This is a genomic window from Cognataquiflexum rubidum, assembly GCF_022538115.1.
Classification (GTDB): Bacteria; Bacteroidota; Bacteroidia; order Cytophagales; family Cyclobacteriaceae; genus Cognataquiflexum; species Cognataquiflexum rubidum.
The window spans coordinates 173,015-230,685 of sequence record NZ_JAKZAL010000005.1 but is presented as its reverse complement, the minus strand read 5'-3'; the positions used below and the strand labels follow the sequence as shown (position 1 = coordinate 230,685).

Genomic DNA, 57,671 nt, shown 5'->3' with positions numbered 1-57,671 from the left:
AAAAAATATCTCACCTGATAAATGCCAAATACTTTTATTTTTCTCATTTATATTATTTGGTAATGCTATATGTTCATCGGTATCAATAGGAAAAAATTCATTATTAAAATTAAAATGTTGTTTTTTTATAAGCCTGTTTTGATTGTCAAAATAATTTATGGTTTTTGTACTATCTAGTTGTTTAAAAGATGGAGTAGAATCATCTGTATAAACAGTTCTTTCTTGTACAAGTCGGCCACCTTTGTAATCAAAATACTCAATAACGTTTGCACTACTAATGTATAATGTAGTTTTATGTCCTTGGTATTGTTTTGAAAGAATTTGAAAATCCTTTCCATATTTTATTATTTGGGATAAAGTTTTATTGATGCTATCCCACCCTTCGTATTGATAAATTGAACAAGTCATTACTGTTTCAAAATCTTTTTCATATTCTACTAAAGGTGGTTCGATTTCCCCAATCTGATTTCCCGACAAATCAATTTTGTTTGATCTGCAGCTGCAAATTAAAAAAGCAAAAATAAATAGTGATCTTATCATTTAAATTGGTAATACTATGGCTATTCACAAAGAAGAGAATGATCAAAACAATTTAAGGCTTAGTTTGGGAGATAAAACTCATCAGTTCTTTGGCTGCGCCGTCGAGCAGGGTAAGTTTGTTTTTGTTGACCTTGAAGTTAGCCACTTGGGATAAGGCTGAAGTAAAGTCTTTTTCTCCATCTCCCTCACAGGCTTTTCTGGTCATGGCACCCGGGTCCAATTTCAGGGAAGTTCCTTCCAGGTTGAAGCTGCCGTTGAAATTATTGCATCCGGCAAACCCTGCTAATTTTCCTCCTTCCTGAAAATTGAGAAAAGGTAAGCCTCCGGCAAACTTTGCAGGATCCAAAGCTTTTCCCAACATGGAGTTCAGCACCCAATTGTTTCCGGTCAAAAGACTCAGCGGGTTCAAATTTCCAACCGAGCTACAGGAAGAAAAACCCAAGAAAAACGTCAAAATAAGGATACCTGATAATTTTTTCATAAGATTACATGTAAAGAGTTGACCTAATTTAGTGAGGGAATTCCAAAAAAATCAAATTTCAATCCTTTATTTTAACCCGATGAAAAGTACGCCATTTCAATTTGAAAATGATCTGCCATGGCAAGACGCCGATCAGGGAATCCAAAGGAAAAGGTATGGTTATGATGAGCAGGTCATGATGGTCAAAGTCAAATTTGAGGCGGGCGCGATCGGTAAGCTACACAGCCACCCCCATAGTCAGGTGACGTATGTGGAAAGCGGTATTTTTGATATGACCATTGGTGCGGAAACAAAAAGGATCAAAACCGGGGATGGGTACTATGTCAAGCCACATGTGATGCATGGAGTGGTGTGCCTCGAGCCGGGGGTGTTGATCGATGTGTTCAGTCCCATGCGGGAGGATTTTTTGAAAACTGAAGAATAACGGCCGTTATCCCAAATCAGGTAAGTATTCCAATATCCAAATAATATTTTGTACAAAACATTAAGATTAAATTAAGATTTCTCCATATTGGCTGATGAAATGATAATCAAACTCCTGATTCTTTAAAATAACAGCAAAACATTTTTGCATTTCGGGAAATTGTCCTTAAGATTGCCGCATCAAAAAAAAGCATTTTATGTTTTTCACAGCAAATGACCTCAACAATTGGAATCTCTCCCCTGCCGGAGAAAGCTGTGTTTTGGGTGGATCTACTTCCATGTTTTTTATAACCACCACCATTACGGGGTAATCCCGTTTTCAAATCCATATAGACCCCTTATCTTTAGGTCCATTTTGGACCTCAACAGCATATTATATTTACCAAAATCAAAAAATTCATTTTTATGAAAATCTTAAAATTCGGAGGATCGTCAGTAGCCAATCAGGAAAATATCCGGAAGGTGTTTCAGATCATTAAGAAACAGGCCAAAAAGGATGAAATCGCAGTTGTTTTTTCTGCATTGGGAGGCGTCACGGAAGTTTTGCTCCGCAGTGCGGTCAAGGCCCGAGAAGGTGACAAATCCTACACCGATGAGATCAAGGTTTTGGAAGACAGGCATTATGATTTGGTCAGACAACTGATACCGATTCAGCAGCAATCCACCGTCCTGACTTATGTAAAAGTCCGCTTCAATGAATTGGAGGACCTTTTCCATGGTATTTACCTGATCAAAGAATGTTCTCCCAAGACTTTGGATTATGTGGGAAGTTTTGGGGAAAGGCTGTCGGCTTTTGTTTTGGCAGAAGCCTTGAAAGTCGAAGGTTTGGATACCCACTACCTCGATGCGCGGGAAGTCATCCGTACCAATAACCGCTTTGGCAATGCCAAGGTAGATTTTCCAGTCACCAATGACCTGATCCAGGATTACTTCCATTCCCATCCGGGGATGAAAATTATTACGGGTTTTGTGGCCTCCACCGAGAAAGGCGAGACCACCACTTTGGGCAGAAGTGGCTCGGACTATACAGCTGCGATTTTTGCATCAGCACTCACAGCGGATCTGCTGGAAATCTGGACAGATGTGTCCGGCGTGATGACTTCGGATCCAAGGCTCGTGTATTCAGCTTTTACCATTCCTCAGTTGACATACAACGAGGCCATGGAGCTTTCCCACTTTGGGGCAAAAGTAATTTTCCCTGCCACCATGCAGCCTGCGATGCGCAAGGGAATTCCGATTTATATCAAAAACACCTTCGAACCCGAGCACCCCGGAACCCTGATCAACAGCGACGCGCCAACCGGAAAACTGATCAAAGGGATTTCTTCTTTGGCAGGAATATCCCTGCTGAATATTCAGGGCGCAGGATTGATTGAGGTGGTCGGAGTTAGCCGTAGGGTTTTTGGGGCTTTGGCAGATGCTGGAGTGAATGTCATCCTTATCAGTCAGGCTTCCTCAGAGCACAGTATCTGTGTGGCCATCCGAACCAATGAAGTGCACCTTGCCAAAGAAGCGATAGAAAAGGAATTTATCAATGAAATCCGAAATGCGGAAATGGATCCTGTGATTGTGGTGTCGGAGATGGCAGTAGTCGCAGCAGTGGGAGAAAATATGAAACACAATCCCGGTGCGAGTGGCAGGATGTTTATGGCTTTGGGCAGAAACAATGTCAACGTATACGCCATTGCACAGGGAAGTTCAGAATTGAATATCTCTGCGGTAGTCTCCCAAGCCGATCTTCAAAAAGCCCTCAATGCACTCCATGAGGCATTTTTCCTTTCCGAAAATAAAGTCTTACACGTCTTTTTGGTAGGGGTCGGATTGATCGGAAAGGCTTTGATTAAAATGATTTCCCTTCAGAGAAAGAAGCTTCAAAAGGAAAACGATTTGGATGTGCAGATCCACGGTATCGCCAATTCGAGATTTATGGCTTTCCATGAAGATGGTTTTGACTTGGCCAATTGCCCGGCACCTGAAGATGCCAAAGGTGCACAGCCGATGGATTTACAGAAGTTTATCACACAGATGGAGGACATGAACTTCTCCAACACGGTTTTTGTGGATTGCACAGCAAGTCAGGCCGTGGCAGATACCTATGAGCAGGTTTTGGAAGCCAAAGTAGCCATCGTCACTCCAAACAAAAAAGCCAACTCAGGTTCTTTGGAAAATTACAAATCCTTGAAAAAACTCGCCTACAAGCGGGGAGTGAAGTTTCTCTATGAAACCAACGTGGCTGCAGGCCTTCCGGTCATCAACACCCTTCAGGACCTCATGCTGAGCGGAGACAAGGTGTTGCGGATTGAAGCGGTTTTGAGCGGATCGATGAATTATATTTTCAGCGAATTGGAAAAAGGAGCGCCTTTTTCCGAAGTAGTCAAAATTGCCAAGGAAAAAGGCTACACCGAACCGGATCCAAGGGATGATTTAAGCGGCATGGATGTGGGGCGTAAAATCCTGATTTTGGGAAGGGAAGCCGAGCAGGACTTACACTTTGAAGATATTACTATTCAAAGTATGGTACCGGAGGATTGCAGAGAAACAGCCTCGATAGATGAGTTTTTTATCAAACTTCAAGCGCACGATGGTGAGTTTGCCCAAATGCTGGAAACCGCAAAATCCAAAGGTGAGAAGCTCAGGTTTATGGCCACTTTGGAAAACGGCAAAGCAAAAGTGGGTTTGAATTCTCTTGACAGCACGCATCCTTTCTATACTTTGAAAGGATCTGACAATATGATCTTGTTTACCACCGAGCGCTACCATGACTTCCCGATGATCATCAGAGGTCCGGGTGCAGGAGCAGATGTGACCGCCGCCGGAGTTTTTGCAGATGTGATACGCTTGGGTAATTTCTCCAGATAATGGGACAATTCGTTACAGCTTTCGCCCCGGCAACTGTCGCCAATGTGTCCTGCGGATTTGATATCCTGGGATTTGCCATCGATAGATTGGGCGACAATGTGACGGTGTCTTTCAATCAGGATGGGATATTGAGGGTGACAGGTATCGAAGGGGATGGGGGAAAACTTCCTTTGGAACCGGAGAAGAATACCTGTTCTGTAGCCATTCAGGCTATGCTCAACAAATTAGGTTCCAAGCAAGGCATTGATATTTTCCTTGAAAAAGGATTGCCGCTCGGTTCAGGAATGGGTTCCTCGGCAGCAAGTGCCGCTGCGGCTTTGGAAGCTGCAAATGTGCTTTTGGGCAATCCATTTACCAAAGAAGAGTTGGTTCCTTTTGCAATGGAGTCGGAGCGGATCGCCTGCGGTTCGGCCCATGCGGACAATGTTGCACCTTCTATTTTGGGAGGATTTGTGTTGATCAGGGATTATGATCCATTGGATATTGTGAAGCTTCCGGTTCCCGAAGGCATTTTCTGTACCTTGGTACATCCCCATATTGAATTGAAAACATCCGATTCGAGAAGTGTACTGCGCAAGCAGATTTCCCTCAAAGAGTCCGTGATGCAATCAGGAAATATTGCCGGGTTTATAGCGGCATTGTATAAGTCAGACTTGGCTTTACTCAGCAGGTCATTGAAAGATGTCATCGCCGAGCCTTCCCGCGCATTGCTGATTCCTGGATTTTATGAATTGCGGGACGCAATCAAGTCCATCGGGTCTTTGGGTTCGGGAATATCCGGTTCAGGACCGACCATATTTGTCCTTTCTCCAAATGGGGACATCGCACATGAGGCAGGTGAAAAAGCCAAAGAAGTATTCCAAAAAATCGGCCTTGGCGTCGACGTGTATGTCTCGGAAGTGAATAAACGCGGAGCATTCATAGTATCTAGTTAAAAGTATCAAGAAGCGAGAGACGAGAAGCGAGAGGAAAAGCGAGAGCTGATAAATTCAGAATGATGAATTTATAATGAAGAATGCCGGACGACGACAACCTGATAACAACTACAACCACTACAACAATTACAACCAAGAGATTCTTCGCTCCACTCAGAATGACAGATCCACAACCCGACAACGCGAAGCAGACAACCTGACAACAATTACAACCCTTCCCATGAAATTCTACAGCACCAACAACCCCCGCCATATAGTCAGCCTCAAAGATGCCGTGGTCAAAGGACTTGCTCCGGATCAGGGATTGTACATGCCCACAGAAATTCCTGTTTTGCCCAAGGAGTTTTTTGAGAACTTGCCGAATATGTCTTTCCGGGAAATCGGATATGAAGTGATCGGAGCGCTTTTCAGTGGTGATTTGACCCAAGATCAGATCAACGAATTGGTGGAACATACCTTGGCTTTTGATGCGCCATTGGTAAAAGTGGAGGAGGATGCGTATGCTTTGGAATTGTTTCACGGACCAACATTGGCATTCAAGGATTTTGGCGCAAGGTTTTGCTCCAAGTTGATGGCGATTCTGATGGAAGGAGAAGAAAGGAAAATCCGGGTTTTGGTGGCGACATCCGGTGATACGGGAAGTGCTGTTGCCAATGGGTTTTTTAAAGTAAAAGGAGTCGAGGTCATTGTCCTGTATCCAAAAGGGAAAGTGAGCAAATTGCAGGAAATGCAGTTTACCACTTTGGGAGAAAACGTGACCGCCCTTGAAGTGGATGGGGTATTTGATGACTGTCAGACTTTGGTAAAGCAGGCTTTTTCAGATGCCGAACTCAACCAAAAAATGTTATTGACTTCCGCCAATTCTATCAATGTGGCTAGGTGGATTCCACAGTGTCTGTATTATTTCTACGCCTATTCCCGACTTCCAAAGAACAATAAAAAATTAGCTATCTCCGTTCCAAGTGGGAATTTTGGAAATCTCGGAGCAGGGATTTTGGCTGAAAGAATGGGTTTACCGATTGATACTTTTATTGCTTCTACCAATGTGAACCGGGTTGTACCGGATTTTTTGGAGGGAAACCCATTTCAATCCAAGCCTTCCGTGGCCACCATCAGCAACAGCATGGATGTCGGCAATCCGAGCAACTTTTCAAGGCTTTTGGCGCTGTATGGCAATGATGAAAAACTGTTCCGCAGTAAAGTAAAAGGCTTCTATTTTGACAATCAGGATACCCAAAGAGCCATGGTCCAAATCAAAGAAGAAACGGGATATATCATGGATCCACACGGTGCTGTGGGGTATTTGGGTTTGAGGAATTACATGAAAATGAATTCAGGTGAATATGTCGGGATTTTCCTGGAAACCGCCCATCCCGCCAAGTTCAAATCCGTCGTGGACGATACCTTGGGCATTGATTTACCTATCCCGGAAAGATTAATGGCTTTTATGAAAGGCAAAAAACAAGTGATACAGATGGGGAATAGCTTTGGGGAGTTTAAGAGGTTTTTAACCACAGATTTCTCAGATGGACACAGATGAATAAGGTAGATGCTAAAGTGATTTTCTTGAAAGTTAGGTGAATTATTCCACTGCCAAAGTGAGTGAGGACACTGACTCAGCCGAAGTTGAAAATAAAAACTCTCCCGCAGATTCCGCAGACCTACGCTAAAGGAATGGACAAAACATTTGATTTTTCGCCCATGCCAGTGTCTTCACTGCCATTATAAAAACCCTCTCGAATAAACAAGTCTTTGAGGACACTGACTCAGACGGAGGAATTTATCTGCGTCGATCCGCGGGATCTGCGGGACTCAAAATTGAAAAACTTTATAGGATAGAAAGTCAGTGTCCCCACTGACTTAGGCGAAGTATGTTCTCCCGCAGATATCGCAGACCTTCGCGGAAGGAATGAACAAAACATTTGATTTTTCGCCCATGCCAGTGTCTTCACTGCCATTAAGAAAACCATTTTCGAATCGACAAGTCAGTTAAGACATTGAATCAGCCGAAGTTGAAAAAAAACTCTCCCGCAGATTTCGCAGACCTTCGCAGAAAAGAAGGAATAATCAGGGCTTTTAAAGGAATATTCCGGGGAATCAATCTGTGTCGATCTTCCCCCATGGCGGTTAAGACACTGCCATTATGAAAAACCTTTTAGATTGAAAGTCAGTGAGGACACGGACTTTGGCGGATCAACATAAAAAAAGCCAACATACAGTTGGATTTGGGAATATCTTTCTAATGATTTGATCTATTTATTCTCTGCCATGAATTTGTCTAGGTCCTTGAGGGTAATCAGTCCTTCATAATATGCCCTTCCAAACACTGCTGCAGTCACGCCCAAATCTTTCAGTCTTTTGAAGTCATCAATATTTCTCACTCCGCCACTAGCTGCAAGGTGGATTTTTGGATATTTCTCCACTATCTTTTCATAAAGCTCAAAATTCGGCCCTTCCAAAACTCCATCTCTCGTCACATCAGATACTTTGAGGTACTTCAGGCCCCGCTCATAGAAGTACTCGATATGGTCAAAAAGGTCAATTTCTGTCTTCTTCAGCCATCCCCTTGTTTTGATCTTCATATGTTCGGGGTTGGTATCTGCTGCCAAAATAATCTTTTCGCGACCATAGGTCACCATCCATTGGGCAAATCTTTCTGGATAAGATGCGGCAACGGATGCCGCCGTGATGGTTTTGGCGCCATACTCAAAGCACTTCAACAAATCTCCATCTGTAGAAATCCCTCCCGTAAAATCCACAATCAGGTTGGTATAGCCTGCAATGGCCTCCAGGATATGGTAGTTTTTTGGTTCACCCCTGCGCGCACCATCTAAGTCCACCAAGTGCAGCCACTTGATACCATGATCTTCAAAGGCTTGGGCAATCTCCAAAGGGTTATTGGAAATCACTTCCTCGGTAGCAAAATCCCCTCTTTTGAGGCGGACACATTTGCCATTGATGATCCAAATTGATGGGATGATATCGAAATCAGTCATAGCTTCAATAGGTTGGGGTTGGGAAATTGATAAAATTCCTGCAAGGCAAACTTAAAAATCTAAGTCCTCATCAGGATTTTAAAGATAATACAAGATAGCAGAATTTGACAACAGGCCCCCAAAAGTTTGCCTATTTTTCGACTAAAGAGCATAATTGGATCAGAAGTCTGTTAATAAATGAGCCTTCCAATGAGACCTTTGGCACCGGAAGCCCAAATCGAGGTCGTGGTATGGTCCACTTTTACCGCATGGAAACCTTTTTCTGAAAACCTTGTCCAATCGACCCCTCTATTGGTCGAAAAATCCGATCCGTTGGGTCCGACTGTAATCAGCCAACCGAATCTGGAGAAAAATTCAACCCCTGACCTGTAGCCGCTTGGCCTTTTTCCGGAAGTCAGGTTCCAGGTTTTTCCTTTATCCGAGGAAACAATGCTGTTGTTTGTACTTGAATCTGCTTGGGTAAAATCCCCTCCCACAGCTACAATGCCATCCACGTCAATTCTCACCATCGAAAAAATCCCTTGGGAATCTTCATTCTGCAAAATAGGAGTGCTGTACTTTTCCCAATGAAATCCATTGTCAGCTGAACGGTAGATTTTGCTGTCCTTACCGGCACTTGCAAACCATATATTGTCTTCGTCTGCCAAAATTCCCGAGCCGCTCGCGGCAAAAGATCCACCTCCGACAGGACCATCGGGACTCAATTCCAATTCATGCCAGGTGTCTCCAAGATCTTTGGTTTCTAATACCATCCACTTTTCATCCACGACATCTCCTATGACATATCCGGTATTTTTATAAAAAGCCATGCCGTCAAGAAATGCCTTTTCGGGTCCCTGATACTTCTTTGCCCAGGTTTTGCCTCCATCGACAGTTTTGTAAATCACAGCAGGCTGACCCGAGGCCATGGCTATGGCAGTGTTGGCATCAATGCCCTCAATGTCCCTAAAATCAACCGAATCCAGCCCGTCTATAATTCCCGTTTCCCATGTTTCACCACCATCAAGGGTTTTCATCCAAGTTCCTTCCGAACCGCTAGCCCACACTATTTGTTCGGTGATAGGCGACAAACCACGCAAGGACGCTGTACTCGGGGTTTCAATTACTTTCCAACCGATGGGTTTTTCCGGAATGACAGCTTTTTTGGATTTGTTACAGGCGACAAGCAATAACAGAATCATAAAAAGGGATGCGTATTTTTTCATAGGGATAGTTTTATTATGGGCAATTGACCCAAAAACAGTCAATTCAAAACTTTAACAGAAATTTTTCTATTTTGATTTCATCCAAAATTCCCAATTCCTTTTGCCATCAATCCTGCCAAGATCGGGATGATAAATAAGAGTAACAATTCTAGCCGAATCATCCAAAAAATGGAGCTGGGAACCTGAATATTTTCCTGTTGGTCTCCTTTTTTCTGTTTTATGAAAAAAACTGTCGGGTAGATGGACAGGATGCCAATGGCAACAAATAGGATAAGTTTGGTATTGAAAAGTGAATTATTGCTGTAAAACTCTGTCGGCTTACCGTAGCCACCCAACCATAGCGTCATACCGACAGCCAACAGGATCAAGACCACCAAACCATAAATCCCGTCAATTTTTGCCAATCTTCCGATTTCAGAACGGGTCATGGTTTTTTTCAGCAACAAATGCTCGGAAACGAGCGAACCCACTATCGCAAAAATGCTGATAAAGTGTACGTATCGGAGGAGGATTTCTATGGTCATGGAAATTTTACTTTTATACTAACGCTTTTCTTAATTCCCCAAGCAACTCGGGGACTTTGGTCATGGCATCATAAGGCACATTTAGATCGGGATCGGGAAGGGTCTCAATGGGAACGTAACCTCGGTAATTGGAATTCCGGATGATAGCGACCAATTTATTCATATCAATCTTTCCACCTTTTCGGTCGCTAAGCAATTCCTTCACTTGCCAATTGACTGCATATGGAATCACACGTGCGATATCTGCATAAGGGTCAGGAGTCAGGAAAAACCCGGTGTCCACGATTGTGCCCAACCAATCCGAATTGACCATCTCCAAGACTTTGATGACTTCATCTGCACTCTTTAGCATATCGCCATGGTTTTGGACGCCAACCATCACGCCAAACTGCTTGCCATGATCTGCACACTCGGCCAAAGCCTCTGCCATCCAAACAGCCGTATCGTCCCAGGTATGTTCCTTGGGCTGCACACCAGCAAAAACCCGTAAGACCGGCGCTCCCATCTCTGCAGCAACCTCAATCCAAACTTTGGCCAAGGCAACATCCGCATTTCGTTTGGCTTTGTCCGCAGTCGCAAAATCATTCCGGATGCCTGTTCCGCTGATTCCAAGACCGAGTTGAAAAGCCCTTTGCTTGAATTCGTTGATAAACTTCCGTTCCGGTCTTGCGTGATATCCGGGAAAAAAATATCCTGTGGGATCGACAGCATCAAAATCCAGACGGGCAGATTCTTCCAACATATCAAACAGACTCATCCCACCGGTTTCGCCTTTTTGGAATTTGTAGAGTTGCACATAGTAGGACCAGGCATTCAGTCCGACCTTGATTTTGGATGAGGTAACTGCGTTGAACCTTGGTTTTGGGGCACCAAGTACCTCCTGTATCGGCAATACACCCAATCCCAAACCCAAAGGGAGAGCAGATTTGAGAAAATTACGGCGGTCGGTCATAATTCAATGGTATGGAAAGCAAATCAAGGTACTTATAAATATGCTAAGTTTCATGAACCAGATAAACCTTGAAAAGATACTCATTGATATTGGATATTTATTGATATTGGTTCTAATCACCACATAGTAATTTGGCTTTGAGGGAACTTTTCAAAAATTGAATTGCCATAAAATTTTTCTGCGCATATCTGCGCAATCTGTGGGAGTCAATTATCCGATATATAGCCTTCCAAGTAAAATCCTGAAAGCTGACTCCCGCTTTTCCTTATAAATACCTATATTTTACCCTTCTAAATAAACCTATTGTAATGGCCAACTTTAATATCGATGCTAAAAAGGAGATGACCTACGATGCGATTGTCATCGGTTCGGGAATCAGCGGGGGATGGGCTGCCAAGGAACTCTGCGAAAAGGGACTGAAGACCCTTGTCCTCGAGCGTGGCAGGATCGTCGAACATGTTGTGGATTACCCCACCATGACTTTGGATCCTTGGGATACCGAGCTCCGTGGAGGACTCACTCCCGAGCAGAGGGACATCCACCCAAAGGGCAACAGGTCCGGATTTATCGGCGAGATGAACCATCATTTCCACGCCAACGATCTCGAAAACCCCTACACAGAAGTCAAACCTTTCCTATGGATCCGTGCCCATCAGATGGGAGGAAGATCCCTCCTTTGGGGAAAACAGACCTACCGATGGTCTGACTTGGACTTCGAAGCCAATATGAAAGATGGTCATGGTGTAGATTGGCCGATCCGATACAAGGATATTGAATCTTGGTACACTTATGTAGAAAAGTTTGCCGGTATCAGTGGGGAAGCACTTGGCTTGCCACAATTGCCGGACAGTCATTTTCTGCCTCCAATGGAGCTCAACTGTGTGGAAAAACACGTCAGAGAAAGAATAGAAAAGGAATTTTCAGGAAGAAATATGATCATCGGAAGGGTGGCCCACCTGACCGAACCGCTTAACGGACGTGGCAAATGCCAATTCCGAAACCGCTGTGACCGGGGCTGCCCCTACGGCACTTACTTCAGCAGCAATGCGGTGACTTTACCTGCTGCAAATGCCACAGGAAACCTGACCATCAGACCGTTTTCCATTGTACAGGAACTGATCTATGACAAGGAAAAAGGAAGGGCCACCGGTGTAAGGATCATCGATTCGGAATCAAGTGAAGTCATCGAGTACAATGCCAAAATCATTTTCTGCAATGCCTCCACGCTGAGCAGTACACAGATCTTGTTGAATTCTGTTTCTGACCGGTTCCCTAACGGACTCGGCAATGACAGCGGGGAATTGGGACACAATCTCATGGACCATACTTACCGGGTCGGTGCAATGGGTACAGTAGAAGGATTTGACGACCAATACTACAAAGGCCGCCGTCCAAACGGCATCTATATCCCGCGGTATGTCAACCTTGATGATAAAACCAAATCCGACAAATTTGTCAGGGGATTTGGATTCCAAGGTGGCGGCGGAAGAGGCAATTGGGGTGCAGGAGCCAATGTCGAGGACTTTGGCGCAGACTTCAAAGACCGAATGATGAAACCCGGACCTTGGGAATTCTTCATTACGGGTTTTGCAGAATGTCTTCCTTACCATGAAAACAAAGTGTACCTCAACAAAGACGTCCTCGACAAATGGGGTCAGCCTACATTATCAATAGATGCTGAATGGGGTGCTAATGAACTTGCCATCAATGCCCAAATGAGGATAGATGCCAAGGAAATGCTTGACCGTGCTGGTTTGACAAATGTCACCGACTTTGACAACAAACATGAAATGGGATACGGCATCCACGAGATGGGAACCGCACGCATGGGACGCGATCCAAAGACTTCGGTCCTCAATGGAAATAACCAAGTGCATGACTGCAAAAACGTGTTTGTGACCGATGGCGCCTGCATGACTTCCTCCTCTTGCGTCAATCCATCTCTTACCTATATGGCACTCACTGCCCGGGCAGCAAACTTTGCCGTCGACGAACTCAAAAAAAATAACCTCTAATGCCATGAACAGACGAGACGCACTTAGAAAAACAGCCCTTTTGGCGGGATCAGCCGCCGCAGCGCCGACACTCCTTTCCCTGCTTCAATCCTGCGCCAAGCAGGACAGACTGACTTGGCAACCGGTCTTTTTGAATGAAGATCAGGCGAGGTTTATCTCCTCATTTGTGGATACTATCCTGCCAAAAACCGAGACACCGGGAGCTTTGGATGTGAAGACAGATATCTTTATGGATTTGGTGTTTGCCAAAACCTACAACAAAGAAGCCCAAGATAAGGTGGTGGCAGATATTGAAAAATTCAATGCGGACTGCAAGTCGACTTATGGCGATGTCTTTGCCAACCTGAGTCCGGAAGACAAAACCGCCTGCCTCAAAGCCGCAGAAGCAAGTTCCCCGAAGTTCAATCCAAAAGTATGGGGAACAGCCGTTGGGAATCAGGAACCGGTAGGTTTCTACCGCTCGCTAAAGTCCATGGCCATGTGGGGATACTTCTCTTCCGAGGAGATTGGCAAAAATGTCCTTAGCTACGATCCCATCCCGGGTGAATTCCTTGGATGCATCCCTCTCTCCGATGTGGGAAATACCTGGAGTATATAAAAAAAGAAAATCCGTCGAAAGGCGGTTTTTTTGTTTATTAAAAGTGGGGCGTAGCCCCCAAATCTTCGTAGCAAAGAGATATGGTATAAGAACTATAGGGGCGTAGCCCTGAGATTGTTCATTCATTTGTTTTTGCCTTAGGTTTTAAGATTTCAGGGCCCTGCCCCTCTTGAGTAGGTTTTTGATGCTTTTTATTACGAAGATTAGAGGGCTATGCACCCTTTGTCTAATAGAATTGTTCTTCATTTGAAATCCATTGGGATATTCATCAAATGGAGAAGCAGGATAGCGGTGGGAGATTTCCTGCTTCCGGAAAAGCAGGATAACAAGACTGGCTCTGCGTGGGTAACATTTTAAAAAAATAACCCTCACGATAACTCAGGAGGGTCATTCTCATTGATTAGCTGTGCGAATTGGAAGATTTTTTTGCCTTTATCAAGACTTGGGACTCAGACTGGAATAGCCTCATTTTACCACTGTCAGAACAAGATTCCACTCGTAAACGAAATCTTGTGATGGAATTTCACCTCTAACAAGAATTTCATGCCTTCCGATTTTCAGTTTCTTTAACATCATAAAATATCCATCAATCAACCCCGGTTGAGGCTCACCTGTAACACAAACATCATAACATTCCATCAAAGCGGGATTGCCCTTAAAATAAAATAGATCTGTGCTAAGCCTGTATGCCATGGGGTCCTCAATCTCAGTGCCATCAATAAATACTTCAACTTTTTCAATGGGATCAATTATACCTTTAGCATAGTCGCTTAAAAAACTTTCCAGACTTTGTCCTTCCTCCGGTCCCCATTCATATTCCGCAGGACATGGATAATTATTAAAGAAGAAAGCGGGCGATAGTAAAACATGTTGGTCTTGGGTGATCGTATACTCATCCGCAGAGGTACCTATAGAATACCCAAAAGGTGCAACCACTTTGCCGCCCAAGTTCAGCATTTGATGAATAAAGATGGTTTCGCAATTGAGGGAATATACCTTTTTCCCAAATTCAATGGCCCAACCTGCAGTACTCTTTCCAAACATGTGGGCAGTTTTTGGAAATACGAGTGAGTTGTTTACCCGAAGGGTGGGATCTGTTTCTTCAACTGTTTCGGTGGTAGCCGGGTCTTCCTTCACGACAGCAGTTTCTGTAAATTCATCTGTTTGGCAGGATGTAAACAAAAGCGTTAAAACCAGGCCAAAGCCTAGTCCATTTTTTAAAGAAAAGTAAGTTTTCATTTGGCTTAAATTTAATAGTTATACCTACTCTGTTGGAGGATTTTCGGTAAGTTCCTTTTGAATTTAAATGGAGTAATGAATACTGATGAAATAGATTTGGTCCTGTTTGAACACAAACAAAACCTTCAATTGGAGAAAATAAATGGAATGGACGCTACTGATAATACCCGGTACTTTGAAAATTTTCAAATGGAGAAAAAAGCTTGGGAACCCGTAATGCGTAATGAGAAAATTAAAATAGATGTTTCTACCGGTTTCTGTCAGAGAAGGAATAATAGGTTACTGGTAGTCGTTGGCTAATGGCAAAGAAAGCGAAATAAAAATGACACTCTAATTTAATAAAAATAAGTAGAAAATATCAATATTGGTATTTATTTTTGATTTAATGGTACTATCCCCTAAGAATAAAAGACCTCCCGATGGCTCAGGAGGGTTTTTCATTGATTAGCTGTGTGTATTGGAATATTTAATTGTCTTCATCAAAATCCTCGTCCCCGGGTGTCCCCATGTCAAACATCGAGCTGAACAAGTCCTTGAACTGCATCCCGGTGTCGAGCATTTTTTTGCTGAGTTGGCTGTATTCTGCCAATCCATGAAGTGCAAATTCCATGAAGAATTCCTTTTCTCTTTCGGGTAATGCTTTCACCTGTTTGGTCACGATGCTTTCGAGCCCCGGAACCTGATGCAGGAGTGTCTTGTATTCTTTGTCGCTTTGCGAAGCCAATAAATCGAGGGTATTTCCTTCCCCAAACCATGACAGCGGCAGGGTGTACAGGTTATCGGTTTTCTCTTTTTTCTTTTGCTCAGGTGAAGGGAAGAAATCTGTGAATAAGGTCCGGATGGCTTTGCCGATCAGGGTATAAGCTACCAGTCCTGCGCCTTCCTGTTCGCCTTCATAGACGAGTTCCACCTTGCCTGTGATGGCAGGAATGACGCCAATCAGGTCCGATATCCTGACAACCGTATTTTCCTCATTATTCATATAGATCCTTCTTTCGGCAGCGGAAATGAGGTTTTCATAAGCGGAGATAGTCAGACGGGCTGACACACCGCTTTTCTCATCCACATATTCACTCTTTCTCGCCTCCACGGCAATCTGCTCGATGAGGTCTTTCATCAGCATCGGCACATGGATTTTGTCCAAAGGCTTTCCGTCCAGTTTTGCTTCCTGTGCGGTAATTCTTTTGCCGATCTCAATGCTCTTGGGATAATGCGTGATGATCTGACTTTCGATCCTGTCCTTTAGCGGAGTGACGATCGAACCTCGGTTGGTATAGTCCTCCGGATTGGCGGTAAAAACAAACTGAATATCAAGCGGCAACCTCAATTTGAATCCTCGGATCTGGATGTCTCCTTCCTGCAGGATATTGAAAAGTGCCACCTGTATCCTTGCCTGAAGATCGGGAAGTTCGTTGATGACGAAGATAGAACGGTGGGAGCGGGGGACAAGTCCATAGTGGATAACGCGCTCGTCGTTGTAAGAAAGCTTCATCGTCGCAGCTTTGATCGGATCCACATCCCCGATAAGGTCAGCTACCGATACGTCTGGGGTTGCAAGCTTTTCAGTATAGCGTTCATCCCTGTGCCACCATGAGATGGGCGTATGGTCGCCTTTGTGCTGTATGAGTTCTTTGGAAAAAGTCGTCAGCGGAGCAAAAGGATCATCATTGAGTTCGGAGCCTTCCACTACAGGAATGTACTCATCCAACAAGTGCGTCATTTGTCTCGCAATCCTGGTTTTGGCTTGACCGCGGAGACCGAGGAGGTTGATATTGTGACGGGAAAGGATTGCCCGCTCGATGTCAGGAATGACTGTATCTTCATATCCCCAAATTCCTTCGAAAACGTTTTCTTTGTTTTTGATCTTGTGGATCAGGTTTTGGCGGAGTTCTTCTTTGATGGATTTGGATTGGTATCCGGCGGCTTTGAGTTCGCCTAGGGTTTTTATTTTCAAAAGGTCTTTTCCTGCTAGTTTGCTGTAATCCATGTGTTAAAATTTTTTGGTTCGGTTTCTTTTATAATCTTCAAAAATCAGGTCTCCAAGACCTTTGAGGCTACTGTAATAGGCGTTTCCGTTGTTGACTTTGGTAAATTCCTTGACAAATTCCTTCAGGTAAGGATCCGAAGCAATCATAAATGTGGTGACAGGAATCTTCAGCTTGCGGCATTGTGCGGCGAGTTTCAGGGTTTCATTGAGAATCTTGCTGTCGATGCCAAAGGCGTTTTTATAGTATTTGATGCCGACTTTGAGACAAGTGGGCTTGCCGTCGGTAATCATAAATATCTGTTTGTTGGGATTCTTTCTCCTCCTCAATAAGTCCATCGCCAATTCCAATCCTGCGACGGTATTGGTATGGTAAGGACCGACTTGGAGGTAAGGCAGATCTTTGATCTCAATCTGCCAAGCGTCATTGCCAAAGACGATGATGTCGAGGGTATCTTTTGGATACCGGGTTTTGATGAGTTCGGCGAGTGCCATGGCGACTTTCTTGGCAGGCGTAATCCTGTCCTCACCATACAAAATCATGGAATGCGAGATGTCAATCATCAGCACGGTGGAAGTCTGGGAGCGGAATTCATTCTCGACAACTTCCAAATCATCTTCGGTCAAAAGATAATCTCCTCCAAAACCGTGGTTTACCTGTGCATTTCTGATCGAATCGGTAAGTGCTATTTGATCAAGGTTGTCCCCAAAAGTGTAAGGCCGGCGGTCAGTTCCTTTCTCTTCGCCCTGACCGGAGTGGGTGGTGCGGTGTTGGCCGCTTTTGCCGCGTTTGAGTTTGCCGAAGATTTCTTCCAACGCACTTTTTCTGATGGTTTGCTCGGCTTTGGAAGTGATTTTGAATTCTCCTTTTTGATTTTCCTCAGTGAGGTAGCCTTTGGTTTTGAGATCTTCTATAAAATCACCGATGCCGTAACCGGGATTGGTCATGTTGTAGCGCTTGTCGAGGTTGGTCAACCAAGAAAGTGCCTCGGCCACATCCCCGCCGGTCATGGTCACGAGCTGGAGGAAAATATTGAGCAGGTTTTCGAAGGTGTTTTTCTCCGGATCGTTGGGCGGGACGTATTGCGTAAATCGAAATCCTTTCATAGCAAAGTCATAACACAATCAAGGCAAAGCTGGTTTGGATTCGGGAAAAAATAATTGGGTGGGGTTTTGGTTACGGGTTATTAGGTTAGTGGTTATTGAGGCTGAAATGGTTTTGACCTATAAAAATTTGGCAAAGATGGAATTTTATCCAAATTTTATTTCTAAATAATGCCATTCCATTGCCAAAGGACGCTTACCTTAGATTTTGAAACCCAAACTCTCAGCAACTTATATGGAAAAGAACCTGCCCGAATCGAGCCCAAAAATCAAAATCAACCCGGTAGTTTTTCATTCTCTTCAGTTGCTTGCCCTTGGTTTATTGTTGGTTTGGTGTTTTTTCATTCTGGAGCCTTTCATCACACCTTTGGTTTGGGCGGCGGTTTTGGCGACAACCTTTTACCCTCTCCATATTCGACTTTCACGTAGGTTGAAGGGAAAGAATGCACTTTCTGCCACCATCATAGCCCTGACGCTACTGTTGCTGATCATCGGACCTGGCGTATTGTTGCTGATTGCGACAGCGGATGAATTCAAAGAGCTGGTTGATGCCTATAGAAACAACGACCTGCACGTGCCTCCACCGGCTGAGAAAGTTGCAGAATGGCCGATTATCGGGAAAAAGATTTATGCACTTTGGGTAGAGGCTTCGGAAAGTCTTTCCCAAACCCTGACCAATCACCAAGATGAAATCAGGCCATATTTGTTGAAGTTTCTGGACCTTTTGAAGAGCAGCGCCAAGGGTTTGCTGTTATTTTCATTGTCCATCGGCATCAGCGGGGTCATGCTCGCCTATGCTAAGGAAGGCTCCCAAATGCTCAAGACGTTTTTCACCAAGCTTGCTGGAAAAATGGGTGAAGATATGGCCGATAGTGCCGAGGTGACCATACGAAATGTAGTCAAGGGAATATTGGGAGTTGCTTTGATCCAAGCTGTCTTTGCCGGTATTGGTCTTGTCGTCGCCGGAATACCCTTTGCAGGAGTTTGGATTTTGATCTGCCTGATATTGTCTATTGTACAGATCGGTATACTTCCGGTTTCCATCGGGACGATCATCTATATCTGGGGGACAGCCGACAGCCTGACAGCGAGTTTGTTTACCGTGTGGATGCTGGTGGCAGGTTTGTTGGACAATTTTCTCAAGCCGATCTTATTGGGAAAAGGCGCACCTGCACCGATGGCCATTGTGTTTATGGGCGCTATAGGGGGATTTATATTTTCCGGGTTTATCGGGCTTTTTACGGGGGCCATCATATTGACACTTGGATACAAGCTCGCCGCAGGCTGGCTTGCAGCCGAAAGTGAATAAGCCCAGTCCTGAATGTAACAGGGCTAACAGACCTATTCCATCCCTATTCCCGCAAGGATTGTCTTTCTGATTTGGATTGAAAGCAGATGCAACAATCGGATTTGATTTTTTGTTATCAGGTTATAAAACATTGATAGCCATGAAAAACTACCTCTTTCCTGTTTATTTGGTAACCGCGGTTTTGATCGTCTATGTGACAGCCATTCAGGTCAACCTTGCTACTTCTTTGATATTGTTTGTATTTTCCTTTTCACCGGTTTTGGTTCTTTGGATGGTGTATAGGGTTCTTACTGCAGATGTGGAAGTAACTTCGACTTTCGAAGAAAAATGGTATGAAGATCAATAAGCAAATCAAAGTCTCAGGCAGGGTTCAGGGAGTTTTCTTTCGGAAAAGTACCCAACAAAAAGCCCTGGAGCTTGGGATTAAAGGTTGGGTGAAAAATGAGCCTGATGGGTCCGTCTTGGTAGAAATGGAAGGTAATCTTTCTGCTATGATGGAAATGGAAGAATGGCTGAAACACGGACCGCCATTGGCCAAAGTTGACTTTCTTGAAATTACAGATGGTGAAGTTCTCAACCATGCAGATTTTTTAATTGTAAGGTGAATTGCTGGCAATTTCTTTCCTGAAGGTCTGCAATCAGTAGAGAAAAAATAATTCATTTATTCCCGCAGATCGCGCAGATTGACGCAGATAATTTGCCCGAAATTTTCCTAATTCCTCTAACAAATCCATTCCTCTCTGCAAAAGTCTGCAGGAGAAAATTAGATCATATTGCTCCGGCAGATCACGCAGATTAACGCAGAAAAATTCCAATAATCAATCCCTAAACCATTGACCTGTCAAATCCCTTCTGCAAAAGTCTGCGAAGTCTGGGGGAATATATTTCGCCTAAGTCAGTGTCCCCACTGACTTTTCATACAAAAAGTTCTTCAATTTTTAGTCCCGCAGATCACACGGATCGACGCAGATCAATTCCTCCGCCTAAGTCAGTGTCTTCACTGACTTGTTGATTCGAAAATGTTTTTTATAATGGCAGTGCTGACACTTACAGGTGCGAGGATAGACGAAGAAAGATTCCAAAAAATATTCCTTTGAAAGCACTTTTTATTCCTTCTCTTCTGCGAAAGTCTGCGAAGTCTGCGGGAGAAAATACTTCGCCTAAGTCAGTGTCCCCACTGACTTCTCATACAAAAAGTTCTTCAATTTTAAGTCCCGCAGATCACGCGGACCGACGCAGATCAATTACTCTGCCTGAGTCAGTGTCCTCACTGACTTGTTGATTCGATAATGTTTTTTATAATGGCAGTGCTGACACTGGCAGGTGCGAGGATAGACGAAGAAAGATTCCAAAAAATATTCCTTTGAAAGCACTATTTATTCCTTCCCTTCTGCGAAAGCCTGCGAAGTCTGCGGGAGAACATACTTCGCCCAAGTCAGTGTCCCCACTGACTTTTCATACAAAAAGTTCTTCAATTTTAAGTCCCGCAGATCACGCGGATCGACACAGAAAAATTCCCATAATCAATCCCTAAATCATTGACCTGTCAAATCCCTTCTGCGAAATTCTGCGAAGTCTGCGGGAGAACATACTTCGCCTGAGTCAAGGTCTTCACTGATTTTCAATCTAAATGGTTTTTCATAATGGCAGTGAAGACACTGCCATGGGCTTCACAAAACATATAGATGGAGGCAGGAAAAAATCCAAATGATACTTTGAATCCGAAATTCACCTCTACGAAGATTTCCAAAATTCTACCGGTAAAAGTAAAAAAACCTTCCGGGGAACTTTATTTGGTTGTATTGGCCGTCAAGCACCCGGAAGGAAAAAAAGAAATCTCAATTACAAGCTCCTGAGGTAAAGGTGAGGACTCCAGCATTGATTGCTACGCAGCTATTGCTGTAGGTCTTCTTGTCACAGCCACAGACCGGATCGTATAAAAGAATACAGGCAGCATCTGTTTTTATCTTGGATGGATCGATGCATCCGTCAATGATTTGTTCTTCGGGATTCTCCTCTTCACATTGAAAGGAGAAAAGCATGATGGCTGAAAATGTGAGGATTAAAGGCAAAATCTTTTTCATAGCAAATTAATTTGGAATAAACACAAGACGTTCCTACCCAAGAAAACGCGACATGTAATAAGAAAACTTTCTTTTGTTTTTTTCTGGAAAATTTTAGGATTAAAATTAGATTTTGTTTGATTTTTTTTTCTAATTTTCATATCCAATTTATTTCGTAAACCGTATATCACCCTTATACGCCCAACTGATTCTTTATGGTTATATTAGGACTTAATTACTTTTTCCATGATTCTACCGCATGCATAGTGGTAGATGGAAAACTCGTCGCTGCTATCGAGGAAGAGCGACTCAACCGCGACAAACATACCAAACTTTTTCCTGAACTGGCCATTGCCCGTTGTTTAGAAATTGCTAAGCTCAAGTACAAAGATATTGACCACATTGCCGTGTCGATCAAACCTAGCCATAATCTAGGTAAAAAGTTACTTTATGGTATTACACATGTCAAGACCATCCGGCATTTTATAAGCCATGAGTTTGTGCATTCTTATAGAAAACAAAAAGGTTTTTGGAAATGGTATGCCGGTATTTTTGGAACCAAAACAAAAGGTCCTAAGGTCCATTTCATTCCCCATCACTTTGCCCATGCTCCGGGTTCTTTCTTTGTTTCACCTTATGAATCAGCAGCACTATTGGGTATAGATGGATCGGGAGAGTGGGCCACTACTTGGCTAGGCAAAGGCGAAGGCAACAAAGTTGAAGCCTTTGGAGAAAGCTTCTTTCCGCACTCATTGGGTTCATTTTATGAGGCTGTGACACAATTTTGTGGATTTAAGACCAATTATGATGAAGGCAAAACCATGGGACTCGCCCCGATGGGAGATCCTGAAGTTTTCAAAAAGGAAGTTGAAAAGATTGTTTCTATCGACAAAGAAGGCAGGATAAAACTGGATTTGAGCTATTTCAACTTCCAAAACATGCAGTATAATCCGCAGAAATTTTCTCATTTATCGTCCAAATTTTTGAGGGTTTTTGGAACTCCGAGAAGACCCGGAGAGGAATTTAAAAAGCACCATATGGATGTTGCTGCTGCCTTTCAAAGAGTTTTGGAAGACAGGGTTCTTGAAATATGTGAGATACTCCACCAAAAAACCAATGCCCAATACTTGGTAATCTCGGGAGGTGTTTCTTTGAACAGCGTCATGAATGGCCGTATCGTCCGCGAAAGCAAATTCAAAGATGTCTATGTCATGCCGGCCGCTGGAGATAATGGAACTGCGATAGGGGCCGCTTATTACCTATACAATGGAATACTTGAAAATAAAAGGAATTTTGTTCACATGAACCCTTATGTGGGCACACGCTATACCAATGAAGAGATTGAAAAAATCCTCACGGGCTGCAAGCTTATCTACAGTCAGCATGATGATATCTGCGAGGTAGCGGCAAGTTTGTTGGAAAGTGGAAAAATCATAGGCTGGTTTCAAGGTCCAATGGAAATCGGTCCGCGGGCGTTGGGAAGCAGGAGTATCCTTGCCAATCCGGCATTTCCTGATATGAAAGCCAAAATTAACTCTGAAATCAAATTCCGAGAGGCTTATAGGCCATTTGCTCCTTCGGCAATCGTAGAAGCAAAGGATATGTTTTTTGACTTAGAAGTCGAAGACCCATTTATGCTGAAAGTATGTAATGTTCTCAAAGACAAGCAAAGTGTGATTCCTTCTGTTACCCACGTCGATGGAAGTGCCCGATTGCAAACCGTCAGAAGAGAGCTTCATCCAAGATATTATGATGTCATCAAAAAACTCGGAGAGAAAACAGGCGTACCAGTTGTACTCAATACCAGCTTCAATATCCAAGGTGAACCCGTCGTCGAATCCCCGAAAGATGCCATCAGGTGTTTCTATTCAACAGGACTCGATGCATTGATCATTGGTAATTTTATGTTGACCAAAAAAACAGTTGCTGAGGGTATTTTCCCTTCTGAAATGGAATACAATTTTGCCTATCGGTAAAAGCTAAAAAGTCCTCCAATAATCAACAAAACCCAAAGAAGTAATGGTCTTTGGGTTTTGTTTTTTACTTTTAAACCATGGGAGAGAAAAAATGCCCCCATTGTGGGAATTGGTCAGCATGGTCAGGAATTATGACAGAGGCCTGTACTTCTTGCGGAAAACCTCTGGGTGGTAAAGACCTGGAATATCATATCAACCGAGAAAAAGATAAGAAAACAAACGCTGAGAACTGGATTTTTTTTATCAAAGAATCTGATAATGCTTTTGTCAAAAATGCCAAAATCGTGGGTAATTTTTTCTATACCATCTACATGACCATCATCACTTTTTTGGTTTGGCTGATCGCCCTGTTGCCGGGATGATAACTGTTTTCAAAAATCCTTATTTCATTTTCCCATGTATTATTTTTTGGGCGAATCAATATTTTGAAAGGATACATCACATATTTATTCCTTTTGTGCATGCCTATCTGGATGACCTTTTGGCCATGCCGGTAGTATTGGGCATCACCCTGCAGGTATTCAGATGGATTCATCCGCTGAAAAACACCTTAGTATTTACCAAATTTCAGGTAGCCCTAGGATGGGTTTACTTCTCGTTCCTATTTGAATATGCACTTCCAAAATGGTCTCATGCTTACATGGCGGATATTTTGGATGTAGTATGCTATGGCATTGGTGCTCTGATTTTTTATAATTTTATAAATGTAAGCCAAGAGAAAATATGACAACACTTCAAGGACTTTTTCAGGATTATGCCCACAAACTCCAAGTGCTCTATCCCAAACAGGAAGCCGAGAGTCTTGTTCTTTGGCTTTTTGAAGCCTATCTAGGCAAAAAAAGGATGGATATCTTAAAGAATGAAAACCTTGAAACATTGCCATCCGGATTGACTCTTGCCATGGAAAATCTGTTGGTGGGGATGCCCATTCAGTATATCCTTGGCAAAGCGCCTTTTTATGGAAGGGAATTTGAAGTTTCTCCTTCGGTATTGATTCCGAGAAGTGAGACAGAGGAACTTGTCCACTTGATACTGAAAGAAAACCCAAAAGAGGGATTGAGAATCCTCGACATCGGAACGGGTTCGGGATGTATTCCGATTTCACTTGATCTCGAAATGAATACTCCAACTGTCTTTGGTATTGACATCAGTGAGGAAGCTTTGGAAATCGCAAAAAGGAATGCGGGCTTGCTTCAATCCAAAGTAGCATTCAGTCGAATGGATATTCTGAAAGAGGATCTTCCCTTTGAAGATCTTGACATCATTGTCAGCAATCCTCCTTATGTCCGGTATTCCGAAAAGGAACTGATGCATACCAATGTTTTGGCCCATGAACCCCACTTGGCATTGTTTGTCTACGACGAAGATCCATTGTTGTTTTATAGCGTAGTCAGCCAAAAAGCGAAGAATTCACTTAAGCCAGGTGGAAAAATTTATTTTGAAATCAATGAGGCTTTTGGAAAAGAGACCAGGCATTTGATGGAAAAATCGGGTTATGAGGAAGTCACAATTTTCGAAGACCTAAATGGAAAACAAAGAATGATCAGAGGCGTGAAAGGAAAAGGTATTGACCGTCAATGAGTTTAGTAAGTTTTGAAGTTTGCAGTGGTCAGTTTCCAGTAATTCAGCGATTGGTAAAAAATCAGGCATTCATAAATTCCCCTATCCAAAAAATTCCTTTACCCTTTATGATGGTGATTCCTTCTTCCACTTCGATAAATGTGGCGTGCTTGACCTGAACAATCTCATTTCCGTCAGTACTCTGTATTTCCAAAATCGTCCCTTCAGGAGCATGGAGCTGGATTGAGGTTTCAGGAAACCATTTTTTGAACTGCCCGTCTTTGACAGGAAAATAGCGGATTGGACCATCCCATACCACAAGATCCAAAAACTCCAACATCGGTTCAAGGTCAAATACCCGCAAATGGTCTAGGCCAATAATATTCACCGCGCCATGTTTGGAAGCAATCAGGTATTGAAGTCCTTCATCTAGGAACTTGTCTCCTTGGACACCCAAAAACTTTACAGGGTATTGCTCTTCGAGAAGGTGGTAGTGACTTTTTTGAAATTCCATTTCGGCCAAAATCAAATCGATTTTTATTCCCCAGGAAATGACAACAGGAACTGCTTCCTGCGCTACCAAAAGTGTGGGAACCCATTCCAACAAGGGTGCGACCTGGTCAAAACTGATTCCAGCAGTATCCAAAATCAGCAAAGCCGGCTCTTGTTGTTCTTTGACAAAATGGTGGGAGGACATGGTGGGTGGGAAGGTTGGAAGTTGGAGGTATGGAAGGTTTGAAAATTGGAAGATTGGAGGATTGGAAGATTGGAAGATTGGAAAATTGGAAGATTGGAAGATTGGAAAATTACAAAATTATTGTCCATTATAATTTGTCAACAAAACCAATCATTTAAATCTCACCACTTTTCCATGGGCTTTGGAAGTCATCTCCTGTGGGATGGCAGCCGAGATTTCATGGTATAGCAATTCTACCAACTTCTTCTTCAGAAAACTCCTTGTCAGCACAATGCTTACTTCTCTCACCGGAGTCTCATCACTGAAGGACCTCAGCCGGGATTTTTCCTCGTCGTTTAGGGAAGCGGTCGCCAACTCGGGCAATAGTGTGATTCCGGTATATTGGTTGACCATGTTTTTCAATCCTTCGAGTGAACCGCTTTCATAATGGAAATTCATCCTCTGAAATTTGGTCTGACTGCATAAGTTCAGCACCTGATCTCTGAAACAATGACCCTGCTGCAGCATCCACATGTCATCGGTTTCGAGGTCCTTGATCAAAAGCTTTTCTTTGGACAGCAAAGGATGTCCCTTTGACAGGTAGGCAAAAAACTTTTCATAAAACATGGGTTTTTCTACAATGCCACTTTCATCCAAAGGCGTAGCTACGATCCCGAGATCGAGTTCGTCATTTTTCAGCTTTTTGATAATATCTTCAGTCACCGTTTCCTCCACCTGCAACTTGACATGGGGAAATTTTTCGAGAAAAGACCGTATAAATCGGTGCAGAAGATAGGGTGCCAAAGTGGGAATTATCCCCAATTTGATCACACCACTGATATCGCCTTTGAGTTGAGATACAAGTTCAAAAATTCCCTTACTCTCAGAAACTACCCGCTTGGCCTGTTCGATAATCTGGGTTCCGATTTCAGTAGGTATCACCGGCATTTTGGACCGGTCAAACAAGATCACTTCCAATTCCTTCTCTAATTTACTTACCTGCGCACTCAGCGTAGGTTGGGTCACAAAGCAGGATTCTGCAGCATGCCCAAAATGCCTGTGCTTGTCCACTGCGATGATATATTCAAGTTGTTGGATAGTCATAAGCGCTGTGATATTGAGGTAATTGTTGAATCCCAAAGAGGATTTTCTTGTTCTATGCAAATATAAAATTCTTTTTCTTTTTATTTAGATTTGATTTAAATAATGATTATTTTTGGCCCAATAATTCAAAAACCCATGTTAAAAAACATCATCAAATCGACTTTAATGGCCTCCGTTGGGGCATTTTTACTCTCCTGTGGTGGTACTACAGAACAAAAAGAAGAAGTGGTCAATGTCTACACCCACAGACATTATGAAGCAGACCAACAGCTTTTTGACAAATTTACCGAGCAGACCGGCATCAAAGTGAATGTAGTATCTGCCTCTGCTGATGAGCTTATCCAAAAACTAGAATTGGAAGGGGCAAATTCACCCGCTGATGTGTTGATTACCGTAGATGCAGGACGTCTTCACAGGGCTGAAAGCAAAGGTTTGTTCCAAGCTGTCAGTTCTGAAACTTTGAATACTAACATTCCTGCAAAATTCAGAGATCCTGAAGGATTTTGGTTTGGACTGACTTACAGGGCGAGAATATTTGCATACAGCACCGAAAGGGTAAAACCCGAAGAACTGAGCACCTATGAAGCCTTGACTGAACCTCAATGGAAAGGAAGAATATTGACCAGATCTTCAGAAAATATCTACAACCAATCCTTGATGGCTTCCGTGATTGCCCAACATGGCAAAGAAGGTGCTGAACAATGGGCTACGGGACTTTTGGCCAACATGGCTAGAGAACCAAAAGGAAGTGACAGAGATCAGGTGAAGGCTGTTGCAGCAGGTGAGGGTGATGTGGCCATCGTCAATACGTACTACATCGGCATCATGCTCAATGACGAGAATGAAGAGGAGAGAAAAGCAGCAGAGAAAATCGCTATTTTCTTCCCTAACCAAAATGACCGTGGCACGCATATCAATATCTCCGGTGCCGGCGTAACCAAACATGCACCCAATAAAGACAATGCCATCAAGTTGATCGAATTTCTCTCTGCCGCAGAAGCACAGGGAATGTTGGCCAACATCAATTTTGAATATCCTGTCAACCCAAATGTTGAACTGTCTGACTTGCTAAAACAGTGGGGAACATTCAAAGCAGATGAGGTAAATCTTTCTGTTTTGGGTGACAACAACAGTGATGCAGTCGTCATCTTTGACAAAGTAGGTTGGAAATAAGCTGAAGTATTGAATATCCTAAAACGTAATTATTATTGGTGGAATAAGTGGACTGGCTACTCGTTGCTGATATTGCTTCTAGTGGTCACCCCACTGTTTACCATATTTATCAAATTATTTGATAGCCCCGGAGGGAGTTGGCAACATATCGCCAACTCCCTCCTTTTTGGCTATTTCCAAAATACTGTTTTTCTCCTTCTAGGTGTCGCATTCTTTACTTTTCTGATTGGAGTCAGTACGGCTTGGTTGGTTTCCAATTATGAATTTCCCGGAAGAAAATACTTTGAGTGGCTGTTGATCCTGCCATTGGGTTTTCCGGGATACATTATGGCATATACCTATGTGGGAATCTTTGATTACACAGGACCCGTTCAGGTATTTTTGAGGAATAATTTTGATATCAACTTCCAGGGAAGTGTGATAGACCTGATGAATCTTCCCGGAGCGATCTTCATCCTCTCGATCACTTTGTACCCTTATGTTTTTTTGATTTCGCGGGCTTCCTTTTTGCAGCAATCCAAAACCATGCAGGAAGCCTCTTTTCTCTTGGGAGCAAATAGGCTAAAGACATTCTTTAAAGTCGCATTGCCTATGGCGCGACCGGCGATCGTGGCAGGAATTGCATTGGCATCGATGGAAGTCCTCAATGACTACGGGACAGTCAAATATTTTGGTGTCAATACTTTTACTACCGGGATTTTCCGGGCTTGGTTCTCGATGGGTGATGTCACAACGGCGATTTATCTCGCTGCGATATTGATGGTTTTTGTGTTTCTGATCCTCTACTTGGAATCCCGCCAAAGAGGAAACAGGCAATTTGCCGCGGTGACCGGACTCCACAAACCCACTGCCCGTCTCATTCCAAGTCTTGGTAAAAAATTACTTTATACAGGAATCTGTACCTTTATTTTCTTGCTCAGTTTTCTCTTCCCCTTTTTTCAGCTTCTCCATTGGGTGAGTATGACCTACCACAAAGTGGTGAATCAGGATTTCTTTCTGCTTATCTACCGCAGTTTTGGGTTGGCCGCTGTCAGTGGCTTGGTGATTGTATTCCTTGCGGTGGTTTTGCTATATGCACTCAGACTGAGTCCATTCCAATGGGTGAAAAACATCACCAAAATTTCAACTTTGGGTTATGCCATTCCCGGTGCCGTGATTGCCGTGGGAGTGATGATCCCGTTTCTTGCCCTTGACAAATGGATCTATGGAACCTTGTTTTCCTCCACAGCAGGTCTGCTTTTTTCAGGTACGCTATTCACCTTGGTATTTGCCTACATCGTGCGGTTTATGGCGGTAGGCTACAATCCGGTAGAAGCGGGATTTCAAAAAATCGGCATCCATGTCAATGAAGCAAGCAGGTTGCTCGGTGTCCGAAGTACCAAGACCCTTTGGAAAATCGACCTTCCCCTGATCAAAACAAGTCTTGTCTCGGGGGTATTGCTCGTATTTGTGGATGTATTAAAAGAATTACCCTTAACTTTGATTTTGCGCCCTTTCAACTTTCAGACATTGGCCACCAAAACTTTTGACATGGCTACCAATGAAATGATTGCTGAATCCTCCAATGCCGCCCTGATTATCATTTTGACAGGAATCATTCCTATCATTTTGCTCAACAGGATGATCATGAAAAGAGGCAAAGAGGAAAAACCGAAAATCTCCGGATGACAATTTTATCACTCCAAAAAATCAGTAAAAAGTACAGTCAGGCAAAAGATTTTGCAGTGAATGATGTTTCTTTTGATGTCAAAGAAGGAGAAATTTTGGCATTGGTGGGAGAAAGCGGTTCGGGCAAAACCACACTTCTGCGGCTGATTGCAGGCTTGGAACATCCTGATTCCGGCTCCATTTCCCTCTCGGGTCAGGTTATCGTCGAAGGCAAAAAATCTGTCCCTGCGCATGAAAGGCAGGTTGGGATGGTTTTTCAGGACTATGCACTTTTTCCACATCTGACCATTTTGGACAATGTGAAGTTTGGCATCAAAAAATCCATGGGTGATCGAAGCCAAATTGCGAAAAACACTTTGGAATTGGTAGGTCTCAAGGAAGACGACACCAAATACCCACACCAACTGTCCGGTGGTCAGCAACAGCGCGTAGCCTTGGCAAGGGCGATTGCACCCAATCCAAAAATCCTGTTGATGGATGAACCCTTTAGCAATTTAGACGCTTTGCTCAAAGATCAGGTCAGGGAAGAAATCCGTCAAATCATCAAAAAAACAGGAATAACGGCTATTTTTGTCACCCACGATACCAAAGATGCCCTGTCCACCGCCGACCGTATCGCCATTTTGCACAAGGGGTACTTACAGCAGATAGACATTCCCAAGGAACTCTATGAAAATCCGGTAAATCCTTATGTCGCCAATTTTTTTGGTAAAAGAAATGAGATCTTCGCCACTCCCGCAGAGGAAGGATTCTATACTTCATTTGGATTTGTCATGGATCCCGAAGCAAAAAAACACAAGCACCCCGTCAGGCTGATATTCAGACCCGAGCATGCCGAAGTGGTGCAAAGACCAGGTCAGCAACTGAGCGGAAAAATCGTCAAGACTTCCTATTTTGGAAGTCATCAGATGGTCAAAATCGAAGACGAAGATGGAAAGCAAGTAACCATCAGAACTAATCCCGGAAGGAGCTTTGAAGGAATGGAGCAGGCTTTTTTCTATTTGTGGAAATATGATGTAGAGGAAGCTTTTTAAACTCCCGCATAGACAATCAGTCCCAACCCAATCACAAACGATAAAAACATTCCTGCGATCAGGTTGCCCGTTCCCTTGGGTGCGCTTTTGAATTCCTTCCAAATAAATACTCCCCAAAAAGCCGCGACCATCGTAGCCCCCTGACCCAAACCATAGGAAATGGCAGGGCCTGCTTTTTCTGCAGCGATGATGCTAAAAGACATTCCCACACACCAAATAATTCCACCCAAGATTCCGAAAAGGTGCACGGGAAGCTTGCCGGCAAAATAATCCGGTGCTTTCAGTGGCGGTCCTTCGATCGGTTTTTTCATCAGGAAAGTATTGAACACAAAATTGCTCAGCAGGATCCCAATTGAAAAGACAAAAACTGCACCATAGGGGGTAAATTTCCCACCTTCAGGATTGGAGAAGTCAAGCGACATGGATTGTGCCACAAAGAAGTAAAAGAAAGACATCAAAAATCCTCCCACCAAGGCCAAAACCAATCCTACTTTGGGGTTTTTTTGGTTGGTCGAGGCGAGCTTCCGGTAGGCCATCGCATCCAATATTATGGCGACTACCACCAAAGCCACCCCTGAAAAGAGCATGACAGGATCTCCCTGCTGATTGGAAACATAATTGACAATGACGCCCAATACCAATGCAAGACCGATGCCGACAGGAAATGCCACCGACATCCCGGCATAGGCGATTGCAGCGACAATGAGGATGTTGGCTAGATTGAATATCACCCCGCCGATAAAGGCAAGCGAATAACTCCTGCTGCTAGCCTGAAACAAATCTTCCGTAAATCCCCTTCCTGCCTCTCCACTGCTTCCCAAGGTATAGCCAAAAACCAAAGAGAGGATAACAATCCCGATGACATAATCCCAATAAAACAATTCAAACCGCCATGAAGAACCTGCCAATTTTTGTGTATTGGCCCAAGAACCCCAACAAAACATGGTGATGATACAAAAGACAACCGCTAGGGAATAAGATTCTATGATGTACATGGGAAGGATTATTTTGGATTGACGATTTGGTAATCGATAAAGGATTGGTAAAAATCATCCATGACGGCATCACGGTCAAAATTCTCCCAAAGGACTATTTTCCTAGAGTTCTCGGGCCTTTCTACCCATTGGTTTTCGATCAGGATCGGGCATGGAATCTCTCTTTTTTCTCCCCAAACAGGATTTTTCAAAATCGCCGCTGCGACCATGTCAAACAAAGCCCGCGAAGGTGGATCGCCATGGTATTCGATATGCTCAAACAAGTTGACGGCATAGTCCCCAAAATTGTGAAACTCTCCGCCATGCCTGCCAACGATTGGAGTTTCGATTTGTGGTCCCAAACCGGGCATTCGGCTGTTGATTTCATCTTGGGTGACCTTGACCGCATCCGTTCCTGAAGGTTCGCCATAGCGGACAGTGACCATTTCAAAGGGGACGAGTGTGTTCAACACATAATTCATAGAAACGGTATCGTTGTCCTGATTATATTCACCGGGTTGTGGATAATTGGATCCCAACCAAACCACCCGCATTTTGGAGGCAATGGATGGGTCTTTTTCCAATGCCAAAGCGACATTGGTCAATTTCCCAACAGCAAGTAGAATGAGTTCTTCGGGATTGTCGGCATTTGCCTGTTCGATGATGAAATCCACTGCCTCCTGACCGTCAAAATTCCCGGTTGCGACGGTACCCTGGATGTCAGCAAAAGATCCATTGGCCCCTTTGAGTAAAGGAATCTTTCCATAACTGAGGCCAAGTTGCATGATCCGTTTTGCTTCTTCATAATGTCCGTTGATATCACCCCCGCTTTTGGTCGCATTGACAGTGACGCCTTCAAGGTTAAAAGTCTCCCCGTTAAGCAACAGGTAAATCAGGGCAAACTGGTCATCCAATTCATTGTTAGCATCCGTATCATAAATGAGACGCACTTTGTTTTCTACAGGCAACACTTCCTCTTCGGTCGTTTTTTCTACTTTTCCTTGGCAGGAAAAAAGCAGAACAAAAAGGGAAAGAATAATCGGATAAGTCTTTTTCATAAGGATTGGGTTTTGGGATTAATAGTTTTTATTCCCCGGATCAACAGAGGAATAGTGGATGGCCTCGTTGACATTGACACGGTATCCGGTAGGGATGTTGACGGCTACAAGTCTGACCGCATGATCTCCTTCCTTTAGGTCATAATTCCAAAAAATCTCATGCTTCCTGCTTTGGAAGCTTGTGGACATTTTGACCTTTTCCATCAGCACGTTATCCACAAAGACCTCCAACTCCAGGACTGCGTCAGGAAGGGAGGCATCTTTGACAGCCTCTCCGGTGAGTACAAATCCATTTCCTGCTGTGGCAAATTCAACACTCCCATTTTTTTTGTCCAAAGGCTTGAAGATGGAAGCCCTTTTGGTTGGATAAATTCCTTCAAAACCAATTTCCAAAGGCTTGGCAACGGGTTTTTGATATTTGATGGTAATTCCGTCGGCAGTTTCTTCGCCTCCGTTTCTTTTGACCATTTGGACCGCATGGTCCATACCGACCTCATAGACTTTGTTGAGGGACATGGTGGTATATTTGAAATTCTTGTTTTCCACTTTGTCGATTCCCTGCTTCCAATAATCGGGAATATTGCTGTATCCGATCATGGTTCCCAAAATCCCTCCTGCATTGGCCGGATTACAGTCTGAATCATAGCCACAGCGGGTACTGATGTCAATGGTCTTGCCATAATCACCATCGCCATATAAAAGCCCGATGACAATGTAGGCGGCATTGATTTTGGCATCAATGTTAAAAGCTTTGAATACCCCATCAGGACAACCTTTTTCTTTGGTCCATTTCTTTTGGGCTTCAAACCAGGTCTGTTTCCAATCATCAGGATATTGCTTGTGCCACTTGATCACATCGGCGATACATTGGTGAAACTCACTTTCGGCAGGGATGGTCTTCAGGGCTTCCTCCACCACAAATACCATGTCATCGTGGACAAATGCTAAGGCATACATCGAAGCTACATAAATCCCACCATAGACACCGTCGCCATAATTCATAATATGACCGATCCGGTCACCGATGTTTGCGGCTGCATTGACCATTCCCGGAGCCATCAATCCGGCGAAATCTGCCTCTATCTGAAAATCGATGTCATCGGAATGCGGGTTGTTTTTCCAATATCCGGAGGCCGGAGGCATCATGCCGTTGAGGATATTGTAGCGGGCGGCTTGGTTGGCATGCCAAAGCTGGTATTCCGCATTTGCAAAGGCAAAGGCGTGTAAAGAATCTGCAGCATCCAAACCGTGTTTTTCAAAGATATCCACAAAAGTCAGGTCCATGTAGACGTCGTCATACAGGCCGGGAGAGTTTTCATACCACCACAGCATCTGATTTTCATCCCAAGGAATGGGAACATGGTCGCCTATCATGGTGCCGTTGAACCGAAATTCTGTCGGTCCGCCATAGGTACAGCCAATCACCTGACCTGCCCATCCACCTTTGATTTTATCCTGAAGTTTTTCCTTACTGATGGCAATGGTAGCACCTTCTTCATAAGTAGCAGGGGCTTCCAATTCGGAAACCGTTTCGTTTTGACATGAAAAAAAGACCAATCCAAAAAGGACAGGGGCAAAAGTTATCCACAATTTGGTTTTCATAGGGTTGGGGGGTTGGAAGGGTTGTCAGCTTTGCGTTGTGTGAGTGTTATGGTTCTAATGGTTGTAGTTGTTGTATTGGTTGTAATGGTTGTCAGATGCGCGTTGTCAAGTTCTCAAGTTGGAGAGTCGTTTAGGGTATAAGATCAGCTTAAATTACAAATTAGTCCTATTGTCTCGTCTCTCGTTTCTCGTTTCTCGCTTCTCAAAGTTCTTCCAAATACGGTATCGAGGTCTGCGCACCAAATCTCTGCACGGAGAGCGTGGCGGCTTTTAAGGCAAAGGCAACTGCTTCTTGGATATTCTTCCCGTTTCCCAAAGCCACTGCCAAAGCCCCACAAAAGGTATCACCGGCAGCAGTAGTATCCTTTACCTCCACTTTGGTAGTGGGAATGATTCCCTGAAAGGTATCCGTAAACAAAAAAGCGCCGACAGCCCCCATCGTGATGATGATTCTTTGGACTCCTTTGTTTCTCAACCTCGAGGCGGCCTGATAGGCCGAGGCTTCTCCTATCACTTTGATTCCGGTCAAAAACTCGGCTTCTGTTTCATTTGGAGTAATCAGGTAAAGAAACCGAAACAAGCTTTCAGGCAAATCCATAGCTGGTGCGGGATTGAGGATAACCCTTTTTCCTAACCCAAAAGCTTTTTGGCAGGCTTCCATCACCACAGGCAAGGGAACCTCAAGTTGGATGAGCACCATGTCAGCTTGCTGAAAGGGTTCTGAAGCTGCTGCTATTTCTGCTACCGAAAGGCTGTGATTGGCACCTGGAGCGACGATAATGGTATTTTCACCTGACTTATCCACAGTGATCAACGCCACGCCGGAAGGTTGGTCGGGGTTCTGTTTGATGAAAGAGGTGTCTATTCCCTCTCTTTTGAAGTTCTCAAGATTCTGATCTCCAAAAATATCAGTTCCCAATTGGGTAATAAAACAGACATCCCCACCAAGTCTTGCGGCAGCCACAGCCTGATTGGCGCCCTTTCCTCCGGGAATCAAAGAAAATTGTCCTCCCATTATCGTTTCACCGGGAACAGGAAAATGATCGGTCCCGATTACCATGTCCATATTGGCTGATCCGATGACAAGTATTTTGGGTTTATTTTTGTCCATCACCTTACAAATAAGAAAACATGGCTTTCATCAAACTAACCAATTCCAAGATTGAATTTCGGTGGTCTAAACTTTTATGAAAGCCCGATTTAAAGTAATATTATATTGTGCTTATCTAAAAATAGCAATTTACCCTGAGATAATCCAAATTTACCTGTCAAGGGTAATTATTAACAATAAACCCAATTGAAAATGAAAAAAAATATTGCCCAGGTTTCAAGGAGGAAATTCTTGGGAACCTCACTTCTTAGCGCTGCAGGCCTTTCTTTTTTGCCAGGAATCAGCATTGCCTCTGAGCAAATTCAAACCTCAGACATCCATCAGGTCAGGTTGGGATTTATTGGTGTTGGCCGACAGTCCATGGGAATTCTGAATGGCATGATGCGTATTCCCGGAGTGGAAATAATGGCCTGTGCAGATGTATATGAAATCAAGCGGGAAAGGTTCAGACTCAGGGTTAACAAGATCAGCGCTGAGTTGGAAAAAACAGCTCCAACAGTAGACCTTTACACTGATTACAGGGAATTGCTTGCCCGGCAGGATATCGATGCAGTCGTGATTGCTTCACCGGACCATTGGCATGCCCTTATGGCGATTGATGCCTGCAAAGCCGGAAAAGATGTCTACCTCGAAAAACCGCTTACCCTCACCATCCATGAAGGTCAGGAATTGGTCAAAGCAGTTAGGTCCCATGGCACTATTCTCGCCGTCGGGAGTCAGCAGCGCTCGGATGTCAACTTCCAACATGCTGCCCGCATGGTATTGAAAGGAAGAATCGGAAAAGTAAAACAGGTACTCGTACATGTCGGACAACCGGAACATCCGGTTCCCTATGACCTTGAAAAGCAGGAAATCCCTGCAGGTTTGGACTGGAAAACATGGCTCGGACCCTTGCCTGAACTCCATTACAATGAAAAGCTCAATCCATCCATTTCTCTCCAACCGGAACAAAATGAAAAGCTTTGGGGGGCGTGGCGATCTTACAAAGAAACCGGCGGAGGGTATATGACCGATTGGGGTGCTCACATGTTTGACATTGCCCAATGGGGATTGGGTATGGACAGGAGCGGTCCTGTCAAAGTAATTCCTGCCAAAGACGGAAAACCATTGACTTACCATTATGCCAACGGCGTGGAAATGGTGGTCGGGCCTTTTGACGGAAATAGGCAAGGCGTTCAGTTTATTGGCGAGGAGGGTTGGATCAAGGTTTCGAGGGGAAATTTTGATTCCTCTGACAAAAGTCTCAAGCCCACCATGGAGCTTCCCAAGCTAGGTTATCCACCGCATTATTGGGATTTTATAGATTCAGTCATTAAGAGAAAAGATCCGATCGTACCTGTGGAAGTCGGGCATAGCACCTGTGTGGTATGTACCATCGGCAACATCGCCGCTGAATTGGGACGTCCATTGGATTGGGATCCTGCTACACAGACTTTTCCAAACGATTGGGAAGCAAGCTCAAAAATGCATTACAATTACGAAAACGGATATAAACTTTAAACCCATCATATCATGAATAAAAGAAGAGATTTCTTAAAAATATCAGGCGCGTTGGCATTGGGAAGTATCCTTACCCCCAAGGATTTATTTGCAGCACCATTTGCCAAAAAGCCAATAGGATTGCAGTTATATTCTGTACGAAAGGCCATGACCGATGATCCTCAGGGCACTTTACGCCTTGTATCTTCTATTGGATACAGACACCTTGAGAATGCGAGCTACAAAGATGGATTGGTATATGAGATGGAGCCTTTGTTTTACAGAAAATATATCGAGGACTTGGGTATGAAACTACAAAGTGCCCACGTAGGCGGACCACAATATGACCCTGCAAAGAAGGAAGAGGCTTTAGAATGGTGGAAAAAAGCAGCCGATGACCATAAAAAGATGGGCGCCAAATACCTGATCAAGCCCTCGATGCCTATTCCAAAGACTTTGGCAGAATTGGACGTGTGGTGTGACTATTACAACGCCATAGGGGACGTGGCCAAAAGATCAGGGATGATGTTTGGTTTTCATAACCACTCCCGCGAATTTGAAAAAATCGAAGGAACCATCATGATGGACCACATGATCAAAAATACCGATCCAAAGCTTGTCTGCTTTGAACTTGATGTCTATTGGTCCCAAAAAGGCGGTTATCCGGCTGTGGATTACCTGAAAAAATACGCAGGTAGATTCCCTCTACTCCATATCAAGGATGAAGAGGAAATCGGGGCAAGCGGAACCATGGACTTCAAACCAATCTTTGAGGCTGCCTATGCCCAAGGAATGAAGGATTTCTATGTGGAGGTTGAAAAGTATAATTATGAACCTATCGACAGTGTCCAAAAAAGCTTTGAATACCTCAACAAGGCGGCATATGTAAAATAAACAAAAAGGCCTCCCCATTCTTCAATTGGGGAGGCCTTTTTTTAAATCCCAAACCTATGAAAAAACATCACTTATCCACATTTCTGATTGTTCTTTGCATGGCTTTTTTAGGAGCATGCGGAAATCAGGAATCCTCAGAAGAAAAAGAGACAACACAGGATTCCACCACAGTATTTACTCCCAATCCACAGGAGATGACCGAACAGCCTGTTGGAAAATTGGCAATCGGAGATCAGGCACCCTTTTTCAATCTGCCTGATGTAGAAGGGAAAATGGTATCAATTGAAGACTTTAAGGACGCTGATGTCTTGGTCATCAACTTCACCTGCAACCACTGCCCGACAGCACAGGCTTATGAGGACAGGTTTATCAACATGGTCAATGAATACAAAGGAAAAAGCGTTGCTTTTGTGGCCATTTCGCCAAATAGCCCCATCGGGATCTTACCGGAAGAATTGGGCTATACCGACCTTGGTGACGATTACAAAAGCATGCAGATCCGGTATGTGGATAAAAAGTATAATTTCCCCTACCTCTATGACGGCGATTCGCACCAATATTCCTTGGCTTATGGCCCGACAGCCACCCCACAGGTTTTTGTATTTGACAAAGAAAGAAAACTCAGCTACTCAGGCAGGATAGATGCGTCCGAAAAACCCGGTACTGCCAATGGAGAAGACCTCCGAAATGCTATCGAAAAAACTTTGGCCGGAGAACCACTGCCTGTGGATAAGTCTATCACGCCGGCCTTTGGATGCTCCACCAAATGGGCTTGGAAAAATGAATACACCATCAAAACCAATGAGGAATGGAAGAAAAAACCAGTGGAAGTCCAAAAGATATCCACAACCCAATTGGCTGATCTGCTCAAAAATGATACTGACAAATTATTGCTGATCAACTTTTGGGCGACGTGGTGTGGACCCTGCGTGATCGAGTATCCCGAATTTATCGAGATTCAAAGGATGTACATGGGCAGGGATTTTCAGTTTGTCTCTCTGAGTATGGACAACCCCAATCAGGAAGATAAGGTCCTGAAGTTTCTCCAAAGCAAATACTCTGCTGTTCCCAATTACCTGATTGACACCGAAGATAAATATGCCGTCATCAACGTTGTAAAAAACGGTTGGGACGGAAGTCTTCCAATCACCCTCTTGATCGAACCGGGAGGAAAAATGGCCGATACAAGAATGGGCGAAATCAATGCCTTGGAACTGAAAAGGGCTATTGTCGACCATCCTAAGATTGGGAGGTATTATTGATTTGGTTATTTGGTTATTTGGTTATTTGGATAATGGTTATTTGGTTAATGGGTGATTGGTTAATGGTTATTTGATTAACTGGTTAATTGATTGGTTAGGTTTAAGTAGAAAATTGCCCTTCCAAATAGAAAGGGCAATTTTTTTGGTATGCCAAAATCTTTCCTCCACAGGAAAATAGGAACGATGTTTTGTCTTTCGAAAATTTGAGCAATACCCAAAACAGTTGGGTTGAAATAACAGTTATCCACAGTATCATTACTTTTCATATACTTCAAATTAGATAAACAAATGGAAAAAATTAACATCAGCTATACAGCGACGGCCGTCAACACCGGCGGAAGAAAGGGACATGTCAGGACGGATGACGGCATGTTGGATTTTGATGTGGCCATGCCAAAAGAGATAGGCGGACCGGGGGGCAAAACCAATCCGGAACAATTGTTTGCCGCAGGATATGCCACCTGCTTTGGAGGTACCTTGGCTGCCATCGCAAAAGGAGTCAGCCTAAATGGTTCAGAAATCACTGTTCAGGTACATACAGGGGTATCTGACAAGGGAGGATACGCCTTGGCAGTGGACATTGCCGTCAGCATCCCAAAAGCCACCTCTTTGGAAGAAGCAGAGAAATTGGTGGCTGCTGCCCATGCCGAATGCATCTATTCAAAGGCGGTAAAAGGAAATATTGAGGTGAGGGTTAGGGCAATCTAGGTGGAAATCTCCATGCTGATAAAAAAATAGAAGTGAAAAATCCCAAAAAAATTCAGATAAAACAGGCTATCAATTTTATCTATTCGTCATGAGATTTTTCACTTGGTTGTACGTTGTGGTCAGCAAGACGGGTAAATAAGAACAATCTTTTGTAATTTTCAAAACATCCAAAAAGATATAATGCAGTTATAAGTAGATTACCAACATAATGCCTGTAGGAGAAGGTAAAAAATACACGGAATAAGCAATTCAATAAAATATCGAAAAAATGCCATTATTCGAGGGTTAATGGTTTTTCAGACATTTTTATAGTGTTTGTTTCTAATCGATTCAAGCTTTTTGTGAACAATATTAATCTTTCATAAAATTTGGCTTAGCAGTAAGAAATTTTTGGCTTTTGTTTTTTTCCCTGCTAAAATTCTAGACGGATGAGCTCTCTTCTACTTTTCCAAAAATTTTGTCAGCAGCGTTTTGGATTGGCTTTTGATTTTATTTTGAACCAAAGGTGACCAACCCAACAACGTGCCTTTGATTCCCAAGGCCATTCTTGACCATTTCCACAAGTCAAATTTATCAGTATGTCGGAAGATTTTCCCGTCCTTGAATTCAAATTCAGCATTGATTTTATTGTGAACCATTCTTTTATCGGGACCAAATGGGTAAACTGCCTCCCACTTCGCTTCTCCTGAATTGCGTACTACTTTGACATCAGTAAAGGTAACCTTGAGGTTTCCTTTACTGCGGTTGAGTAGCATTTTCCACATCGCTTTGGCTTCCTCGCCCTTGAGTACTCCAAATACAGGATCTTCAAAAATAACGTCGGGATGGTAATAAGAAACCATTTCATCTGCTTTTCCTTTTGCAAAAGCCTTATAAAAATTGTGGATAACTTTGGAATTGTCCATGGTAACTGATGTTGAGTTGATCAAAAGTTAACCAATAAAATACTATTTACCGCAACGGACGCGAAGGTTTCGCTGAGGGGCGCAATTTGAAGTATGTGTTATTCTATTTTACCACAGAGAACACAGGGAGCACAGAGAAATGTGTTTTTCAACCGCGATGTACGCTATGGTAACGCTAAGAGCGCAATGGGCTTTTCTTTGCGACTTTGCGACTTTGCGGGATACTTCATTTCTGAGCTTACATGAATTCCCTTTCCTTCGTGCCTTAGTGTCTTTGTGGGATTATCAATCTCGAGCTTGCGAGCTTACTTATCCATGAACATATCCTTCATCTCACCCAAGGGCAATTCCTCCAATACCTCCCTTTTGGAGATTCCCTCTTCCTCAGCCCACCGGACAAGCCTGACAAATCCGTCAGCGATCTCAATCCCCGAAATACTGTTGTCACTGTAGCAACAGCAGCCGGCATTGAAGTAAGTGGGCTTGTACTTCGGCAAGTCAGCTACTCCAAGCGTACATTGACTCGGATGTCTTTTGATCTTTTCTTCCAATTCAGCAGACTTATCCACATCCCCGTTTTTCTGTGCCTCCACCAATTGTGCACGAAGCTGTTGGATGTGGCTGTAAGAGTGAAAGATGGGCTGATGGGTATGTCCGGTTACCAAGACCACATTTTCCTGTTGCTGACTCCATTCGTACATGAGTTTGTTGTGGAGGGTTTTTTCCTTTTGGCTGAGGGCAGGGGTGTTGATGTTGATATCCAAAAATGACTGCAAAGGCCCCCAAATATAGGCCACAAACCAAATCGAAAACTTATTGCCATCACTCCTTCTGTCCCCCTGATGTCCATGGGTACAAAAAACATCAATATGTCTCCCATCTTTGTAATTTACCCGCACCACAATGCCCCCGTAGATATTAATCGCTTTGTCATAAATTTCCCTTAGGTACATTTTGGAGAATGGATCTATCTTCCAAAAAAGGTCATGGTTGCCATAGATTTTAAAGAAAGCATTCCTCTTCACAAACTTCCTTTCTGCCTCAAAAGTCTTTTTGTTGTGCTGCATGATGGAGAAGATGTTGAACTTCCAAAACTCCTCGCTGTCCCCCAAATTGATGTAAAAAGATCCCTTTTCATTATAGTGTTCCAATGCACTGAGGTAATTGTTCTCCGCATGACGGAATTCATCCCGGCCTTTTCTATTCCCCTTGTGCACATCGCTGAGGATAATGAAGCTGTTGCCACGCAGGTCAAGGTTGTAAAGTGCGCCTTCTTCAGGCTCGGGGTTTTGGGTGATGTCCTTGTAGATATCCGTCAACCGTTTGAAAACATATTCCCTTTCCGGTGAGGAGGAAATCTTTTTGGAAAACCAAATGGTGGGCTTCCGCAACACAAAAACAATGGGTGATTTGAGGATTTGAAACAATCGTTGGAGCATAGGGCTAAAAATAGGAAAAAATTTAGAGTGGTTGTAGTGGTTGTAGGTGTTGTAATTGTTGTAATTGTTGTCGGGTTGTCAAGTTGTCGGGTTGTCGGGTTGTCTGCTTCGAGTTATCAAGTTATTGGTTTGTCAAACGTCACCCTGAGGTACGAAGGGTCTCTTGGTACATGACTGTCGAGTTGTCTGCTGCGCGTTGTCAGGCTGTCGGGTTGTGGAAAACCCCGAAGGGATGGTAGGATTATAGACAAGGTTGTAATTGTTTTAGTTGTTGTGATGGTTGTAATTGTTGTCGGGTGGTCTCCTTCGCGTTGTCTGATTGTCGGATTGTCAGCTATGGGTTGTCGGATTGTGGAAAACCCCGAAGGGGTGGTAGGATTATAGACAAGGTTGTAATTGTTTTAGTTGTTGTGATGATTGTAATTGTTGTCGGGTCGTCTGCTTCGCGTTGTCTGATTGTCGGATTGTCAGCTGTGAGTTGCCGGATTGTGGAAAACCCCGAAGGGGTGGTAGGATTATAGAAAAATGGATTTGATAGTAGGGTAGGCAAAACCCCGAAGGGGTGACATATTTATAGAATAAAATCAGAATGAAATCAGGTTCCGATTTTGGCTAATTTGATGCCCTTTCTTGAAAATAGCCTTACGCCAAAACAGGCAAGGAAAATAATTTTTTAACCACAGATGAAAAGGATAAACACAGATTGGAGAGGTTAAAATTTTTGGCTGAAACGAAAAAAATCAGGGCAAACCTTCCTCAAAACGTACAATTTCAAAAATTATCGGAATAATTATATGGTTTCTTGGAAATTGGTCAAAAGGTAACGAATGGGTAAGGAGGGTGTAACGGGTGGGTAGGAGAAGGGTAAGGGAAGGGTAGCGGAAAGTGGGGGGAAAATACCGATTTTTGGAAATTTTATTGCATTATTTCTTTTAGAATAGATTTATTTCAAGTTTAAGGAAATTGTTTTATTTCGGGAAATCGGTTGGAAATCTTGCTTGGCCTTCTTCCTATCCGATAGAAAAGTAAAAGACCAATTCGATTTTTGAGATCCAATTCCTAAAGATCGATTGTGAAAAAAACTGCGTTGAAAAAATAATGTAATGAGTTTCCTCCCAAAATACTTGGGACCACAATAACCTATCGTTGGAAAAGGACTAATTGGATTCAACATGAAAGCTGTTGATCTACAAAATGTAAATAACAAAATGTTAATAGGCATTATTTTTCTTTTGCCGAGGGGGGTAAGCTCGCAGTATCCCTTACTTTGGTACTACTTTGGTATTACTTTGCTACTACTTTGGTACGGCTTTGCTAGGGGTTTGGAGGGAGGTTTGGAGGGCTTAAATTATAGATAATTCTTCTTTTCAGGAATCACTCCACGGACTCCCCCTCCTGGGTTATCCACATCACCAGCGTACCTAGGAATAAGATGGATATGTACATGGTTTACAGTCTGGCCGGCAGATTCACCGATATTTATACCAACATTAAATCCATCAGGTTTATACTTTTTTTGGACAATCTCTTTCACATAATTCAGCATAAAAATACAGGCAGATTGTTCCCGAAAGCTCAAATCAAAATAGTTATCCACATGTCTTTTTGGAATGATTAAAGCATGCCCCTTTGATACGGGAAATTTGTCCAACATAGAAAAAACCGTTGCTGATTCGGCTAAAAGTATACTATCTGAAGAAGGATTACAAAATGGGCAAGAATCCTCCAAAAGATCATTTTTCTTTTGGTTGAAAGGCCTATACTCATAAATTTCGCAGTTATCGTTTCTGAATATGGAGAAAAAAGGAAGAATCACGTTGCATTGATAGGTTGGTTTTTGATGGATTTTATGTGTTCTGAAACCCTCATAAGTGATGTCCCTTCTGACCGCAAAATAGGCTTTTCCCGTAGGTTTTAACAGTTGTGAAATTTCCATCAGAACCCTTGTTTGTTCTTCCTGCATCAGGACATTGAGTACATAAAAACAGATTATGGTATCGAATTTCTTTTGTGGATAACTTGGAAAATAATGCCTATCATATCCGACAATATCAATCCCTTTTTCCTTCAAAACCTCCACATCCTTTCCAAAACCACATCCAAAGTCCAAGACCTCTCCCAATAATAATCCCTTGTTCAAAACATGCCTTGCAGGAAAGGAAATCGATTCCCTTTCTTTGGCGGTGAGGTGGTTGAAGGAGTTTGAAGGGCTCATGGTAAAAATTGAAAGCCATTGTTTGAAGCAATGGTGATGAGAGGTTTAATTGTTTCTTGAAACTTAATTTTGAACTCTGGTTTTAAAATACTTTCCGACGTAGGCATTTCAGAACAAATAGTGAGATAGTCTTCCAACAACTTATTCCTTGGATGCTTTTGACAGATAATATTCAATCCGGAAATTTGGGTATTAAAAAAATCTTCAAAAAAAGATTCAAAACGAGGTAATCGATTGTTTTTTGAAGAATTAAATTTAGGGCTAGCAGGGATTAAATTCCAAATTAAATCATGAGCAACAAAACTATGGGGAACGAAATGCTCAACCGCATAATTTTCGATTGAGATCATCTCGTTTGTATAAATACATTTTATTTTATTCTCTGGAATTTCCTTAAATACCAAATTCCAAAAATCTTTTCTTTGCTTATCTAATTTGGGTCGCTGCGCATCCTTTATGATTTTATTGGCTATATCAGGAATGTTTGGATTGTGTTTTTGAAAAAACAAGGTAAGATTCCAATAACAAAACGATTTTAAAAACTTGGTATTTTCCAATAGGTAGTCAACCCATTCAGGGTTTATTTCTATTTCTTCCTTTTTGAGAAAATAAAGACACATTCTTTTTTTATCAGCATTTAATTCATAAATCTTCTTTTTCTTTTCACTGTCTGTTCCGATTAAACCTTCAAACCAAGGTGATAAAAACCAATGTGGCACCTGATTATCGAAATGAGTTAAAATTCTTATTGTCTTCTTGTTATTGCTTTCATTTATCAATCGAAAAACTTTTTCCCTTTCGAAATGAATTGGTATGTTTTCGATTTCTGAGATAGCCGAAATTTGATTTTTCAAAACATCGCTTTTTCCATAAGACAAATTGAAATAATTGGCCGTGTACCAGGAGTTTGAAAGCATTCTTGCAAACAAAGATCTCTTATTTATTAATGTCTTCCCTTTTTCAAGTTCTTGAAGTATTGACAGGAACCAATAAAATTTATAAGTCGCAACAGTTTTGTTAAAACAGGCCGCTAAAATGTGGATTGGTAATTTTTCAGAGTGGGGAAAATTCATACGTCACAAAAATTAAGACCAATGCAAAAAATGATTTGCGACATAATCAAAAGGGATTTTTTCTTGTTCTAGTCGCCAATTATTAGTTTTCAAAATATTATAAAGCTCTTCTTCAGAGTCAGTAAGATTAAGTTGTGTAGTTAGATTTGTTAATGTACCGGAATCATTTTCAAAATATTTGTCAAAGGTTTGTTTGTCCATTAACACGCTTTTTGTGTGAGAAAAATAACCTCTAAATTGAGATAAAATTTCAAAGCCTTGAACGTCAATATCTCCCCAGTAAAGCAATTCGAGATTTGCAAACCAGTTAACGTTCTTAAGATTGTAGACACTGTATCCGCTTCCAAAAATTGCAATAGTCTTGTCCATTCTTGGAAGTGTTAAAGTAGTATAAAGAGTTGTTTTGTTTTCAACAACAATCACTTTTTGTAAGGGCAGATTCAGTTTTTCAAATTGGCTTATTGGAATAGCAATGTCGTCAAGACCTGAAAAATAATTGTTACTAATTTCTTTGTCGAGTATTTTAAATCGGACTTGAGGTTCACTAAATTTCAAATAAAATCTTTTTTCGAATGATTTTTCTTGAGGATCTAAAAATTCAGGAATGAGAACATCAAGAAGTTCTTTTATTATACTCTGATTTCTCTCAACAAACTTTGTGTGAACACTTATTGGCAATTCCCTAACATAAAGATTCGGTTTTGGAATCTGCTTAAAAAACATGCAAACTTTTAAAATACTTTCCCATTCATTTTGATTTTGTATTATCCTTGAAGGATGTTTTATAACCCAATTCCTTAATTCAGGAAAGGTGGAGATAATTCTTTCACAATTTCCTTTGAAAAGTTCCGCTTCCTTCTCTTTGCCCAAATATTTTAACAAGTCCTTCTCTGTGTCGAAATAGATTGCGATGGGTAAGTCTTGAGTTCCTAAATATTTGGTTTTTACCTTTTGAAAATCTAATGTGTAGCCAAAACCTTTTTTTTCTTTTGATTGACTGATTAAGAGAAGAATCTCTTTTTCAAATTCAGATAATGATGATTTTGGATAACTTTTATCACCACGAATTTCAAGCTGCGTGAAATGTTTTTCCTCAATCATTGATTGAAGAAACGAAATATACTTTTTGCCTGCTTTATCTTTAATTTCGCTTGGATTTATCATTGAAGAACGAAATTTGCTTTTTCTTCCTTGAACTGTTCAATTGGCATATCGTAAAGCCAAGAATACTTTTCTTCTTTTCGTTCAACGAAATGAACAAACGAAATGTCATTTTCTACAATGTGAATATTGTCGCTCGGTGTAACTACCAATAGTTGAAGATGAAGTTGTTTGCAAAGAGTTATCAAATATCTTGCTTTGTCTTCATCTTGTGCCTTAAAGGCTTCATCTATTGCAATAAATCTGAAGGAGTTACTCTGCAAGCCTTCTTTTGTTAAACCAAATTGGTAAGCAATAGCCGAACCTAAAATGGTATAAGTTAACTGCGCCTTTTCCCCGCCAGAAAGTTGGCCCATATTTTCGTAGGTCTTGAACTTGGCGTTTGTTTCTTTATAAAATTCCTCAGCTTTATAACTAAACCATGATCTAACTTCCATCACTTTCTTTCGCCAATCTTCTTTTTCTAATTTGGTAATTAGTGGCTCTATGTTATTATTAAAGTGATTTTTCCTACCCTCAATTGAAGCTTCAATAACTCTAATATTTGGAATGGCATTGTTTAGCATTGTTCTGAATTCTTTTACTTCATCACTAATTCGGTTTGGGGCTACAATTTGAATGTAGGTTTTGAAATCCTTATCTCTAAAATCAATTTCCCTTAAAGCATCATTTAATATTCTGATGTTGTCCTTGATTGAATCAGACCAATTTTCAAAGAACATTCTAAAGTCAGCAACTTTGTTGATGATAGTTTCTTGCAAGTACTCATTGAATCTTTTTTCAAATTTTGGCAAGTTGTCATTTACCAGCTGTTTGAGTAGTGTTTGGTATTCACTGATGAATTCTAAATGCGTTGATTCTGGAAGTCGGCTCACATCTGAACGCCAGTCTTTAAATTTGTATGTGATTTCTTGGGATGGTTGCTTATAGGCATTGATTTTTAGTTTAACTTCATCCTCATTTAGCCGCTTATCTTTATCTAATTCAGACAGTCTTATTGAAAGCTCTTTTTGAAATTCCTTTTGTGTGTTTTTTAAATTTGAATATTCAATCTTTTCTAAGTCAGGGTTTTGGTTTTCAAATTCTGTAGTGTCTACAATTCCTGTTATTTGAAGAATTTTATTGGATTCTATTATCTCTAAATTTAAATCCTCAATCTGTTTTTTCTGGGTAAAGATTTCTTGTCCTTTATTAAATAAATCAACTTCAGAAAGTTGCATTAATTTTCCTTTAACTTCTTCCAATTGTTTTTGAAGAGCTTGAACTAAATTATTTGTTTTTTCTAATTCAGCCTTTTGACCTTCTTTCTCTTGAATTTGTTCTGCAAAGGTTTTCCAGTCTATGTCATCATACTTTGTGAAGAGCTTGAAAAGGTCGGAATAGAATTCTTTCTGAATTTCTAATGTTTTAATACTTTGCTCAATTTGTCGGTTCTCATGTAATGCTAATCTTTCCTTTTCTTGAAGGTTCTTTATTTCGGTTTGGAGTAATTTAATCTTGTCTTTATTTTCCCAACCTAAAACAAAGTTTTCTTTCTTTGATATATGTGGTCTATCGTCTTTCTCGTGTTTCCCTTTTGCAAATTTTGTAAGTCCTTCTTTAGTGATAGCTTTTTCTTCATATAAACCAAACTCCTTTAAATCATTTACACAAGCATAATTGTATTGATTTACAATGATATCTTCAAGCCAATCTGAATAAATGCTTTTTGGTTTAAATTCTAATTTATTGATTATGGCGTTTTGGGCAATGTTTTTATTCCTCATATTTGCTAATGAGGTAAAACCCCTGAATCTTTGGTAGGTTATTCTACCTTTTAAATTGGTGCTATTTACATAATCGTTAACCTTATTATAGTATTTTTCAGGAACGATAAGGCGTAAAGCGAAATTGTGAAGAATCTTTTCTGCCGAAAGCTCCCAATCTTTTTCATCCTCTCGGACTTTTATAAGCTCTCCTATAAACGGAATTTCTTCCATAGTGGCACCAATATGTTCTAAAATGTCATCTCTTATTTCCGCTTCTCGTCCAGCAATATTGTTTTTATTCTTTTGAAGAGATTTGATAGTTTCAATGTCTTCATTGATTTGATTGGTTAAATCATCTCGTTTATTTTTAGATAATCTCAATTTTTCATCAATTTCCTGTCTATTTAATTCCAATTCAGATTTTTTCTTACTAGCCTTTTCTCTATTTGCCTTAAATGTTTCTTCACTTGGGTTCGTATTGGACTCAAGATTTTGCGCTAATTTATTGTATTGGTCAAGTTTGGTTTTTCTTGCATCCCGACTTTTTTCCAGCCTACTTATCTCAGCCTTTAGCTTCTCTATTTGATTGCCAACTTCGTCAGATTTTATTTGAACTTTTAAATCTGCGACTTCATCCCCTAACTCTGTTTCTTTCGCTCTTAATTGATTGATTTCGATTTTAAGTTCTTCGAGTCTTTCATTACACTTGAAAAGTTCCTTTTTAGCAAGATCTTCATTCTTTTTTGCAAACCAATAAACACTAAGTTCATTAGTTGTATTCAATCTGATTAATTCAGACTGTATTTTATAAAGTTTTTCTGCTATTTCATTTATTGGAGAAAGTTGAGCGATTTGTTCTTTTGCTTTTTCAATATTATTTTTTGCATCCATCAAAGTCAAAAAGCTTTCTTTTAGCTGAATGAATTCTGCTTCGGCATTTTGCTCTTCAAGCATATTGGTTCTGATAAAATCATCTAAGTCGTCCAACACTTTAACACCAACTACTTGATTAAATAAACTAAGTGCTTTTGTAGAACGCATACCAAATAAGATAGCAATTTTTTCTGCGTAGGAGTTCGGTCCATCCCAAAATTCAATTTTCTTTGTTTTGGTATTTGAATTGTATACTTTTTCTAAACGTTTTTTCCAGTTTCCTTTACTATCAAAATCACTAAAATCCCTCTCTATTTCTAGTTGAAGGTGAGCAATTCCAAAGGACCTTCTTAGTTCACCATTAGAAAACCACCTTACTTGAAAAAGTGTAATATTCTTTTGGTTAGTGTTGGAAAATGAAGCAAGGATAACTGAATATGTGGATTTATCCCTAAGTGATTGTGTTGATGTACTAAGTTCACCTTCTCTTTGAATATTTCCATAGTTCCCACAAACATAGGTTTCTTCGGTTCTATCACCTTTTTTGTCAACTCCAGATGATTGGTTGTAAAATCTATCTTTTTTAACTGGTACTAATAAAGTTAAAAGAGCATCAATGTATGTGCTTTTTCCAGAAGCGTTAGCACCTGTTAACAAGGAATTGTTTCCCTGTGGATTAATCTTGAAAATCTTCTCGTGAAATGTCCCCCAGTTATAAACTTCCATATATTGAAGTCTGAAACCAGCTTTATCAGAACTGGTGCTAAATAGACTCAACGAACTCTTGTAATTTGATTTTAAATTCATGTAAAATATCTAGCGTTATTTTTTCCTTAATGATCCTATGAATTTGGTATTTCTTCTCATTATCTTTCTTACTAACATCTTTCAAATACCCTAAATCAACAACGTTTTTTATATACTTATCCAAGTCTTTTAAAAATCTCAGCCTGTTATAACCCTCTTGTAGAAAAAGTTCCAGTTCTTCCTTAATCTCAGTGTCAGTTATAAATTTCTCAGAAACTTGAAACTGTGTAGGATTATTGTCAAACTCTTCTAAAGATTGACGAAGAACCACTAGAATTATTGATGTTTCAAAACCAATTTGTCTCCTCATTACTAGGCCAAGTGAATTTCCTTCACTATCTTCAAATTGTTTAACAAAGGCAAATCCCTCATCTTTTTTTACAATAAGCTCTAGTCCTATTAGACTAATATATTCCTGAATTTCTAATTGATAATTCACCAAATCCTCCCAAACAGAAGAGGTTCGTTCAACAGGCGATTTCAATAACTTTACAATTGCCTTTGAATATGGTTTTATATTCTTTTCTAAATTGTTCATCTAGTTAAAATTATTTCTGGTATTTGAATTGACTTATTTTTCTCAGCATCAAACAAAATTCTTTGTGTCTTTTCTGTGCTTATAGAATATTTAAAATCTTTCACCACTCCGATATAGCCGAATAATTCAGGTAAGCCTTTTTCAATTCCCCCATTTCTTTCTATTACTTCATGAATAGTAGTTTGAGATTTGTTTCTCAATACCTCTTTTATCCTTCTCCTTAGAAGGTCTTTGTCAATGTTTGATTGTGAAAAAAGTTTATTAAGGTGATTTGATTTAGCAATATCCTCATCTGCTAGTTTTGGACGTGAGTTATATGTTTGCTCTTCTGTTTGTTCAAAAGTGAGTTTTCTTTCAAAAGGAATGCTTATTTCAAAGTCTGATTCTAACTCAAAAGAAAGCTCAGGTCTTTTCTTTGATTTACTTAATTCTAAAAGTGATTTTTTGATTTCTTGAATGGTGTTTTTTGTAACTTCTGATTTCGAGGCTTCATTCTCTCTAATTATTCTGCTGAGTTTTTCAGCCATCTTATCATTTGCTTTATAAACCTTTTGTCCAGAAGTCCACAAATGATTTTTCATACCTTTTAGGAAAAGGTCGTTCACCGGGATTCCTATTTCATTTAATGTGGAATAAAGCTCTTTGGTAAGGTTCTCCCATTCCAATTGTAGACCTGGATTTAAAAGGAATGACCAAAAGGCATAAAAGCTTTTGCCTTGTTGGCTCTCTTTCAATTCGTCTAAAGCCTCAAAAGTAAACTCAAGAATATCACTTTTAGTCAGTCTTCCTTCAGTGTGTTTTTGATAAATTCCTTTTGTGATTCCTTTAAAGTTATCTTCAACTTCTTTGAAGTCTGATAAGAGTTCTTTGGCTGATTGATTAAGCTGATTAAACCTTGGAACAATTTCAAATTCTTCAAAAACTTTAACGTCCTCTCCAATTTTTATCCTTTGAATTTGCTGTTCTATTTCCAGTTTTTTGTCTTCAAGTAATTGGATTCTTTTTTCAGCATCATCATTAGTGAACTCTACTAGTTCCTTTAAAAGGCTAAAAATATTTTTGAATTTGGATTCAGTTCCAACATATTCTTCCTTTTTAAGACTTGAAAGCCAATCAATTGTCTTGCTCGAATGGGAGGAAAGCTCGTAAAATATTTCCCCTGTTTCATCCTGGTAGTTTGTCAAAAAACCTCTGTTTGTCCAATTCTGAAGGTATTTCTTTGCCTTAATTTCATAAGTATCATTAATCTCAATATCACTTTCTTCATCTTTATCAACTTGTTTAAATTCTAAAAAATCTGCAAGTCTAGAATGAATATTTTCATATGAGATAACTCCTAAAGAATCTTTAAAAATACTCAAAAGAAACATAAGTATTAATTGTCTATTCCTAAGAGTCAAAATCTCAACGCTTGGTGAATTTTCAAGAATATCTTCGATTGATTGGGCTGAGTTCATTGGAGACTTCTTAATTGAATATTTTGAAGCTTAAATCTAAACCATATTTAGTAAGAAACAATAAGTTTTAAACGGTAATAAACGAAATACAAGGAGTATTTTAGAAATAAAAGATTTCTATAAATCCGAATTCCTATCGTCATAACTCCTCCAAACACCCAATCCCTTCCTTACTATCCTTTCCAAATGGAGGTAGGATGCGGTAGGCTTCGATACGTTGTTGGATGGGGGCATCTTCCATTTGGTAGTTTGGCGTGTAGCGCAGTTGATCCCAATAGGTGGATTTCGGATCGGTGGCCCTGAGGTCTCCGGTTTCGGTCATCCAAGCCAATAGTTGGGTTTTCAGCTGTTCTTTGACAGCTTGGGATTCAGGTTCGGCAGCTAGGTTGTTTAATTGATAGGGGTCTTTGACCACATCATACAATTCCTCCTCAGGCCTGATGCCAAAGGAAAGGGCAAAATAATCAGGTTGCCCGGGTTTGGATATGCCTTCCATTTGCATGATGAGAAACTTTGTGATGGAATGGTCCACATCTCCATATTGGCCGACGGATTGGTGGACTCTTGGGTCTCCGGCGGGATTGAGCTCGGGCATGGGATTCCAAATATAGAGGTATTGGTGGTTTCTTATTCCCCGCATGGGATAGCTGAGGTTGCCCTTGCGTACATTGGCATGCCGTTCGCGCTCGAGGTATACCTGATTCCGGTCTTGTTTTTTGCCTTCCAATAGGGCCCAAAGGGATTGTCCACTCATGTCAGGGACTTGCAGATCTGCTGCCTCGATAAAGCTCGGGGCAAAGTCCACAAAATTCACAAAATCGTCGATGACAGTTCCGGCTTTGGCTTTGGCAGGCCATCGGATGACCAAGGGCATGCGGGTGCCTAAGTCATAGAGGTTGGCTTTGGCACGGGGAAAAGGCATGCCGTTGTCACTTGTCATCACGATGATGGTATTGTCGAGTTCACCGATCGCTTCGAGTTGGGAGATAAGTTGTCCACATTCCCTGTCAAAACGCTCTATCTCAAAATAATAGTCCAGGATATCATTCCGCACACAGTCATTGTCAGGAAAAAACCTAGGAACAACGACATCAGTCAACTTCATGCCGCTTTGGATTCCGGTATTGGTTTCATATTCGCGGTGCGGGTCGCTGCTACCAAACCAAAAGGTAAAAGGTTGGTCTTTGGGTCTTTGGTCCAAAAAGGTCTTGAAGTCTTCAAATTGCTTTCCCGCAGGATTATGGGTGAGGCCGGAGACCAAAAATTCTCCCGGTCCCCAACCTTTGCGAGTGGAACCTGTGAAATAACCGGCTTGTTCGAGGATGCTGACATAGGTGGGATATTGGGCAGGAAACTCTGACCAAAGATTTCCTCCGGCTTCGTTTTGGTGTGGATATCTTCCAAGCAAAATCGAGGCGCGGGAAGGGGAACAGGACGGGGAGGCGGTATAGGCATTGGTAAACAAAGCGCCCTCTTTGGCAAGTCTGTCAAAAGTGGGTGTCCGTACCACCCGATCACCATAGACGCCGGCATGTGGATAAGACCAATCGTCGGCTATCAAAAAGAGGATGTTTGGAGGCTTTGGAGATGCCTTTTCCGTTTCTTTCTTTCCACATGAAAGGAGGAGGATCAAGGAGAAAAAGAGGAGATGAAAGGGTTTCATGATTGGGTTAGGTTTTGAGTAGTCAGTATAATGCCAAACCAAAATTTAATACTAATGGACTTCTTAAAAAAATTGAACCCCTTAAAACCGCTATGAAGCGACTGATCTTCAGGGTGCTTTTGCGTGTATCTTACGCTTTCATCTCTTCGGCTACGGCCTGAAACGGATTCTTTTGAAAGCTATGCATGGAATTATTCCCTTTCTTTTTGATCCATCCTGTCAATCTCTTTCTGTACTTCGGCGATTAATTGTTGCTCTGTGGGGAGGTATAATTGGTATTTGCTGGCGACAATGGATTTGTTGTTTTCAGGTAGGGTGATTTTGACCACCGCATCATTTTTATCGGCACAAAGCAAAATACCTATCGTGGGGTTTTCAAAATCCTGTTTTTCGAAACGGTCATAGAAGTTGACATACATCTGCAACTGACAAATATCCTGATGGGTAAGTTTGGCGGTTTTTATTTCAAAAAGCACAAAACATTGCAACAGCCTGTTGTAAAAAACAAGGTAAATGGAAAATTCATCCCCTCCAATGTGGATGCGCTTTTGTCTTGCCACAAAAGAAAAGCCATTGCCTATTTCCAATAAAAAATCCTGCAAATGGGTAATGATTGCGCCTTCCAAATCCTTTTCTTAATAGGCAGCTTCCCGTCTTAAACCCAAAAACTCCAAGACCATCGGGTCTTTGATGATTTCTTTGGCTTCGCTTGGTAATTTTTCCTCCCTTGCTACTGCTAAGACCGCTTGCACATCATTACTTAGTAACAATCTTTCAAATAATTGGCTGTTGATCTGCCTTTCGAGTTGTCTTGCTGTCCAGTTGTTTTTTGTTGCTTCTGCAATGTAGAATTCCCTTTTGTCGTGATTTTCTACACTCAACAAGAGTTTATAATGAGTCCAACTCAATTGCGTCCGCAGTGCGGACGCAATTGGAAACAACCTGTAAAACTGTCTGTTTCTTTCCAATTGCCTTACCGAAAATCCGGTTCCCAACTCAGGTTGGAAAGTTTCAGATATTGATTTAATCAGGTATTTTCCATATTCAGCACGATCATTTCCTTGCTGTTCTTCCTCAAAAATCACCTTCCCGATTTGCCAATACATCAATACACGCTCGGTGTCCACTGAACGTATGGCCCGTTCCCTTGCCGAGGCAATGATACTTTGAATTTGATGTATCAGTTCTTTTTTCAGTTCCATTATTCTTTTTGCTTAGTGAAAAGGCTTCGGCAGCTTCTTCAGATTAGGTATGTAATGACTATTAAGATAATTGAAAAATTAAAATAACTTCTTTCCAAAAACCTTTTTCTTATTCCTACAAGTCAAAAATTGAGGCTTCGATAGTCAGATTCCAAGGGAAAAATCCGAAATTGATGTTTGCATTCATGGATATACGTTTCTTTGCCAGTAACCCTATATTCTTCTTCAGTCGGGACGGATCCCGATAGCTATCGGGACGAAGTCGGAAGACCCCCGCCTGCCGTCGGGCAGGGATGTACCGGGCATTTAAGTCCGAAGCCAAGAATTTGAAAAGATTGCATACCTACTTGCATCATTGCGTACATACATATTTGCACTCTATCTAACCCAAAAGACCATGAAAGATTCCATCGTATTTTCGTTATTTCTCCTGATAGCCATTTCCTGCACCCAACCCAAAAACACCATGAAACCAAACAGTTCGATAGAAATCCTGGATGAAGCATTGGGTCTGATAGACCCTGAGGCAAAGTTGGAGGTAATTGCCGAGGGTTTTGAGTGGACAGAAGGGCCGCTTTGGCTCGAAAAGGAACAGAAGCTGTTGTTTTCGGATATTCCCAACAACTCGGTTTTTCAGATTGATGCAAAAGGTGAAACAAGCCTTTACCTCAAGCCTTCGGGCTATACTGGTGAAGCTGCCCGTGGCGGGGAGACAGGTTCCAATGCCCTGATTTTGGATCCGCAGGGGAATTTGGTACTCTGCCAACACGGAGACCGAAGGATGGCAAAAATGAATGCGCCTTTGGGTCAGCCCAAAGCAGATTTTGTCAGCATTGTGGATAACTATCAGGGAAAGCGCCTCAACAGCCCCAACGATGCGGTCTATGACAAGGCGGGAAATTTGTATTTCACCGACCCGCCTTATGGCTTGGAGTTCAATGTGGATGACCCGGCGAAGGAACTTTCATTTCAGGGAATCTATTGCCTCATGACCGATGGGGAACTGCTGCTGGTGGACTCCATCTCCCGTCCCAATGGCATCACTTTTTCCCCTGACCAAACCAAGTTGATTGTCGCCAACTCCGATCCTGAACATGCCGTGTGGTATCAATATGACATTGTGTCCCCGGGTGTGGTGGAAAACAGAACTTTGTTTTTTGACAGCACTGACTTGGTCGGAAAGGAAGGACAGCAGGGACTTCCTGATGGGATGAAAATGCATAGTTCGGGGTATTTGTTTGCGACTGGACCGGGTGGAATTTGGGTATTCAATCCGGATGGAAAGGTTGTGGCCCGCATCTATACCGGGGAAGCCACGTCTAATTGTGCTTTTTCGACGGATGAAAAGACATTGTATATAACGGCGGATTACTATGTGTTGAAGATGGGGTTGAAGTGATTCATTTCCCACAAAGACACTAAGGCACGGAGGAATTTATTTTCACGCAAAGACGCAGGGGCGCAAAAAAAAGAGCACTAATGGGTTTTAAAAAATGTGTCCCACAAAGGCGCGAAGACACAAAGAAAAAGTAAAAGCCTTAAGAAAGGGTCCTTGCGTTCTTAGCGAAACCTTTGCGATCATTGCGGTAAAAAATGTCCTAAGGCGGAAAGAAAAATTTCACCTCAGAGGACACGGAGGGCACAGAGAAAGATAATATTCATGTGTCCCACAAAGGCACAAAAACACAAAGAAAAAGTAAAAGCCTTAAGAAAGGGTCGTTGCGTTCTTGGCGAAACCTTTGCGATCATTGCGGTAAAAAATGTCCCGCGAAGGCGCGAAGACGCAAAGAAAAATACCAATAATAAATGAGATTCTTCACCTCCGCAAACTCCGGTTCAGAATGACGTATTTAGAAAACCATCAGTGAAAATCTGTGTTCATCTATGTTAGGGATGTTTTCCCGCAGATATCGCAGACTGACGCAGAAAAAAAGAGAAGGTGGCCCGCGAAGTCGCGAAGGCGGAAAGAAAAATACCAATAAAATACGAGATTCTTCACCTCCGCAGGCTACGGTTCAGAATGACAATTAAAGAGAAAACCATCAGTGAAAATCTGTGTTTATCTGTGGTAAAGATGAATTCACAGTGATAAAAAAAAGCCTCCTTTCGGAGGCTAATTTCTAATTTTTCAATTTTACAATCTTTCAATTCTTATTCTTGACATACTTTTCGAGCCAAGTGTTCATTTCCCAAAGGGTATGCAAAATGGATTCTTTGCCTGCATAGCCATGGCTTTCATGTGGCAGGAAAACCAATCTAGTTGTCGCACCGTGACCTTTGAGTGCATTGTAATACCGCTCGGACTGGATTGGGAAAGTACCGGAATTGTTGTCCGCTTCTCCGTGGATCAAAAGGATTGGTGTTTTTACTTTATCCGCATTCATAAATGGCGACATCACATTGTATACCTCGGGTGCTTCCCAATAGCTGCGTTGCTCATATTGAAATCCGAAAGGTGTCAAGGTCCTGTTGTATGCGCCGCTCCGTGCGATACCTGCTGCAAATAAGTCAGAGTAAGAAAGTAAGTTGGCCGTCATGAAAGCGCCATAAGAATGTCCGCCCACTGCGATTTTTTCGCGGTCTCCGATGCCCTGATTCACAATATAGTCTATCGCAGCTTCGGCATTAGCCACAAGTTGGGCTACAAAAGTATCATTGGGTTCGGCGTCACCTTCTCCGACAATCGGCATTTCGGTTTGGTCCATGATCGCATATCCCTGCGTCACCCAATAAATCGGTGATCCCCAAGACAGTCTAGTAAATTGGTACTTAGAACCGCGAACCTGTGCGGCTGTGGCTGCAGTTTTGTATTCCCTTGGATATGCCCACATCAGTACCGGTAATCTACCGTCTTTGGCAGGGTCGTAGCCTTCAGGGGTATAGACCACGGCAGACAAGTTGAGTCCGTCGTTTCTTTTGTAGGTGACAAGTTGCTTGTTGATACCCTTGATGGATTCATAAGGATGGGCAAAGTTGGTAATCTGCATCGGAGCGATGCGCTTCCTTGTGTTGACCAACCAATAATTAGGTTGGATATCGGTGCTTTCTTTGATGGTGATAAATTCTGTGGCATCGGCATTGAGG

At 42.0% G+C, this 57,671-nt stretch carries 49 protein-coding genes (2 of these 49 running past the window's edge); 21 read left to right on the top strand and 28 right to left on the bottom strand.

From position 1 onward, the window contains the following. On the bottom strand, positions 1-477 hold the 5' portion of the coding sequence (locus MMU05_RS08170; RefSeq protein WP_241141184.1) for a hypothetical protein. It extends 435 nt beyond the left edge of the window; the window shows 477 of its 912 coding nt (coding positions 1-477); its start codon is at positions 475-477; its stop codon lies off the left edge, out of view. Positions 478-592: 115 nt separating this feature from the next. Further along, the gene (locus tag MMU05_RS08165; RefSeq protein ID WP_241141183.1) at positions 593-1,021 is read right to left on the bottom strand and encodes an META domain-containing protein; all 429 of its coding nucleotides are present in this window, start codon (positions 1,019-1,021) and stop codon (positions 593-595) included. A 79-nt stretch (positions 1,022-1,100) separates the two neighbouring features. On the opposite strand from MMU05_RS08165, the gene MMU05_RS08160 reads away from it, so the two are divergent. From MMU05_RS08160 to thrC, 4 genes are all read left to right on the top strand, one after another. Then, positions 1,101-1,445, top strand: a complete 345-nt coding sequence (locus MMU05_RS08160) for a cupin domain-containing protein (protein WP_241141182.1) — start codon at positions 1,101-1,103, stop codon at positions 1,443-1,445. A 404-nt stretch (positions 1,446-1,849) separates the two neighbouring features. Beyond that, positions 1,850-4,303, top strand: a complete 2,454-nt coding sequence (gene thrA / locus MMU05_RS08155) for a bifunctional aspartate kinase/homoserine dehydrogenase I (RefSeq protein WP_241141181.1) — start codon at positions 1,850-1,852, stop codon at positions 4,301-4,303. Then, complete coding sequence (locus MMU05_RS08150; protein ID WP_241141180.1) at positions 4,303-5,238, top strand: homoserine kinase; 936 nt, start codon at positions 4,303-4,305, stop codon at positions 5,236-5,238. The genes thrA and MMU05_RS08150 overlap by 1 nt, the downstream gene beginning before the upstream one ends. A gap of 220 nt (positions 5,239-5,458) precedes the next feature. Further along, positions 5,459-6,778: a threonine synthase gene (thrC, locus tag MMU05_RS08145; protein ID WP_241141203.1), complete on the top strand. Its 1,320-nt coding sequence runs from the start codon at positions 5,459-5,461 to the stop codon at positions 6,776-6,778. Between the two features lie 712 nt (positions 6,779-7,490). On the opposite strand, the gene MMU05_RS08140 is transcribed toward thrC, so the two are convergent. The 4 genes from MMU05_RS08140 to MMU05_RS08125 form a co-directional block, all read right to left on the bottom strand. Continuing rightward, positions 7,491-8,234 carry a 1-(5-phosphoribosyl)-5-[(5-phosphoribosylamino)methylideneamino]imidazole-4-carboxamide isomerase gene (locus MMU05_RS08140; RefSeq protein ID WP_241141179.1) on the bottom strand — a complete coding sequence of 248 codons (744 nt, stop codon included), beginning with the start codon at positions 8,232-8,234 and terminating at the stop codon, positions 7,491-7,493. A 170-nt stretch (positions 8,235-8,404) separates the two neighbouring features. After that, entirely contained in the window at positions 8,405-9,439 is a 1,035-nt protein-coding gene (locus tag MMU05_RS08135; RefSeq protein ID WP_241141178.1) for a YCF48-related protein, read from the bottom strand. Positions 9,440-9,516: 77 nt separating this feature from the next. After that, on the bottom strand, positions 9,517-9,963 hold the full coding sequence (locus tag MMU05_RS08130; protein ID WP_241141177.1) for a DUF2214 family protein: 447 nt from the start codon (positions 9,961-9,963) through the stop codon (positions 9,517-9,519). Positions 9,964-9,976: 13 nt separating this feature from the next. Beyond that, entirely contained in the window at positions 9,977-10,915 is a 939-nt protein-coding gene (locus MMU05_RS08125) for a sugar phosphate isomerase/epimerase family protein (protein ID WP_241141176.1), read from the bottom strand. Positions 10,916-11,223: 308 nt separating this feature from the next. Here MMU05_RS08125 and MMU05_RS08120 point away from each other — a divergent pair, with 308 nt between their 5' ends. Both MMU05_RS08120 and MMU05_RS08115 read left to right on the top strand, forming a co-directional pair. Then, the gene (locus MMU05_RS08120) at positions 11,224-12,930 is read left to right on the top strand and encodes a GMC oxidoreductase (RefSeq protein ID WP_241141175.1); all 1,707 of its coding nucleotides are present in this window, start codon (positions 11,224-11,226) and stop codon (positions 12,928-12,930) included. Positions 12,931-12,934: 4 nt separating this feature from the next. Next, positions 12,935-13,528 (top strand): gluconate 2-dehydrogenase subunit 3 family protein, encoded by a 594-nt coding sequence (locus tag MMU05_RS08115; protein WP_241141174.1) that lies wholly within the window; start codon positions 12,935-12,937, stop codon positions 13,526-13,528. Between the two features lie 465 nt (positions 13,529-13,993). On the opposite strand, the gene MMU05_RS08110 is transcribed toward MMU05_RS08115, so the two are convergent. From MMU05_RS08110 to MMU05_RS08100, 3 genes are all read right to left on the bottom strand, one after another. Continuing rightward, on the bottom strand, positions 13,994-14,767 hold the full coding sequence (locus MMU05_RS08110; RefSeq protein WP_241141173.1) for a hypothetical protein: 774 nt from the start codon (positions 14,765-14,767) through the stop codon (positions 13,994-13,996). A gap of 466 nt (positions 14,768-15,233) precedes the next feature. Beyond that, positions 15,234-16,754, bottom strand: coding sequence for a P-loop NTPase family protein (locus tag MMU05_RS08105; protein WP_241141172.1), 1,521 nt, complete (start codon positions 16,752-16,754; stop codon positions 15,234-15,236). Positions 16,755-16,757: 3 nt separating this feature from the next. Beyond that, the gene (locus MMU05_RS08100; protein ID WP_113923534.1) at positions 16,758-17,858 is read right to left on the bottom strand and encodes a vWA domain-containing protein; all 1,101 of its coding nucleotides are present in this window, start codon (positions 17,856-17,858) and stop codon (positions 16,758-16,760) included. Between the two features lie 232 nt (positions 17,859-18,090). Between MMU05_RS08100 and MMU05_RS08095 the strand changes: the two genes are divergently transcribed. The 3 genes from MMU05_RS08095 to MMU05_RS08085 all read left to right on the top strand — a co-directional run bounded on the left by MMU05_RS08095 (position 18,091) and on the right by MMU05_RS08085 (position 19,769). Next, complete coding sequence (locus MMU05_RS08095; protein ID WP_241141171.1) at positions 18,091-19,164, top strand: AI-2E family transporter; 1,074 nt, start codon at positions 18,091-18,093, stop codon at positions 19,162-19,164. Between the two features lie 139 nt (positions 19,165-19,303). Beyond that, the gene (locus MMU05_RS08090; protein WP_241141170.1) at positions 19,304-19,510 is read left to right on the top strand and encodes a hypothetical protein; all 207 of its coding nucleotides are present in this window, start codon (positions 19,304-19,306) and stop codon (positions 19,508-19,510) included. Then, on the top strand, positions 19,497-19,769 hold the full coding sequence (locus tag MMU05_RS08085; protein WP_241141169.1) for an acylphosphatase: 273 nt from the start codon (positions 19,497-19,499) through the stop codon (positions 19,767-19,769). The genes MMU05_RS08090 and MMU05_RS08085 overlap by 14 nt, the downstream gene beginning before the upstream one ends. Positions 19,770-21,002: 1,233 nt before the next feature. Here MMU05_RS08085 and MMU05_RS08080 read toward each other — a convergent pair. Next, entirely contained in the window at positions 21,003-21,248 is a 246-nt protein-coding gene (locus MMU05_RS08080) for a Kazal-type serine protease inhibitor family protein (RefSeq protein ID WP_241141168.1), read from the bottom strand. Positions 21,249-21,442: 194 nt separating this feature from the next. On the opposite strand from MMU05_RS08080, the gene MMU05_RS08075 reads away from it, so the two are divergent. The 4 genes from MMU05_RS08075 to prmC all read left to right on the top strand — a co-directional run bounded on the left by MMU05_RS08075 (position 21,443) and on the right by prmC (position 24,784). Next, a complete protein-coding gene (locus MMU05_RS08075; protein ID WP_241141167.1) occupies positions 21,443-23,203 on the top strand; it encodes a carbamoyltransferase family protein in 1,761 nt (586 codons plus the stop codon). A gap of 77 nt (positions 23,204-23,280) precedes the next feature. Next, complete coding sequence (locus MMU05_RS08070) at positions 23,281-23,565, top strand: hypothetical protein (RefSeq protein ID WP_241141166.1); 285 nt, start codon at positions 23,281-23,283, stop codon at positions 23,563-23,565. Positions 23,566-23,660: 95 nt separating this feature from the next. Beyond that, positions 23,661-23,930 (top strand): magnesium citrate secondary transporter, encoded by a 270-nt coding sequence (locus tag MMU05_RS08065; protein WP_241141165.1) that lies wholly within the window; start codon positions 23,661-23,663, stop codon positions 23,928-23,930. Then, the gene (prmC, locus tag MMU05_RS08060; protein WP_241141164.1) at positions 23,927-24,784 is read left to right on the top strand and encodes a peptide chain release factor N(5)-glutamine methyltransferase; all 858 of its coding nucleotides are present in this window, start codon (positions 23,927-23,929) and stop codon (positions 24,782-24,784) included. Before MMU05_RS08065 ends, prmC begins: the two co-directional genes overlap by 4 nt. Positions 24,785-24,845: 61 nt before the next feature. On the opposite strand, the gene MMU05_RS08055 is transcribed toward prmC, so the two are convergent. Both MMU05_RS08055 and MMU05_RS08050 read right to left on the bottom strand, forming a co-directional pair. Next, positions 24,846-25,460, bottom strand: a complete 615-nt coding sequence (locus MMU05_RS08055; RefSeq protein WP_241141163.1) for a thiamine pyrophosphokinase — start codon at positions 25,458-25,460, stop codon at positions 24,846-24,848. A 150-nt stretch (positions 25,461-25,610) separates the two neighbouring features. After that, on the bottom strand, positions 25,611-26,543 hold the full coding sequence (locus tag MMU05_RS08050) for a hydrogen peroxide-inducible genes activator (protein WP_241141202.1): 933 nt from the start codon (positions 26,541-26,543) through the stop codon (positions 25,611-25,613). A 102-nt stretch (positions 26,544-26,645) separates the two neighbouring features. On the opposite strand from MMU05_RS08050, the gene MMU05_RS08045 reads away from it, so the two are divergent. The 3 genes from MMU05_RS08045 to MMU05_RS08035 are packed head-to-tail and all read left to right on the top strand — an operon-like array spanning position 26,646 to position 30,418. Continuing rightward, the gene (locus MMU05_RS08045) at positions 26,646-27,716 is read left to right on the top strand and encodes a Fe(3+) ABC transporter substrate-binding protein (RefSeq protein ID WP_241141162.1); all 1,071 of its coding nucleotides are present in this window, start codon (positions 26,646-26,648) and stop codon (positions 27,714-27,716) included. Positions 27,717-27,725: 9 nt separating this feature from the next. Continuing rightward, on the top strand, positions 27,726-29,384 hold the full coding sequence (locus MMU05_RS08040) for an ABC transporter permease (protein ID WP_241141161.1): 1,659 nt from the start codon (positions 27,726-27,728) through the stop codon (positions 29,382-29,384). Next, complete coding sequence (locus MMU05_RS08035) at positions 29,381-30,418, top strand: ABC transporter ATP-binding protein (protein WP_241141160.1); 1,038 nt, start codon at positions 29,381-29,383, stop codon at positions 30,416-30,418. Before MMU05_RS08040 ends, MMU05_RS08035 begins: the two co-directional genes overlap by 4 nt. On the opposite strand, the gene MMU05_RS08030 is transcribed toward MMU05_RS08035, so the two are convergent. The 4 genes from MMU05_RS08030 to rbsK all read right to left on the bottom strand — a co-directional run bounded on the left by MMU05_RS08030 (position 30,415) and on the right by rbsK (position 35,163). Continuing rightward, a complete protein-coding gene (locus MMU05_RS08030; protein ID WP_241141159.1) occupies positions 30,415-31,413 on the bottom strand; it encodes a GRP family sugar transporter in 999 nt (332 codons plus the stop codon). The genes MMU05_RS08035 and MMU05_RS08030 overlap by 4 nt on opposite strands. Before the next feature lie 8 nt (positions 31,414-31,421). Continuing rightward, positions 31,422-32,450 (bottom strand): nucleoside hydrolase, encoded by a 1,029-nt coding sequence (locus MMU05_RS08025; protein ID WP_241141158.1) that lies wholly within the window; start codon positions 32,448-32,450, stop codon positions 31,422-31,424. An 18-nt stretch (positions 32,451-32,468) separates the two neighbouring features. After that, positions 32,469-34,052 carry an ADP-ribosylglycohydrolase family protein gene (locus tag MMU05_RS08020; RefSeq protein ID WP_241141157.1) on the bottom strand — a complete coding sequence of 528 codons (1,584 nt, stop codon included), beginning with the start codon at positions 34,050-34,052 and terminating at the stop codon, positions 32,469-32,471. Between the two features lie 202 nt (positions 34,053-34,254). After that, positions 34,255-35,163: a ribokinase gene (rbsK, locus tag MMU05_RS08015; protein ID WP_241141156.1), complete on the bottom strand. Its 909-nt coding sequence runs from the start codon at positions 35,161-35,163 to the stop codon at positions 34,255-34,257. A 192-nt stretch (positions 35,164-35,355) separates the two neighbouring features. On the opposite strand from rbsK, the gene MMU05_RS08010 reads away from it, so the two are divergent. The 4 genes from MMU05_RS08010 (at position 35,356) to MMU05_RS07995 (ending at position 39,506) form a co-directional block, all read left to right on the top strand. After that, entirely contained in the window at positions 35,356-36,663 is a 1,308-nt protein-coding gene (locus MMU05_RS08010) for a Gfo/Idh/MocA family protein (RefSeq protein WP_241141155.1), read from the top strand. A gap of 12 nt (positions 36,664-36,675) precedes the next feature. Beyond that, positions 36,676-37,536 (top strand): sugar phosphate isomerase/epimerase family protein, encoded by an 861-nt coding sequence (locus tag MMU05_RS08005; RefSeq protein ID WP_241141154.1) that lies wholly within the window; start codon positions 36,676-36,678, stop codon positions 37,534-37,536. 56 nt (positions 37,537-37,592) lie between these two features. Beyond that, on the top strand, positions 37,593-38,798 hold the full coding sequence (locus MMU05_RS08000; protein WP_241141153.1) for a redoxin domain-containing protein: 1,206 nt from the start codon (positions 37,593-37,595) through the stop codon (positions 38,796-38,798). Positions 38,799-39,086: 288 nt separating this feature from the next. Further along, positions 39,087-39,506: an Ohr family peroxiredoxin gene (locus tag MMU05_RS07995; RefSeq protein WP_241141152.1), complete on the top strand. Its 420-nt coding sequence runs from the start codon at positions 39,087-39,089 to the stop codon at positions 39,504-39,506. Between the two features lie 440 nt (positions 39,507-39,946). On the opposite strand, the gene MMU05_RS07990 is transcribed toward MMU05_RS07995, so the two are convergent. From MMU05_RS07990 to MMU05_RS07940, 11 genes are all read right to left on the bottom strand, one after another. Beyond that, complete coding sequence (locus tag MMU05_RS07990) at positions 39,947-40,411, bottom strand: nuclear transport factor 2 family protein (RefSeq protein WP_241141151.1); 465 nt, start codon at positions 40,409-40,411, stop codon at positions 39,947-39,949. 305 nt (positions 40,412-40,716) lie between these two features. Further along, positions 40,717-41,850: a metallophosphoesterase gene (locus MMU05_RS07985; RefSeq protein WP_241141150.1), complete on the bottom strand. Its 1,134-nt coding sequence runs from the start codon at positions 41,848-41,850 to the stop codon at positions 40,717-40,719. 1,348 nt (positions 41,851-43,198) lie between these two features. Then, the gene (locus tag MMU05_RS07980) at positions 43,199-44,065 is read right to left on the bottom strand and encodes a bifunctional class I SAM-dependent methyltransferase/HIT family protein (RefSeq protein WP_241141149.1); all 867 of its coding nucleotides are present in this window, start codon (positions 44,063-44,065) and stop codon (positions 43,199-43,201) included. Next, positions 44,062-45,138 carry an HNH endonuclease domain-containing protein gene (locus MMU05_RS07975; RefSeq protein ID WP_241141148.1) on the bottom strand — a complete coding sequence of 359 codons (1,077 nt, stop codon included), beginning with the start codon at positions 45,136-45,138 and terminating at the stop codon, positions 44,062-44,064. The genes MMU05_RS07980 and MMU05_RS07975 overlap by 4 nt, the downstream gene beginning before the upstream one ends. Before the next feature lie 12 nt (positions 45,139-45,150). Beyond that, a complete protein-coding gene (locus tag MMU05_RS07970) occupies positions 45,151-46,302 on the bottom strand; it encodes a Wadjet anti-phage system protein JetD domain-containing protein (RefSeq protein ID WP_241141147.1) in 1,152 nt (383 codons plus the stop codon). Beyond that, complete coding sequence (locus MMU05_RS07965) at positions 46,299-49,646, bottom strand: ATP-binding protein (protein WP_241141146.1); 3,348 nt, start codon at positions 49,644-49,646, stop codon at positions 46,299-46,301. The genes MMU05_RS07970 and MMU05_RS07965 overlap by 4 nt, the downstream gene beginning before the upstream one ends. 37 nt (positions 49,647-49,683) lie before the next feature. Then, positions 49,684-50,265, bottom strand: a complete 582-nt coding sequence (locus tag MMU05_RS07960; protein ID WP_241124937.1) for a DUF4194 domain-containing protein — start codon at positions 50,263-50,265, stop codon at positions 49,684-49,686. Beyond that, a complete protein-coding gene (locus tag MMU05_RS07955; protein ID WP_241141145.1) occupies positions 50,262-51,722 on the bottom strand; it encodes a DUF3375 domain-containing protein in 1,461 nt (486 codons plus the stop codon). Before MMU05_RS07955 ends, MMU05_RS07960 begins: the two co-directional genes overlap by 4 nt. A 139-nt stretch (positions 51,723-51,861) precedes the next feature. After that, the gene (locus tag MMU05_RS07950; protein WP_241141144.1) at positions 51,862-53,385 is read right to left on the bottom strand and encodes a sulfatase family protein; all 1,524 of its coding nucleotides are present in this window, start codon (positions 53,383-53,385) and stop codon (positions 51,862-51,864) included. A gap of 191 nt (positions 53,386-53,576) precedes the next feature. After that, the gene (locus MMU05_RS07945; RefSeq protein WP_241141143.1) at positions 53,577-54,011 is read right to left on the bottom strand and encodes a PDDEXK nuclease domain-containing protein; all 435 of its coding nucleotides are present in this window, start codon (positions 54,009-54,011) and stop codon (positions 53,577-53,579) included. Positions 54,012-54,020: 9 nt separating this feature from the next. Continuing rightward, on the bottom strand, positions 54,021-54,587 hold the full coding sequence (locus MMU05_RS07940; RefSeq protein WP_241141142.1) for a DUF1016 N-terminal domain-containing protein: 567 nt from the start codon (positions 54,585-54,587) through the stop codon (positions 54,021-54,023). A gap of 397 nt (positions 54,588-54,984) precedes the next feature. On the opposite strand from MMU05_RS07940, the gene MMU05_RS07935 reads away from it, so the two are divergent. Further along, a complete protein-coding gene (locus MMU05_RS07935) occupies positions 54,985-55,986 on the top strand; it encodes an SMP-30/gluconolactonase/LRE family protein (protein ID WP_241141141.1) in 1,002 nt (333 codons plus the stop codon). Positions 55,987-56,731: 745 nt separating this feature from the next. Here MMU05_RS07935 and MMU05_RS07930 read toward each other — a convergent pair. Continuing rightward, on the bottom strand, positions 56,732-57,671 hold the 3' end of the coding sequence (locus MMU05_RS07930; protein ID WP_241141140.1) for an alpha/beta hydrolase family protein. It continues 1,484 nt past the right edge of the window; only the last 940 of its 2,424 coding nucleotides appear in the window; its start codon lies off the right edge, out of view; the stop codon is at positions 56,732-56,734.

Excerpts from the sequence above, each read along its gene's own strand:
- MMU05_RS08130 (WP_241141177.1), bottom strand. The coding sequence starts at position 9,963 with ATGACCATAGAAATCCTCCTCCGATACGTACACTTTATCAGCATTTTT.
- MMU05_RS08105 (WP_241141172.1), bottom strand. The coding sequence starts at position 16,754 with ATGGATTACAGCAAACTAGCAGGAAAAGACCTTTTGAAAATAAAAACC.
- MMU05_RS08055 (WP_241141163.1), bottom strand. The coding sequence starts at position 25,460 with ATGTCCTCCCACCATTTTGTCAAAGAACAACAAGAGCCGGCTTTGCTG.
- MMU05_RS08125 (WP_241141176.1), bottom strand. The coding sequence starts at position 10,915 with ATGACCGACCGCCGTAATTTTCTCAAATCTGCTCTCCCTTTGGGTTTG.
- MMU05_RS08120 (WP_241141175.1), top strand. The coding sequence starts at position 11,224 with ATGGCCAACTTTAATATCGATGCTAAAAAGGAGATGACCTACGATGCG.
- MMU05_RS08165 (WP_241141183.1), bottom strand. The coding sequence starts at position 1,021 with ATGAAAAAATTATCAGGTATCCTTATTTTGACGTTTTTCTTGGGTTTT.
- MMU05_RS07995 (WP_241141152.1), top strand. The coding sequence starts at position 39,087 with ATGGAAAAAATTAACATCAGCTATACAGCGACGGCCGTCAACACCGGC.
- MMU05_RS08100 (WP_113923534.1), bottom strand. The coding sequence starts at position 17,858 with ATGAAAGGATTTCGATTTACGCAATACGTCCCGCCCAACGATCCGGAG.
- MMU05_RS08010 (WP_241141155.1), top strand. The coding sequence starts at position 35,356 with ATGAAAAAAAATATTGCCCAGGTTTCAAGGAGGAAATTCTTGGGAACC.
- MMU05_RS07985 (WP_241141150.1), bottom strand. The coding sequence starts at position 41,850 with ATGCTCCAACGATTGTTTCAAATCCTCAAATCACCCATTGTTTTTGTG.
- MMU05_RS08050 (WP_241141202.1), bottom strand. The coding sequence starts at position 26,543 with ATGACTATCCAACAACTTGAATATATCATCGCAGTGGACAAGCACAGG.
- MMU05_RS08075 (WP_241141167.1), top strand. The coding sequence starts at position 21,443 with ATGGTTATATTAGGACTTAATTACTTTTTCCATGATTCTACCGCATGC.
- MMU05_RS07940 (WP_241141142.1), bottom strand. The coding sequence starts at position 54,587 with ATGGAACTGAAAAAAGAACTGATACATCAAATTCAAAGTATCATTGCC.
- MMU05_RS07965 (WP_241141146.1), bottom strand. The coding sequence starts at position 49,646 with ATGGAAGTTTATAACTGGGGGACATTTCACGAGAAGATTTTCAAGATT.
- MMU05_RS08110 (WP_241141173.1), bottom strand. The coding sequence starts at position 14,767 with ATGAAAACTTACTTTTCTTTAAAAAATGGACTAGGCTTTGGCCTGGTT.
- MMU05_RS07950 (WP_241141144.1), bottom strand. The coding sequence starts at position 53,385 with ATGAAACCCTTTCATCTCCTCTTTTTCTCCTTGATCCTCCTCCTTTCA.
- MMU05_RS08080 (WP_241141168.1), bottom strand. The coding sequence starts at position 21,248 with ATGAAAAAGATTTTGCCTTTAATCCTCACATTTTCAGCCATCATGCTT.
- rbsK (WP_241141156.1), bottom strand. The coding sequence starts at position 35,163 with ATGGACAAAAATAAACCCAAAATACTTGTCATCGGATCAGCCAATATG.
- MMU05_RS08005 (WP_241141154.1), top strand. The coding sequence starts at position 36,676 with ATGAATAAAAGAAGAGATTTCTTAAAAATATCAGGCGCGTTGGCATTG.
- MMU05_RS07960 (WP_241124937.1), bottom strand. The coding sequence starts at position 50,265 with ATGAACAATTTAGAAAAGAATATAAAACCATATTCAAAGGCAATTGTA.
- MMU05_RS08115 (WP_241141174.1), top strand. The coding sequence starts at position 12,935 with ATGAACAGACGAGACGCACTTAGAAAAACAGCCCTTTTGGCGGGATCA.
- thrA (WP_241141181.1), top strand. The coding sequence starts at position 1,850 with ATGAAAATCTTAAAATTCGGAGGATCGTCAGTAGCCAATCAGGAAAAT.
- thrC (WP_241141203.1), top strand. The coding sequence starts at position 5,459 with ATGAAATTCTACAGCACCAACAACCCCCGCCATATAGTCAGCCTCAAA.
- prmC (WP_241141164.1), top strand. The coding sequence starts at position 23,927 with ATGACAACACTTCAAGGACTTTTTCAGGATTATGCCCACAAACTCCAA.
- MMU05_RS08085 (WP_241141169.1), top strand. The coding sequence starts at position 19,497 with ATGAAGATCAATAAGCAAATCAAAGTCTCAGGCAGGGTTCAGGGAGTT.
- MMU05_RS07970 (WP_241141147.1), bottom strand. The coding sequence starts at position 46,302 with ATGATAAATCCAAGCGAAATTAAAGATAAAGCAGGCAAAAAGTATATT.
- MMU05_RS08000 (WP_241141153.1), top strand. The coding sequence starts at position 37,593 with ATGAAAAAACATCACTTATCCACATTTCTGATTGTTCTTTGCATGGCT.
- MMU05_RS08045 (WP_241141162.1), top strand. The coding sequence starts at position 26,646 with ATGATTATTTTTGGCCCAATAATTCAAAAACCCATGTTAAAAAACATC.
- MMU05_RS08095 (WP_241141171.1), top strand. The coding sequence starts at position 18,091 with ATGGAAAAGAACCTGCCCGAATCGAGCCCAAAAATCAAAATCAACCCG.
- MMU05_RS07980 (WP_241141149.1), bottom strand. The coding sequence starts at position 44,065 with ATGAGCCCTTCAAACTCCTTCAACCACCTCACCGCCAAAGAAAGGGAA.
- MMU05_RS08025 (WP_241141158.1), bottom strand. The coding sequence starts at position 32,450 with ATGAAAAAGACTTATCCGATTATTCTTTCCCTTTTTGTTCTGCTTTTT.
- MMU05_RS07990 (WP_241141151.1), bottom strand. The coding sequence starts at position 40,411 with ATGGACAATTCCAAAGTTATCCACAATTTTTATAAGGCTTTTGCAAAA.
- MMU05_RS08135 (WP_241141178.1), bottom strand. The coding sequence starts at position 9,439 with ATGAAAAAATACGCATCCCTTTTTATGATTCTGTTATTGCTTGTCGCC.
- MMU05_RS08030 (WP_241141159.1), bottom strand. The coding sequence starts at position 31,413 with ATGTACATCATAGAATCTTATTCCCTAGCGGTTGTCTTTTGTATCATC.
- MMU05_RS07935 (WP_241141141.1), top strand. The coding sequence starts at position 54,985 with ATGAAAGATTCCATCGTATTTTCGTTATTTCTCCTGATAGCCATTTCC.
- MMU05_RS08150 (WP_241141180.1), top strand. The coding sequence starts at position 4,303 with ATGGGACAATTCGTTACAGCTTTCGCCCCGGCAACTGTCGCCAATGTG.
- MMU05_RS07955 (WP_241141145.1), bottom strand. The coding sequence starts at position 51,722 with ATGAACTCAGCCCAATCAATCGAAGATATTCTTGAAAATTCACCAAGC.
- MMU05_RS08090 (WP_241141170.1), top strand. The coding sequence starts at position 19,304 with ATGAAAAACTACCTCTTTCCTGTTTATTTGGTAACCGCGGTTTTGATC.
- MMU05_RS08160 (WP_241141182.1), top strand. The coding sequence starts at position 1,101 with ATGAAAAGTACGCCATTTCAATTTGAAAATGATCTGCCATGGCAAGAC.
- MMU05_RS08070 (WP_241141166.1), top strand. The coding sequence starts at position 23,281 with ATGGGAGAGAAAAAATGCCCCCATTGTGGGAATTGGTCAGCATGGTCA.
- MMU05_RS08140 (WP_241141179.1), bottom strand. The coding sequence starts at position 8,234 with ATGACTGATTTCGATATCATCCCATCAATTTGGATCATCAATGGCAAA.
- MMU05_RS08035 (WP_241141160.1), top strand. The coding sequence starts at position 29,381 with ATGACAATTTTATCACTCCAAAAAATCAGTAAAAAGTACAGTCAGGCA.
- MMU05_RS08020 (WP_241141157.1), bottom strand. The coding sequence starts at position 34,052 with ATGAAAACCAAATTGTGGATAACTTTTGCCCCTGTCCTTTTTGGATTG.
- MMU05_RS07975 (WP_241141148.1), bottom strand. The coding sequence starts at position 45,138 with ATGAATTTTCCCCACTCTGAAAAATTACCAATCCACATTTTAGCGGCC.